54 protein-coding genes and 1 tRNA gene (1 of these 55 cut by a window edge) are annotated in these 55,852 nt (G+C 63.7%); 27 read left to right on the top strand and 28 right to left on the bottom strand.

The annotated features are described in order from the left end of the window. The 3 genes from ACYPXD_RS00450 to ACYPXD_RS00440 form a co-directional block, all read right to left on the bottom strand. Window positions 1–162, bottom strand: partial view of a phosphoglycerate kinase gene (locus tag ACYPXD_RS00450; RefSeq protein ID WP_459706416.1) — the 5' portion only. The gene continues 1,032 nt to the left of window position 1, outside the view; only the first 162 of its 1,194 coding nucleotides appear in the window; its start codon is at window positions 160–162; its stop codon lies beyond the left edge, outside the window. Window positions 163–535: 373 nt separating this feature from the next. Then, complete coding sequence (locus ACYPXD_RS00445) at window positions 536–859, bottom strand: AzlD domain-containing protein (RefSeq protein ID WP_459706201.1); 324 nt, start codon at window positions 857–859, stop codon at window positions 536–538. Then, window positions 856–1,602 (bottom strand): AzlC family ABC transporter permease, encoded by a 747-nt coding sequence (locus ACYPXD_RS00440; RefSeq protein ID WP_459706199.1) that lies wholly within the window; start codon window positions 1,600–1,602, stop codon window positions 856–858. The genes ACYPXD_RS00445 and ACYPXD_RS00440 overlap by 4 nt, the downstream gene beginning before the upstream one ends. A 291-nt stretch (window positions 1,603–1,893) precedes the next feature. Here ACYPXD_RS00440 and ACYPXD_RS00435 point away from each other — a divergent pair, with 291 nt between their 5' ends. The 6 genes from ACYPXD_RS00435 to ACYPXD_RS00410 all read left to right on the top strand — a co-directional run bounded on the left by ACYPXD_RS00435 (window position 1,894) and on the right by ACYPXD_RS00410 (window position 6,817). Continuing rightward, window positions 1,894–2,817 (top strand): branched-chain amino acid transaminase, encoded by a 924-nt coding sequence (locus ACYPXD_RS00435; protein ID WP_459706197.1) that lies wholly within the window; start codon window positions 1,894–1,896, stop codon window positions 2,815–2,817. Window positions 2,818–2,900: 83 nt separating this feature from the next. Then, entirely contained in the window at window positions 2,901–3,095 is a 195-nt protein-coding gene (locus tag ACYPXD_RS00430) for a zinc-finger domain-containing protein (protein ID WP_075155855.1), read from the top strand. Window positions 3,096–3,350: 255 nt separating this feature from the next. Further along, window positions 3,351–4,376, top strand: a complete 1,026-nt coding sequence (gene waaF, locus ACYPXD_RS00425; RefSeq protein ID WP_459706195.1) for a lipopolysaccharide heptosyltransferase II — start codon at window positions 3,351–3,353, stop codon at window positions 4,374–4,376. Window positions 4,377–4,651: 275 nt separating this feature from the next. Then, window positions 4,652–5,098 (top strand): nuclear transport factor 2 family protein, encoded by a 447-nt coding sequence (locus ACYPXD_RS00420; RefSeq protein ID WP_459706193.1) that lies wholly within the window; start codon window positions 4,652–4,654, stop codon window positions 5,096–5,098. Window positions 5,099–5,134: 36 nt separating this feature from the next. Continuing rightward, window positions 5,135–6,178 carry a hydrolase gene (locus tag ACYPXD_RS00415; protein WP_459706191.1) on the top strand — a complete coding sequence of 348 codons (1,044 nt, stop codon included), beginning with the start codon at window positions 5,135–5,137 and terminating at the stop codon, window positions 6,176–6,178. Window positions 6,179–6,193: 15 nt separating this feature from the next. Continuing rightward, complete coding sequence (locus ACYPXD_RS00410) at window positions 6,194–6,817, top strand: DUF2946 family protein (RefSeq protein ID WP_459706189.1); 624 nt, start codon at window positions 6,194–6,196, stop codon at window positions 6,815–6,817. A gap of 44 nt (window positions 6,818–6,861) precedes the next feature. Here the strand turns inward: ACYPXD_RS00410 and ACYPXD_RS00405 are convergent, their stop codons facing one another. After that, on the bottom strand, window positions 6,862–8,541 hold the full coding sequence (locus ACYPXD_RS00405) for a M48 family metalloprotease (protein WP_459706187.1): 1,680 nt from the start codon (window positions 8,539–8,541) through the stop codon (window positions 6,862–6,864). Window positions 8,542–8,925: 384 nt separating this feature from the next. Between ACYPXD_RS00405 and moaC the strand changes: the two genes are divergently transcribed. After that, complete coding sequence (gene moaC, locus ACYPXD_RS00400; protein ID WP_459706184.1) at window positions 8,926–9,405, top strand: cyclic pyranopterin monophosphate synthase MoaC; 480 nt, start codon at window positions 8,926–8,928, stop codon at window positions 9,403–9,405. Here moaC and ACYPXD_RS00395 read toward each other — a convergent pair whose 3' ends face one another. The 8 genes from ACYPXD_RS00395 to recA form a co-directional block, all read right to left on the bottom strand. Then, window positions 9,406–11,196: a PglL family O-oligosaccharyltransferase gene (locus ACYPXD_RS00395; protein WP_459706182.1), complete on the bottom strand. Its 1,791-nt coding sequence runs from the start codon at window positions 11,194–11,196 to the stop codon at window positions 9,406–9,408. 121 nt (window positions 11,197–11,317) lie between these two features. Beyond that, window positions 11,318–11,953 carry a pilin gene (locus ACYPXD_RS00390; RefSeq protein WP_459706180.1) on the bottom strand — a complete coding sequence of 212 codons (636 nt, stop codon included), beginning with the start codon at window positions 11,951–11,953 and terminating at the stop codon, window positions 11,318–11,320. Between the two features lie 157 nt (window positions 11,954–12,110). Then, complete coding sequence (locus ACYPXD_RS00385; protein WP_459706178.1) at window positions 12,111–12,824, bottom strand: TerC family protein; 714 nt, start codon at window positions 12,822–12,824, stop codon at window positions 12,111–12,113. 247 nt (window positions 12,825–13,071) lie between these two features. Beyond that, complete coding sequence (gene sucD / locus ACYPXD_RS00380; RefSeq protein ID WP_459706176.1) at window positions 13,072–13,953, bottom strand: succinate--CoA ligase subunit alpha; 882 nt, start codon at window positions 13,951–13,953, stop codon at window positions 13,072–13,074. Between the two features lie 119 nt (window positions 13,954–14,072). Continuing rightward, window positions 14,073–15,245 (bottom strand): ADP-forming succinate--CoA ligase subunit beta, encoded by a 1,173-nt coding sequence (gene sucC / locus ACYPXD_RS00375; RefSeq protein ID WP_459706174.1) that lies wholly within the window; start codon window positions 15,243–15,245, stop codon window positions 14,073–14,075. Beyond that, the gene (locus ACYPXD_RS00370; RefSeq protein WP_459706172.1) at window positions 15,242–15,961 is read right to left on the bottom strand and encodes a DUF2889 domain-containing protein; all 720 of its coding nucleotides are present in this window, start codon (window positions 15,959–15,961) and stop codon (window positions 15,242–15,244) included. Before ACYPXD_RS00370 ends, sucC begins: the two co-directional genes overlap by 4 nt. Before the next feature lie 154 nt (window positions 15,962–16,115). Continuing rightward, window positions 16,116–16,928 carry a recombination regulator RecX gene (gene recX, locus ACYPXD_RS00365; RefSeq protein ID WP_459706414.1) on the bottom strand — a complete coding sequence of 271 codons (813 nt, stop codon included), beginning with the start codon at window positions 16,926–16,928 and terminating at the stop codon, window positions 16,116–16,118. 7 nt (window positions 16,929–16,935) lie between these two features. Further along, window positions 16,936–18,018, bottom strand: coding sequence for a recombinase RecA (recA, locus tag ACYPXD_RS00360; RefSeq protein ID WP_459706170.1), 1,083 nt, complete (start codon window positions 18,016–18,018; stop codon window positions 16,936–16,938). 278 nt (window positions 18,019–18,296) lie between these two features. Between recA and ACYPXD_RS00355 the strand changes: the two genes are divergently transcribed. The 4 genes from ACYPXD_RS00355 (at window position 18,297) to ACYPXD_RS00340 (ending at window position 22,746) form a co-directional block, all read left to right on the top strand. After that, window positions 18,297–19,052 (top strand): response regulator, encoded by a 756-nt coding sequence (locus ACYPXD_RS00355; RefSeq protein ID WP_459706168.1) that lies wholly within the window; start codon window positions 18,297–18,299, stop codon window positions 19,050–19,052. A gap of 15 nt (window positions 19,053–19,067) precedes the next feature. Then, window positions 19,068–20,624 (top strand): sensor histidine kinase N-terminal domain-containing protein, encoded by a 1,557-nt coding sequence (locus tag ACYPXD_RS00350; RefSeq protein ID WP_459706166.1) that lies wholly within the window; start codon window positions 19,068–19,070, stop codon window positions 20,622–20,624. A 228-nt stretch (window positions 20,625–20,852) separates the two neighbouring features. Beyond that, complete coding sequence (locus ACYPXD_RS00345; protein WP_459706164.1) at window positions 20,853–22,511, top strand: MFS transporter; 1,659 nt, start codon at window positions 20,853–20,855, stop codon at window positions 22,509–22,511. A gap of 158 nt (window positions 22,512–22,669) precedes the next feature. Next, window positions 22,670–22,746: transfer RNA gene (locus tag ACYPXD_RS00340), tRNA-Met, on the top strand. A gap of 98 nt (window positions 22,747–22,844) precedes the next feature. Here ACYPXD_RS00340 and ACYPXD_RS00335 read toward each other — a convergent pair. Both ACYPXD_RS00335 and ACYPXD_RS00330 read right to left on the bottom strand, forming a co-directional pair. Next, window positions 22,845–23,282: an ester cyclase gene (locus ACYPXD_RS00335; protein ID WP_459706162.1), complete on the bottom strand. Its 438-nt coding sequence runs from the start codon at window positions 23,280–23,282 to the stop codon at window positions 22,845–22,847. 160 nt (window positions 23,283–23,442) lie between these two features. Then, on the bottom strand, window positions 23,443–23,709 hold the full coding sequence (locus ACYPXD_RS00330) for a hypothetical protein (RefSeq protein WP_459706160.1): 267 nt from the start codon (window positions 23,707–23,709) through the stop codon (window positions 23,443–23,445). Window positions 23,710–23,896: 187 nt separating this feature from the next. On the opposite strand from ACYPXD_RS00330, the gene ACYPXD_RS00325 reads away from it, so the two are divergent. Further along, a complete protein-coding gene (locus tag ACYPXD_RS00325; RefSeq protein ID WP_459706158.1) occupies window positions 23,897–24,181 on the top strand; it encodes a hypothetical protein in 285 nt (94 codons plus the stop codon). 10 nt (window positions 24,182–24,191) lie between these two features. Here the strand turns inward: ACYPXD_RS00325 and ACYPXD_RS00320 are convergent, their stop codons facing one another. Continuing rightward, window positions 24,192–25,403, bottom strand: a complete 1,212-nt coding sequence (locus tag ACYPXD_RS00320) for an MFS transporter (protein ID WP_459706155.1) — start codon at window positions 25,401–25,403, stop codon at window positions 24,192–24,194. A gap of 94 nt (window positions 25,404–25,497) precedes the next feature. On the opposite strand from ACYPXD_RS00320, the gene ACYPXD_RS00315 reads away from it, so the two are divergent. Next, entirely contained in the window at window positions 25,498–26,391 is an 894-nt protein-coding gene (locus ACYPXD_RS00315) for a LysR substrate-binding domain-containing protein (RefSeq protein WP_459706153.1), read from the top strand. A 163-nt stretch (window positions 26,392–26,554) separates the two neighbouring features. Here the strand turns inward: ACYPXD_RS00315 and ACYPXD_RS00310 are convergent, their stop codons facing one another. Continuing rightward, window positions 26,555–26,773, bottom strand: coding sequence for a PAAR domain-containing protein (locus ACYPXD_RS00310; protein WP_459706151.1), 219 nt, complete (start codon window positions 26,771–26,773; stop codon window positions 26,555–26,557). Between the two features lie 304 nt (window positions 26,774–27,077). On the opposite strand from ACYPXD_RS00310, the gene ACYPXD_RS00305 reads away from it, so the two are divergent. The 6 genes from ACYPXD_RS00305 (at window position 27,078) to fnr (ending at window position 31,574) form a co-directional block, all read left to right on the top strand. Beyond that, window positions 27,078–27,920, top strand: a complete 843-nt coding sequence (locus ACYPXD_RS00305; RefSeq protein WP_459706149.1) for a universal stress protein — start codon at window positions 27,078–27,080, stop codon at window positions 27,918–27,920. A 27-nt stretch (window positions 27,921–27,947) separates the two neighbouring features. Beyond that, entirely contained in the window at window positions 27,948–28,457 is a 510-nt protein-coding gene (locus ACYPXD_RS00300) for a universal stress protein (protein WP_459706147.1), read from the top strand. Beyond that, a complete protein-coding gene (locus tag ACYPXD_RS00295) occupies window positions 28,454–29,311 on the top strand; it encodes a universal stress protein (RefSeq protein ID WP_459706145.1) in 858 nt (285 codons plus the stop codon). The genes ACYPXD_RS00300 and ACYPXD_RS00295 overlap by 4 nt, the downstream gene beginning before the upstream one ends. 207 nt (window positions 29,312–29,518) lie before the next feature. After that, window positions 29,519–30,166, top strand: coding sequence for a response regulator (locus ACYPXD_RS00290; protein ID WP_459706143.1), 648 nt, complete (start codon window positions 29,519–29,521; stop codon window positions 30,164–30,166). Window positions 30,167–30,304: 138 nt separating this feature from the next. Beyond that, a complete protein-coding gene (locus tag ACYPXD_RS00285) occupies window positions 30,305–30,718 on the top strand; it encodes a response regulator (RefSeq protein ID WP_459706412.1) in 414 nt (137 codons plus the stop codon). Window positions 30,719–30,728: 10 nt separating this feature from the next. After that, window positions 30,729–31,574, top strand: a complete 846-nt coding sequence (gene fnr, locus ACYPXD_RS00280) for a fumarate/nitrate reduction transcriptional regulator Fnr (RefSeq protein ID WP_459706141.1) — start codon at window positions 30,729–30,731, stop codon at window positions 31,572–31,574. Between the two features lie 45 nt (window positions 31,575–31,619). Here the strand turns inward: fnr and ACYPXD_RS00275 are convergent, their stop codons facing one another. Further along, a complete protein-coding gene (locus tag ACYPXD_RS00275) occupies window positions 31,620–31,937 on the bottom strand; it encodes a hypothetical protein (RefSeq protein WP_459706139.1) in 318 nt (105 codons plus the stop codon). Between the two features lie 8 nt (window positions 31,938–31,945). After that, complete coding sequence (locus ACYPXD_RS00270; protein ID WP_459706136.1) at window positions 31,946–32,638, bottom strand: CBS domain-containing protein; 693 nt, start codon at window positions 32,636–32,638, stop codon at window positions 31,946–31,948. Window positions 32,639–32,778: 140 nt separating this feature from the next. Between ACYPXD_RS00270 and ACYPXD_RS00265 the strand changes: the two genes are divergently transcribed. The 4 genes from ACYPXD_RS00265 to ACYPXD_RS00250 all read left to right on the top strand — a co-directional run bounded on the left by ACYPXD_RS00265 (window position 32,779) and on the right by ACYPXD_RS00250 (window position 40,056). After that, window positions 32,779–33,651: a gamma-glutamylcyclotransferase gene (locus ACYPXD_RS00265; RefSeq protein ID WP_459706134.1), complete on the top strand. Its 873-nt coding sequence runs from the start codon at window positions 32,779–32,781 to the stop codon at window positions 33,649–33,651. Window positions 33,652–33,894: 243 nt separating this feature from the next. Then, a complete protein-coding gene (locus tag ACYPXD_RS00260; protein ID WP_459706131.1) occupies window positions 33,895–35,232 on the top strand; it encodes an efflux RND transporter periplasmic adaptor subunit in 1,338 nt (445 codons plus the stop codon). Between the two features lie 34 nt (window positions 35,233–35,266). After that, window positions 35,267–38,518, top strand: coding sequence for an efflux RND transporter permease subunit (locus ACYPXD_RS00255; protein ID WP_459706129.1), 3,252 nt, complete (start codon window positions 35,267–35,269; stop codon window positions 38,516–38,518). Window positions 38,519–38,535: 17 nt separating this feature from the next. Beyond that, a complete protein-coding gene (locus tag ACYPXD_RS00250) occupies window positions 38,536–40,056 on the top strand; it encodes an efflux transporter outer membrane subunit (protein ID WP_459706127.1) in 1,521 nt (506 codons plus the stop codon). A gap of 77 nt (window positions 40,057–40,133) precedes the next feature. Here the strand turns inward: ACYPXD_RS00250 and ACYPXD_RS00245 are convergent, their stop codons facing one another. From ACYPXD_RS00245 to ACYPXD_RS00230, 4 genes are all read right to left on the bottom strand, one after another. Next, window positions 40,134–40,520, bottom strand: coding sequence for a YybH family protein (locus tag ACYPXD_RS00245; RefSeq protein WP_459706124.1), 387 nt, complete (start codon window positions 40,518–40,520; stop codon window positions 40,134–40,136). 116 nt (window positions 40,521–40,636) lie between these two features. Beyond that, the gene (locus ACYPXD_RS00240) at window positions 40,637–41,548 is read right to left on the bottom strand and encodes a LysR family transcriptional regulator (RefSeq protein WP_459706122.1); all 912 of its coding nucleotides are present in this window, start codon (window positions 41,546–41,548) and stop codon (window positions 40,637–40,639) included. 72 nt (window positions 41,549–41,620) lie between these two features. Continuing rightward, on the bottom strand, window positions 41,621–43,228 hold the full coding sequence (locus ACYPXD_RS00235) for an MFS transporter (protein ID WP_459706119.1): 1,608 nt from the start codon (window positions 43,226–43,228) through the stop codon (window positions 41,621–41,623). Window positions 43,229–43,358: 130 nt separating this feature from the next. Beyond that, window positions 43,359–44,354 (bottom strand): LysR family transcriptional regulator, encoded by a 996-nt coding sequence (locus tag ACYPXD_RS00230; RefSeq protein ID WP_459706117.1) that lies wholly within the window; start codon window positions 44,352–44,354, stop codon window positions 43,359–43,361. 178 nt (window positions 44,355–44,532) lie between these two features. Here ACYPXD_RS00230 and ACYPXD_RS00225 point away from each other — a divergent pair, with 178 nt between their 5' ends. Beyond that, entirely contained in the window at window positions 44,533–45,189 is a 657-nt protein-coding gene (locus ACYPXD_RS00225; RefSeq protein ID WP_459706114.1) for a glutathione S-transferase family protein, read from the top strand. A 93-nt stretch (window positions 45,190–45,282) separates the two neighbouring features. Beyond that, window positions 45,283–46,449, top strand: a complete 1,167-nt coding sequence (prpF, locus tag ACYPXD_RS00220) for a 2-methylaconitate cis-trans isomerase PrpF (protein ID WP_459706112.1) — start codon at window positions 45,283–45,285, stop codon at window positions 46,447–46,449. A gap of 20 nt (window positions 46,450–46,469) precedes the next feature. On the opposite strand, the gene ACYPXD_RS00215 is transcribed toward prpF, so the two are convergent. The 3 genes from ACYPXD_RS00215 to serC all read right to left on the bottom strand — a co-directional run bounded on the left by ACYPXD_RS00215 (window position 46,470) and on the right by serC (window position 49,353). Next, window positions 46,470–46,988, bottom strand: coding sequence for an ArsI/CadI family heavy metal resistance metalloenzyme (locus tag ACYPXD_RS00215; RefSeq protein WP_459706110.1), 519 nt, complete (start codon window positions 46,986–46,988; stop codon window positions 46,470–46,472). 19 nt (window positions 46,989–47,007) lie between these two features. Beyond that, window positions 47,008–47,820, bottom strand: a complete 813-nt coding sequence (locus ACYPXD_RS00210) for a class I SAM-dependent methyltransferase (protein ID WP_459706109.1) — start codon at window positions 47,818–47,820, stop codon at window positions 47,008–47,010. A gap of 435 nt (window positions 47,821–48,255) precedes the next feature. Next, the gene (gene serC, locus ACYPXD_RS00205) at window positions 48,256–49,353 is read right to left on the bottom strand and encodes a 3-phosphoserine/phosphohydroxythreonine transaminase (RefSeq protein WP_459706108.1); all 1,098 of its coding nucleotides are present in this window, start codon (window positions 49,351–49,353) and stop codon (window positions 48,256–48,258) included. A gap of 334 nt (window positions 49,354–49,687) precedes the next feature. On the opposite strand from serC, the gene ACYPXD_RS00200 reads away from it, so the two are divergent. Continuing rightward, the gene (locus ACYPXD_RS00200; RefSeq protein ID WP_459706107.1) at window positions 49,688–51,154 is read left to right on the top strand and encodes an ATP-grasp domain-containing protein; all 1,467 of its coding nucleotides are present in this window, start codon (window positions 49,688–49,690) and stop codon (window positions 51,152–51,154) included. Between the two features lie 49 nt (window positions 51,155–51,203). On the opposite strand, the gene ACYPXD_RS00195 is transcribed toward ACYPXD_RS00200, so the two are convergent. Continuing rightward, window positions 51,204–52,535 carry an MFS transporter gene (locus ACYPXD_RS00195; protein ID WP_459706106.1) on the bottom strand — a complete coding sequence of 444 codons (1,332 nt, stop codon included), beginning with the start codon at window positions 52,533–52,535 and terminating at the stop codon, window positions 51,204–51,206. A gap of 176 nt (window positions 52,536–52,711) precedes the next feature. Continuing rightward, entirely contained in the window at window positions 52,712–53,803 is a 1,092-nt protein-coding gene (locus ACYPXD_RS00190; protein WP_459706105.1) for a tartrate dehydrogenase, read from the bottom strand. A 158-nt stretch (window positions 53,804–53,961) separates the two neighbouring features. Here ACYPXD_RS00190 and ACYPXD_RS00185 point away from each other — a divergent pair, with 158 nt between their 5' ends. Further along, window positions 53,962–54,870, top strand: coding sequence for a LysR family transcriptional regulator (locus ACYPXD_RS00185; protein ID WP_459706104.1), 909 nt, complete (start codon window positions 53,962–53,964; stop codon window positions 54,868–54,870). 208 nt (window positions 54,871–55,078) lie between these two features. On the opposite strand, the gene ACYPXD_RS00180 is transcribed toward ACYPXD_RS00185, so the two are convergent. After that, a complete protein-coding gene (locus tag ACYPXD_RS00180; RefSeq protein WP_459706410.1) occupies window positions 55,079–55,756 on the bottom strand; it encodes a FadR/GntR family transcriptional regulator in 678 nt (225 codons plus the stop codon). Window positions 55,757–55,852 lie beyond the last annotated feature (96 nt).

The following is a 55,852-nucleotide window of genomic DNA, read 5'->3' as shown; positions in this document are numbered from 1 at the left end:
GAGCGCGGCCTGGATGCCGGGCACCGAGGCGCGGATGCGGGTGTCTTCAGTGATATTGCCCGCGTCGTCTTGCGGGACGTTGAGGTCGGCGCGAATAAACACGCGTTTGCCGGACAGCTTGCCTTCGGCGATCAGATCGGAGAGACGCAATACGTGGCTCATGGACATGTGTATGCGAGTTGATTGGAAGGCGGTTGGCGGACGCTGCGCAGGCGGTCAGAGGCGGCGGCAAGAACGGCGTTATCGTTGAAGAAGACGGTCGCGGCACGTGCTGTGGCTCTGCCGTGGCCCTGCTGTGGCCTAAGCGGCGGCCAGATTGCAGGCTGCCTGCGAGTGCTAGCGGGTCCACCGAAGGCTGCCATTTTAACCGATCCCCTCCCCGTTTCGATCCGCCCCCGGCTGATTGACAATATTCGGGAAACGCTGGTCCTCTACACTGCACGCGAGCTCCGCACAATTATTTTTTCGCCGACCTTTCACCGTTCGGCCTGCATGCACGACAAGGGCAACAGGCGCGACGGGCACACCGGCAGTCTTACAGCAGCAGCCTCAAGACCGTAAAAACCAGCATGCCGACAATAATCGTCTCGACCATGCTGCGACGCAGCAAATACCAGAGCAGGCCCGCGAGCGTCGCGTAGAAATCGTGATTCGTGAGCGCGAACGACACGCCTTCGTCCGTCACCAGCACGTCGGGCAGCACGACGGCGATCAACGCCGCCGCCGGCGCATAGCGGAGCATCCGCTGCACGCGCTCGGGCAGCACGGTGCGCTCGCCGCCGATCAGGAACAGCGCGCGCGTCAACGCCGTGACGAACGTCATGCCGAGAATCGCGAGCCAGATCTGCGCGGGGGTCATTGCGGGTCTCCGGCGCGGTTGCGGATGCGGCGCAAGTCGGCGCGCTCGACCATCAGGTCGGTCGCGCTGCCTGCCGCGATCGCCGCGATGACGGCGATCGGCAGCGCAAGCCGATACGGCAGATCGAACGCAATCAGCGACACGATGCCCGCGATCGCGACCGCCACGAGCGTCGAGCGGTTCGCGATTGCCGACATCATGATCGGGATCAGCGCGAGCGTGCCCGCAAGGCTCAAGCCCCAGTTGTCCGGAAAGAGGCTCGCGAGCACGATGCCGACGATCGACGACGCCTGCCACGATACCCAGCTCGCGACCGCCATGCCCCAGAAGAACGGCTCTTTGCCCGGCACGTAGCCGGTGGCGAACGCCTTCTTCTGGAATAGCAGGTAGATGATGTCGCCGTTGAAGTAGCCGAGCAGCAGCCGGCGCCATAACGGCAAATACGCGAAATGCGGCGCGAGCCCGGCGCTAAAGATGACGAAGCGCGTGTTGACCATCGCGGCCGTCAGCAGCACGGTCCAGATCGGCAGCTTGGCGGCAAGCAGGGGCAGCACCGCGAGCTGCGACGAGCCCGCGTAGACGAGCAGCGACATGCCGAGCGCCTGCGGCATTGTCATGACCGATTTGCTCATCGCGATGCCGGTGACGAGGCCCCACGAGAAGATCGCCATCAAGGTCGGGGAATAGGTGCGCAGACCTTCGTGAAAGGCGCGGCGATCGGGTTCGGACAGGCGAGCGGGCATCAGGAGGAAGGCGCCGGCGCGCCTTGCGGCGCATCGGCAAAAAAGCGCGACCGGGAGCTTGCAACCCGATGACGTATCAGAATTCATGTTATGCGTGCGCGGAATTATAGCGTCCGCTCCGCTCGGGAATGCCCGGTCCGTGTATAAAAGACGCTAAAATAATAGTCTTCGCCGCTTCGCGGGCATTGCGATCAGTCCATTTTCAGCCCAATTCGCAGTTCGCCCGGAGGCAAAGCTTCCGCAACCGCATCATTTCGAATCATTCGCTACAGCACCGCCCTGGAGAATCGTATGTCAATGGCCGACCGCGACGGCAAGATCTGGATGGATGGCAAGCTCATCGACTGGCGCGACGCCAAGATTCATGTGCTTACCCACACGCTGCACTACGGCATGGGCGTATTCGAAGGCGTACGCGCTTATAAAACGGCCGACGGCGGCACCTCGATCTTCCGTCTGAAGGAGCACACGAAGCGGCTCTTCAACTCGGCGAAGATCTTCCAGATGGATGTGCCGTTCGACCAGGAAACGATCTCGGCCGCGCAGCGCGAAGTCGTGCGCGAGAACAAGCTCGAGTCGTGCTACCTGCGCCCGATCGTCTGGGTGGGCTCGGAAAAGCTCGGCGTGTCCGCGCGCGGCAACACGATCCACGTCGCGATCGCCGCATGGCCGTGGGGCGCCTACCTCGGCGAAGACGGCATGACCAAGGGCATCCGCGTGAAGACGTCGTCGTTTACGCGTCATCATGTGAACGTGTCGATGGTTCGCGCGAAGGCGTCGGGCTGGTACGTGAACTCGATCCTCGCCAACCAGGAAGCCACGGCCGACGGTTACGACGAAGCGCTGCTGCTCGACGTCGACGGCTACGTGTCGGAAGGCTCGGGCGAGAACTTCTTCCTCGTCAACAACGGCAAGCTGTACACGCCCGATCTGTCGTCGTGTCTCGACGGCATCACGCGCGATACGGTCATCACGCTGGCGAAGGACGCGGGCATCGAAGTGATCGAAAAGCGCATCACGCGCGACGAAGTCTATACGTGCGATGAAGCGTTCTTCACCGGCACGGCTGCCGAAGTCACGCCGATCCGCGAACTCGATAACCGCACGATCGGCGCCGGCACGCGCGGCCCGATCACCGAGAAGCTGCAGTCGGGATTCTTCGATATCGTGAACGGCAGGAGCGCGAAGTACGCGCACTGGCTCACGAAAATCTGATTCGAGCAAACCTGAGCGGGCGCCGCGATTCGCTTTTCGAAGCCGGCCCGGTGCCCGGCATCCCGCATAAACGAGAAAGCCCCATGAGCGAAATCAAGGAAATGCCGCTGGTCGAACTGTCGGCAAAAGATCTGCCCGCTTACTGCCCGAATCCGGCGATGCCCCGCTGGAGCATGCATCCGCGCGTATTTATCGATGTCACGCACGGCGAAGCGCGCTGCCCGTATTGCGGCACGCGCTACAAGCTGCGCGACGGCGAAGTGGTCAAAGGCCACTGAAGCCGGCGGGTAGCGAGGCCGCGCTTGCGCTCGTGGAGGGCGTAAGCGTCGCTGGTTTGTATGGGTGCTGGTATGTGTCCTGCGCTGGTATGTGTCCAGGCGTGGGCGCTGTGTGGGCGTTGATGTGTGCACCGGTGCTGGTGCCAGTGCCTTTGTCACGACGCGCCGGTTGCAACGCGTCTTTCAAATTCATAACCCGAACGCCGCACGCCTCTAGCGCGCGGCGATTCTTTTCGACATCGGAACATTATCCTGATGCGTCGCGCGTTGGTTATCGCACCGAACTGGATCGGTGACGCGTTGATGGCGCAGCCGCTCTTTGCGCGCCTCGTGAAACTTCATCCGCGCATCGTGATCGACGCGGTCGCGCCCACCTGGGTGGCGCCCGTGCTCGAGCGGATGCCCGAGATCCGCGACGTCTACGCGACCGACCTCGCCCACGGCAAGCTGCAGATGCTGCGCCGCTGGCAGCTCGCAAGCGACCTGCGCGAGGTCGGCTACGACGCCGCCTACGTGCTGCCGAACTCGCTAAAGTCGGCGCTCGTGCCTTGGCTGGCGGGCGTGCCGCTGCGCATCGGCTATACGGGCGAGAGCCGCTACGGCTTGCTGAACGTGCGTCACGCGAATCCGCGCAAGGGCGAACGTCCGCCGATGGTCGGGCACTACGCCGCGCTCGCCTATGCGCCCGGCGCGAAGGTGCCCGACGATCTGCCCGTGCCGCGGCTCGACACCGACCTGAACGAAGCGTCGCGCGTGTCGGCGCGCTTCAACCTCGATACGCGCGTGCCGCTGCTCGTGTTCTGCCCCGGCGCCGAATACGGCCCCGCGAAACGCTGGCCGCCCGAACACTTCGCGGCGCTCGCGCAGATGGTCGGGCAGTCGTTCCCGTATACGCAGATTGTCGCGCTCGGCTCGCCGAAAGACGCGCCGATCGCCCAGGCCATCGCCGACCGCGCACCGAACGTGCGCAACCTGTGCGGCCAGACCGCGCTCGGCGAGGCGTGCGCGCTGATCTCGCGGGCCAACGCGGTCGTGACGAACGATTCCGGCCTCATGCACGTGGCCGCCGCGCTGCGCCGGCCACTCGTCGCCGTGTTCGGATCGACTGATCCGCGCCACACGCCGCCCCTGTCGGACCTCGCAAAGGTACAATGGCTGCATCTCGAATGCAGTCCGTGCTTCGAACGCGAATGTCCGCTCGGCCATCTGAATTGTCTGCGGCAACTGAGCGCAGAACAGGTATTTGACGATTTACGCGGTATGTTGATCGCGCAACGGTAAAAAACGCGCGATGCGGCGCGACGGCCGCGTAAATGCACGTAACCGCGCACGTAACCGCGCACATAACCGCGCACGCAGCAACGCTGCGACAGGTTTGCAACAGCGGTGACGTCCGCGAAGCTGCAGGGCTGCACGAACGGCACGTCATGTGCGCGTCTTGCGGCGCGGGCATGCTCGCGGTTGTCCGCGTGGGCCCAACCGGTGTAACCACTGCGGCCCGTCGATGCCCGTATGACCTGCAACCGCGCACGCCGCGCCTAACAGACTGACGAGCCATGCCACGTTTCGCCCACATCTTCGAAGCCGCTGCGGATACCCTCAACGCCTTTTACGAGGCAGTCGCGGAGGTCAACATCGAGAGTCTGATGGGCCTTTGGATCGACGAAGAGTTCGTTACCTGCATCTGCGCGGACGGCTCGCATCTGCATGGCCTGGAAAGCATCCGCGCGGGGCTGACCGCGCAACTCGAGGCGGAGCCCGTATCGATCGAGCCGCTCGACATTCGCGTATACGACAGTCTCGGCACGGTCGTCTATGCGATTGCCGAAGCGCACCGGCCCGCGAACCCGGCGGCCATGCCGTCGATGGTGTTCACCACCTATGTGATGGTCCACGAACGTGGCGAATGGCGCATAGCGCATATCCACGCGAGTGCGATGCCGAACGAAACGGCCACCCAGTTCGCTGCCAAAATGAGACACGGCCAGGGGCCTCTGCACTAAGCGGCGGCCGAGCGCCTCCCGTCAGCCGGTACCAGCATGAGCACGACGCACGACAAACACGTTTCCAGCACGCTAGACCGCGCCGCGGCGGCAGTCGAGGCAACGGTCGATGTGCTCTATCGCGCGCCGCTGTGGCTGCCGAACAGTCACGCGCAGACCATCGTCCCGGCGCTGTTCGGGCGCCGTCCCGCCGTGAACTACCGGCGCGAGCGCTGGGATACGCCGGACGGCGACTTTATCGATGTCGACTGGCTCGTCCACGATGCACACCGCCCGCCCTCCGACGACGCGCCGCTGTTCGTGCTGTTTCACGGGCTCGAAGGCAGTTCGACGTCGCACTATGCGCTTACGCTGACGGACGCCGCGCACCGGCGCGGCTGGCACGCGGTCGTGCCGCACTTTCGCAGCTGCAGCGGGCCGCTCAACCTGCTGCCGCGCTTTTATCACCTGGCTGATAGCGATGAAGTCGACTGGGTGCTGCGGCGGCTTGCCGATGCGCATCCGGGGCCGATCGTGGCCGCGGGCGTGTCGCTGGGCGGCAGCGTGCTGCTGCGCTGGCTCGGCGAGCGGCGCGAGGACGCCTCGTTCGTCGCGGCGGCGGCGGCCATTTCCGCACCGCTCGACGTGCATGCGGGCGGACGCGCGCTGTCGGAGGGCTTCGGCAAGGTCTACACGCGCAACTTCCTGAAAACGCTCAAGCAGAAGGCTCGGCGCAAATTCGAGCAATATCCGGGCATCTACGATCTGAACGCGATGCTCGCGAGCCGCACGATGTACGAATTCGACGACGTGGTCACGGCGCCGCTGCACGGCTTCCGCAACGCCGACGATTACTGGACGCGCGCCGCGACGCGGCCATGGCTCAGCGAAATCACCGTGCCGACGCTTGTGCTCAATGCGCGCAACGATCCGTTTTTGCCGGGCGCGGTGCTGCCGTCGCCACATGAGGTGTCGAGTGCGGTCGAACTCGATCAGCCCGCGCACGGCGGGCACGTCGGCTTTATGACCGGGCCGTTCCCCGGCAAGATCGACTGGCTGTCGCGGCGGATCTTCGGTTACTTCACGCCGCTCGTCGCTTAAGGCCACGCACGCATCATGGACGAAATCGTCAAACAGGCGCTCGCCAAATGGCCGAACGTGCCGCATTGCACCGGCTGGCTGCTGCTCGACCGGCGCGGCACGTGGCGCATGCGCGACGAGGCCGCGCAGGCGCGCGGCGCGCTCGGCGAGCCGATCCGGCATGTGGCGCTGATCGGGTTTATCAATCGCAATTACGAAAGCGACGCGCAGGGGCAGTGGTTTTTTCAGAACGGGCCGCAGCGTGTGTATGTCGAGCTCGTTTATACGCCGTGGATTGTGCGGTTGGCTGTTGATGATGAGGGCGGCGCGCTAACGCTTACCGATCATGCGGGGCAGCCATTCTCGCCTGCCGCGGCTTATGTCGATGACGAAGGCGGAGTGCTGTTTGTCGACGCTGCGTCGTCGGCACCTCGCGTGGCAACGCTTCATGATCACGATCTCGATCTGTTTTCCGAGCACGCCGAACTATCCGCGGATGGGCTGAGCGGCAGGTTCGATTGGCGTGAGGGGTACGCGTTGCCGTTGCAATCGGTGGCGCGGGCGGAGGTGGAGGCGCGTTTCGGGTTTGTCGCGAGTCCGGCTCGGCGGGCGGCGTCTGCGGGCGCCGCTCGTGCTGCAGGAGAGTCCGGCAACGCGTGACGCTTGCGCGACACGAGCAATGCGTCGCGCGGGCCGTCCGGCGATCAACTCTTCTCGTCTTCCCGTTCTTCCTTGTACCGCGCTTCGAATTCATGCAAGCGCGCGTCGATCGTCGAGAGCTCGTAGTAACCCGCCGTCTTGATATCGCGTGCTTCCTTCAGCTGGCGGATTGCCGACGGCCACGCGCCTTCGAGTGCGAACTGCTCGGCGAGCGCGCGGTGCTGCGTCAGCGCATCGCCGGTGCCGGCACTCGCCTGCGCGAGATAAAGCCACCATGCGGGCTGCTGCGGATCCGCTTCGGTCTCGCGCTGTGCCTGCGCTTGCGCTTCCTTGAAACGCCGCGCGGTAAGCAGCGTGCGCAGATGCATCTCGATCGCCGCATGCGACTGCGGCCAGCGGTCTTGCGCGAATTGCGCGAGGCGCAGCGCGTCGTCGTCCCGGCCGGCGCGGCGCGCGATGTCGGCCGCGAGCACATCGAGGCTCGGCGAACTGCGCGCGGTGCTGCCTTCGCTGCGCGCGCTCGAATCGAACGCCTGACGCGCTTTCGCCAGCGACACCACCGCATCGTCGTAGCGTTCGAGCAAGGTCTGCGCATAGGCGATGCCGTACCAGTTCGCGGCGACGTTCAGCGCCGTTCGATCTTCGATTTCGGAGCGCATCCGCACGATTTCGTCCGCGTACTCGCTGCGCGAATGGTCCTGCAGCACGCGCGAGCGTGCGCGCACGAAACCGTATTCGGGCGCCTGGTGCGGCTGCCGGTACCGCGAGCGGCGCGCGCGATCGGACATGTCGGCGATACGCTCGCCGGTCAACGGGTGCGTGCGCGCGTAGGCGGGCGCGCCCGCATCGCTCATCGCCGCGCGGTCGAGCCGCTCGAAGAACGACACCATGCCGTACGGATCGTAGCCGGCGCCCGACATCAGCTGGAAGCCGATGCGGTCGGCCTCGTGCTCGGCCGCGCGCGAAAAGCGCAGCTGGTTGTCGACCGCGTACGCCTGGCCGCCGAGCGCGATCGCGGTGCCGAGATCGCCGCTATGCGCGAGCACGCCGGCCAGCACGCCGAGCAGCGTACCCGCGAGCGCCGCATAAGTGCTCTTCTCGCTGGCGGTGATCATCCGCGCGATATGCCGCTGCAGCACGTGGCCCATTTCGTGGCCGATCACGCCCGCGAGTTCCGATTCGGTCTGCGTCGCGACGATCAATCCGGTATTTACGCCGATAAAGCCGCCCGGCAGCGAAAACGCATTGATCTGCGGATCTCGTATTGCGAAGAGGTCGAAGTCTGGCCGGTAGCCGCCGATGTATTGCGCGGTGGCCGCGGCGGCGAGTTTTCCGGACACCGAATTCAGATAGTCGCGCACCAGCCAGTCGCCGATATAGTCGGGGTCGCGCCGGACTTCGCGCATCACGCGCTCGCCGAGCTTGCGCTCGGCCTGCGGGGTCAGCGATCCGCCCGAGCCGTCGCCGAGGTCGGGCAGTTGCTGCGTCGAGATCGGCGCGCGCAAGCTCGAATTGCCGCCGACGTTGCCCGAGAAACGCGATTGCGCGCCGCCATAGGTGCCGAATATGCCCTGCGCGATATCGGGCGGCAGATCGGGGGACGCGTACTGTTCGAGAGGACCGGATTCGAGCGGCAAGCCCGTGCTCGCGGCTTGCGCAAGCAAGGGTTGCGGTGCGGCAAGCGCGACGGACAACAACGCGGCAAGAATCCGTTTCGAACGCATTGCTTGGTGCGCGATTTTCGCGTGGTTGAAGGAGCGGGACGAAGATCGCGGCCCGCGGCTTGTTCGCTTTTACCGCGCATATTCACTGCGCGGTCTGACTGCACGTGCTGCTGCTCATGTTGCTGCTTCCGCACGATTGTAACCAGCCGCCTACCCCATGGCGACCGTGCGAAGACAGGCGGCATATGGTCAAATTCTAGCGCGCGGCGCCAAGGTGCAATTCAGTGGACGGCACAATGCTGTTTGCCGGTGTTTTTGCCGGTACCGCTGGGTACTGTCGGTGCTGTTGGTATTGTTGGCACTGCACGTTGCGATAGCCGGCGCCCGATAGCCGGCGCCCGATAGCCGGCGCCAATCTGATAGCAAGAGGAGCGGAATACACCCATGCCTGAACTCACCCATTTCGACGCGGCCGGCCAGGCGCATATGGTCGATGTCGGCGGTAAAGAGGAGACGCAGCGCGTCGCGATCGCGCGCGGATCGATCAAGATGCTGCCTGACACGTTCGCGTTGATTCGCGGCGGCAATGCGAAAAAAGGCGACGTGATCGGCGTTGCGCGAATCGCGGCGATTCAGGGCGCGAAACGCACGGCGGACCTGATTCCGCTGTGTCACCCGCTTGCCTTGACGCGCGTGACGGTGGATTTCGAACTCGACGACACGCTGCCGGGCGTGCATTGCACCGCGCGAGTCGAAACGCGCGGACGGACCGGCGTGGAGATGGAAGCATTGACCGCGGTGCAAGTTGGATTGCTGACGGTTTATGACATGTGCAAAGCCGTCGATCGCGGGATGACCATCACCGACGTGCGCGTGCTGGAGAAGCATGGCGGGAAGTCGGGCGACTGGGTCGCGGCGGTTTGATCAACCGTCCTCGTTATCGTCGTCTTCGTCCTGGTTGATGTCCTTCGGCGGCGTTCCATACTTCTTCACGAGGTCCGCCTTGAAGCCGGCAAGCGTCTTCTGTTCGTCGCAAAGGCTATACAGCGAAGCCAGCTGCGACGGCCAGTCGTTGAGCTCTTCCGCGAATAGCTTCAGACGCTCGACGGTATCGAACGCACCCGGTATGTTGCCGTTCAATGCCTGCAGCACCGCATAGCGGCGCAACACGGTTTCTCCCGGCAGCAGCGCGATCGCCTGCTTGTGCATTTCGAGCTTGTACGGCAGGTTCGTGCCGTTCATCGGCAACAACGTCGCCATCCCATACTCGCCCCACGCGCCGAACAGGATCGACGGATTGGCCTCGTACTCCTGCGCCGGATGCGAGCCGTAGTACAGCACTTCCGCGCGGTTATAGTCGCGCAGCACCGGATAGAGCGCGGCAAGACCGAAGAACACGATGACCGAATAGACGCCGAGCGATACGCCGCCCGACACCCAGCGCAGCGGCTTCGTATCGAGCAGCCCGAAGATAAACATCGAGGGCAGCAGGAAGAACATGTATTGCTGCGGATACTCGACGAGCGCATGCATGACGAGCACGCCGATCATCGCAAGCCCGAACACGCGCGCCGCCGTATGCGGCGCGCGCAGCACACGGACCAGCCACGCAAACAACCCGAGCAGCACGATCGCGAAACCGATCACCCCCGTTTTCGCGAGCAGATCGATAAAGATGTCGTGCGAGTTATTCGCGATCTCGACGTGGCCCAGTTGACGCACGAAGTCGAACTGGTAGCGCGGAAACTCGCCCCAGCCGACGCCGAGCCAGGGATGGCCCTTGAACATCGTCCATCCGTATTTCCATAGCGCGAGGCGCGGCGCAATTTGCCCCGCTTCCCTGAAGCGATCGGCGGCCGATACCGCGAGGTCGAGGTGGTAGCGGACGTTCGCCCAGCGCACGACGACGTTGACAAGCACGAACAGCAACGCGAGCGCAAACGGAATCAGCCATTCCCGATCGCTGCGGCGACGCTCAGGGTGGCGGCGCTTCTCGGCAAACGCCATCCACCAGCCCGCGACCACGATCACGCCGGTTTGCAGCCACGGGCCGCGCGACACCGTCAGCGCGAGACCCAACGAAAATATCGCCGCCAGCACCGCCCAGACGATCACATTCAGACGCCGTGTCTGCACGAGGAACATCGCGCCCGCCATGCCGAATGCGATGCAAGTGGCCAGGTGATTCGCCTGCGCCATATTCCCGAACGGACGCCGGTCGACCACGATGTTGTACGCGACGACGAGCGGCGTGACCTTCGCTTCGAGATGAAACAGCTGGATCAACTGGCAGAACACGGCAAAGAGCGCACCGATGATCAGCGCACCCGCGCCGACGCATAACACGGTGTCGGTCAGCTCAGCGCGATTGAAACCGAAGCCGATATGCACCGCCATGAACGCGGCGAGCAGGAACCCCGCGCCGAGCCAGTTCATCGACGGTTGCGCGAGCGGCAGCGCGAACGTCTGCGCGATCAGCACGATGCCGAACCCGAGCGGCACGAGCGCCACCGCCGGCGAGCGGAACGGAATGCGCGGGCGCGATGTCCACGCCATCAGCGCAACCGCGGCGCCGGTCAGCAGGTACAGCGAGAGCGCCGTGAATTCCGCATAGAACGTCGGGATCGGGTATGTATGGTTGACGACCGCATACGGCAGGATCAACGCACAGACCAGCAGGAACAGCGAAAGATAGCGTGCAAAAGTCGTGGGCATGAGCAATGTGAGACGTCGGCAACCGGCGCACTATACAAAAGTTTCCTCCCGCTGTGCGCCGGCTGTGCCGAAATACGCCGATGGGATCAACTGACCATGGCGCTATTGCAAGAACCGTGCATCAGGCGCGGCATTCGGGCGGAGCGAGATTCGACGGCAGCGTCGCCGCCTCCGCAGGCAACGGTCCCGCGCCTGGCGCCGGCAACGACGAAACATGCTTTCCGCCCGCAAAACACTCCCATGTCAACGCGCCCGGCTGCGCGGCGCCTTTAATGAGGCCGACGCGCGCGGTAGGCGCATCCGCGTTGTCAGGCACGGACGGGACGAGCACCAGCGTGTTCGACTCGTCCGGCGCGACCCGGGCGGTGAACGCGACCGTGATCTGCCCGCTGTCGTCGTCGACGTGAATCGTCTTTACGTTGCGCGTGCCCGGCGGCGACGTGTAGCCGCCTCCGAATGCATTGCCGCTCGACGCGTTTTCCGCGACCGAGAGCCGCGCCGACGCGGCAAGCGACAAACCTTCTCCGACCCGGCTGCGCGCCAGATAGTCCTGATACGCGGGAATGGCGTACGACGCGATCACGCCGACGATCGCGAGCACGATCATCAGCTCGATCAGCGTAAAACCATAGGCCGCGTAGCAGGTACGCGCGAGCCCGGAGGTCCATTGCCATCGTCCGTCAGGCGGACCGAAGCGGCGGCGGGCAACCAGCGAAGACAGCGAAGCAAGTGAACAGGCAGCGACAGTGGCGATCATCAGCATAACTCCTCGAAACGAAAACGCCTGCCCCGGACATCAGGACAGGCGTGAAATCGTAGCGAGTTGCGACGCGCTAACCTAGTCAGCCGAACGGCATATATGCACGCCGCGAAATCTGCCGTAGAGTGGCCGCCGTGAACGCTGCAGGACACCGCTAGTGCGGCGAGTGGCTGGCGAGGCGCGCGTTGCGGCGCTTGACCAGATGGCCGGCAATCACCACAAACAGCGCGCAGGCGATGCTCATACCGTACTCGGCGGCCGGCGCATCGAGAACCGGCCAGCGGTCGCCGGCCGGATCGTTGATGATAAGTCCGCCCGCAATCCAGCCAAGCAGCGCGGCGCCGAGCGTGATGACCACCGGGAAGCGGTCGAGCAATCGCAACACGAGCTGGCTGCCCCACACGATCAGCGGAATGCTGACCGCGAGGCCGAAGATCACGAGCGCAATGCGGTGCTCCGGGTCCGCCTGCTCCGCCGCGCCGGCGATCGCGATCACATTGTCGAGGCTCATCACCGCGTCCGCGATGATGATCGTCTTGATCGCGGCAAGCAGCTTGTCGGCGGGCTTGATGGACGCGTGCGCGTCGTGAGCGGGCGCGAGCAGGCGCACGCCAATCCATAGCAGCAGCAGGCCGCCCGCGAACTTGAGCAACGGCACGTCGAGCAGCGCGACCGCGAACACGATCAGCACGACGCGCAGCAGGATCGCGCCGAGTGTGCCCCAGACAATGCCGCGTACGCGTTGGTCCGGCGGCAGGTTGCGGCACGCGAGCGCGATGACGACCGCGTTATCGCCACCCAGCAGGATGTCGATAACGATGATCTGAAAAACCGCGCCCCAATGGAGCGTTGCGAAGAAGTCGAGCATGAAAGCAGGATAGAAGGTTGCGGTAAGAGCGGGCGACAAAAAAGCGAGGGAGCGGCGCTCTCTCGCTTTTTAAGACGGGCACGGCGTCTTACGAAAGAATTTCGTAAGAGTAACAAAAAAATACGCCGGCGTACCTGGGAGGTACGCCGGCGTATCGGTGCAAAACGCGGGTGTAAAACGCGGGTGTAAAGCGCGAAGGTGAAACGATGAACTGTCTGGTGAAGCCTTAAGCGCGAAACCGGGCGCCTTACAGCACCGACTTCAGAAGACGCGCCATCTCCGACGGGTTCTTCGTCACCTTGATGCCGCAGCCGTCCATGATCTCGAGCTTCGCTTCAGCGGTATCCGCACCGCCCGAGATCAGCGCGCCTGCGTGGCCCATGCGCTTGCCCGGAGGCGCCGTCACGCCGGCGATAAAGCCGACCACCGGCTTCTTCATGTTGTCCTTGATCCAGTGAGCGGCGTTCGCTTCGTCCGGACCGCCGATCTCGCCGATCATGATGACCGCATCGGTATCCGGATCGTCGTTGAACATCTTCATGACGTCGATGTGCTTCAGACCGTTGATCGGATCGCCGCCGATACCGACTGCCGACGACTGGCCAAGGCCCAACGCCGTCAACTGACCGACTGCTTCGTACGTCAGCGTGCCCGAACGCGACACGACGCCGATGCGGCCCTTGCGGTGAATGTGGCCCGGCATGATGCCGATCTTCAGTTCGTCCGGCGTAATCGTGCCCGGGCAGTTCGGTCCGAGCAGCAGCGTCTTGCGGTTTTCGCGGCGCATACGGTCCTTGATCTCGATCATGTCGCGGACCGGAATACCTTCGGTGATGCAGATCGCGAGATCGAGATCGGCTTCGACCGCTTCCCAGATCGCCGCTGCGGCGCCTGCCGGCGGCACATAAATGACCGACACGGTCGCGCCGGTTTCCGACTTCGCTTCCTTGACGCTTGCGTAGATCGGAATGCCTTCGAAGTCTTCGCCGGCCTTCTTCGGGTTCACGCCCGCGACGAACGCTTCGCGGCCGTTTGCGTACTCACGGCATGCGCGCGTGTGGAACTGACCGGTCTTGCCGGTGATGCCCTGCGTGATGACCTTCGTGTCTTTGTTGATCAGAATCGACATGTATTGACCTCTGTTCGTTTGGCTTCGCGTCGCCTGCGCCATGGACAGGTGCTGTGGTGCTGTCCACCCACGCCGCGCGCTCGCGCCGCCATTCGTATCCGGTGATGAGCGCGGTGGCCTTAAGCCTTCTTGCCCGACGCCGCCGCGACAACCTTCTGCGCAGCCTCTTCCATGCTATCCGCCGCGATGATCGGCAGGCCCGATTCGGCAAGCATCTTCTTGCCGAGATCCTCGTTCGTGCCCTTCATGCGCACAACGAGCGGCACCTTCAGCGACACGGCCTTCGACGCTGCGATCACGCCTTCCGCGATCACGTCGCAACGCATGATGCCGCCGAAGATGTTGACGAGAATCGCCGTCAGGTTCGGGTTCTTCAGCATGATCTTGAACGCTTCGGTGACCTTCTCGGTCGTCGCGCCACCGCCGACGTCGAGGAAGTTCGCCGGCTCGCCGCCGAACAGCTTGATGGTGTCCATCGTCGCCATCGCGAGGCCTGCGCCGTTCACGAGACAGCCGATGTTGCCGTCGAGCGAGATATACGCGAGGTCGAACTTCGATGCTTCGACTTCAGCCGGATCTTCTTCGTCCAGATCGCGGTACGCGACGATTTCCGGATGACGGAACAGCGCGTTCGAGTCGAAGTTGAACTTCGCGTCGAGTGCGATCACCTTGCCGTCGCCGGTCAGGATCAGCGGGTTGATTTCGGCGAGCGATGCGTCGGTTTCCCAGAACGCCTTGTAGAGACCTTGCAGGATCGTGCGCGCTTGCGGAATCGAAGCGTCGGGCACGCCGATCTTCTTCGCGAGACCGTCGGCTTCCGCGTCGAGCAGGCCCTTCGACGGATCCACGGCAACCTTGTGGATCGCGTCCGGATGCTTCTCGGCGACTTCTTCGATGTCCATACCGCCTTCGCTCGACGCCATCACGACGACTTTCTGCGACACGCGGTCGATCACGAGACCGACATACAGTTCCTTCTTGATGTCAGCGCCTTCTTCGATCAGCAGACGGTTGACCTTCTGGCCTTCCGGACCGGTCTGGTGCGTGACGAGCTGCATGCCGAGAATCTGGTTCGAATACTCGCGCACCTGGTCGAGCGACTTCGCGACCTTCACACCGCCGCCCTTGCCGCGTCCGCCCGCGTGGATCTGAGCCTTCACGACCCACACCGGGCCGCCCAGTTCCTCAGCGGCCTTGACCGCGTCGTCCACCGAGAACACCGGCTTGCCGCGCGGCACCGCGACTCCGAATTTCCGCAGGATCTCTTTACCCTGGTACTCGTGAATCTTCATGCGTGATTCCCTTCAGTCTGAGAGTTGGATAGAACATCTTTTCCGGCTGTCTCCTCGGCAGCTGCGTGTGCAGCTGGTGCGCCGGCGCCGTGCGCCTCGCGAGGCCGCAGCGAACGCGGCGCATGGCCGTACCAGCGCGGATAGAACTGTCGCACCGCCTCGCCGTCGAATCGCAGCGTATGGCAGCGACCCAACTGGAATGGCGGTTTATCGTTTGAAATTTCGTTTGAGTCTGCGCCTGCCCGTCCTGCCTCGTCCCTTTGCTCCGCGCTTGCGTTCGCGGTGTTCCATACGTCGCCGGCAAAGGCCTGGATTGCTGCGCTTGGCACCACCGCGCAAAGCTCGGTGAGATGCGTGCAGCCGACCGTGCCGCCCAAGAGACGCGCAGCGTGACGACGGAAGTTATCGAGGAGATTGAGCCCGATGAGGGCCCGATAGGCGGGGTTCGATGCTTCGCAGAGACCTGGATACGGAACCCAGGCCGACGACGCTTCGGCGTCGACGACATTAAGCTTGCGATCGATCGTGATGCGAAGCCAGAGTTCATGGATCGGCAGGCCATTGGGCCGGACGCCCGACGCCAGCACGGTGTCGCGCGGCTTGGTGTCGGTGAGGCACACCTCGATATCCCACAAGCCATCCGCACGCTCAAAGGCATCCGCTCGGATTGCGCGGCGATGGCGCAATTGACGGGGCACTGGCGGGGAAAGCGGCATGCGAGGGGACAGGAGGCCGGATTTGGAAACCAGCGGATTTTAGCATATTGAGTTTCGGCGCTTCGGCTTGTCCGGTGCGGATCGGACACGCTTATCCGGCCGGCGCTCGGCGTGGGCGCACCGGATTTCGCGGTGGGAACGCCGGATGGATGCCCTAGCCGGCACTCCAGTCTTCGTCGAGGCCCTTGAGGATTTTGGAGACCACCGTTTGCGAAAATCCACGCGAGACGAGAAAGCGCGCCTGCTTTGCGCGCTCCGCGGGCGTCTCGGGAAGCTGGCCATATTTTTTTTGCCAGACGGCACGTGCGCGCGCAAGTTCGGTTTCGCGCAATTGCGCGGCGGTTTCTTCGATCAGCGTCGAGCCGACGCCTTGCCGCTTCAGTTCGCCGACGATGCGATTCGCGCCGAGCCGCGATGCGCGCCGGTGCACGAGGCTTTCGGTGAAGCGGGAGTCGGACAGCCAGTTTTCCCGCTCGAGCGAGTCGAGCAGCGTGTCGAGCGAATCGCCTTCTTCGACGAACGGCTGTAGTTTGCGGGACAGTTCCGCGCGACTGTGTTCGCGTCGCGACAGGTAGGCAAGCGCGCGGCCTTTGAGCGAGCGCGTTGGGCGCTGGCGTGGTGACTCGGGCGAGGTTGAATTCGTTGCGCCGGCGCCAAGTTGGCGGCGCGAACGTGTGTAGGTGGTTTCGCCTTCGGCTGCGGGGACGGAAGCGTCGGTCGCGCGCCAGGGATCGGAACGCGGACTTAAGCGCGGACTTAAGCGCGGATTTAAGCGCGAACCTAAGCGCGAACCAGGCGGACTAGAAGGGGTGGCAGGCCCACGGCCTGCCGCACGATCATGTGCATCAAAAGACTCGAAGGGATCGAATGCGTCGACGGGGGAATCCCCCCCGTCGAGCGGACCGCTCGTAGTGTGTCCGGGACCGGCGTTGCCGGACTCAGACCCTGGTCGGCCCTTGCGCATCACGCGGTGCTTACTCTTCGTCCGCGACTTCCGCGTCGGCGTCTGCACCGACGACTGCATCGGCCGGCATCGCATTGACACCCAGCGACTCGCGGATGCGGTTTTCGATTTCGCGTGCAATGTCCGGGTTCTCGCGCAGGAATTCGCGCGCGTTGTCTTTACCCTGACCGATACGTTCACCGTTGTAGCTGTACCAGGCGCCGGCCTTGTCGACGATTTTCGCCTGCACGCCCAGATCGATGATTTCACCCTGACGCGAAATACCCTCGCCGTACAGGATATCGAAAATCGCTTCGCGGAACGGTGGCGACACCTTGTTCTTCACCACCTTCACGCGCGTTTCGTTGCCGATCACTTCGTCGTTCTTCTTGATCGAACCGATACGGCGAATGTCGAGACGCACCGACGCGTAGAACTTCAGCGCGTTACCACCGGTGGTGGTTTCCGGATTGCCGAACATCACGCCGATCTTCATGCGGATCTGGTTGATGAAGATGACGAGGCAGTTCGTGCGCTTGATTGTGCCGGTGAGCTTGCGCAGCGCCTGCGACATCAGGCGCGCTTGCAGACCCGGCAGCGAATCGCCCATCTCGCCTTCGATTTCGGCCTTCGGCACGAGTGCCGCGACCGAGTCGATGACGATCATGTCGATCGAGCCCGAGCGCACGAGCGCGTCCGCAATTTCGAGCGCCTGTTCGCCGGTGTCGGGTTGCGACACGAGCAGGTCGGACACATTCACGCCCAGCTTTGCTGCGTATTGAATGTCGAGCGCGTGTTCCGCATCGATAAACGCCGCGGTGCCGCCGAGCTTCTGCATTTCGGCAACGACTTGCAGCGTCAGCGTGGTCTTACCCGACGATTCCGGCCCGTAGATTTCGACCACCCGGCCGCGCGGCAGACCGCCGACGCCCAATGCGATGTCGAGGCCGAGCGATCCGGTGGAAACCACCTGAATGTCTTCGACTGCCTCACCTGCGCCGAGCCGCATGACCGACCCTTTGCCGAACTGCTTTTCGATCTGCGCGAGCGCGGCAGCAAGCGCCTTGCTCTTTTCAGCCGTCAGTCCAGCCGAGCCTTTCTTGCTTTCTTCCATGAATCGTCCTTTGCTATGATGAACGGCGCCTGTGCAGGCTGTGCGCGCCCCTCCCTATAGTTACAATCCGGGCGGCACGTCAGACGCAGATACTGTATAAAAAAACAGTGGTCTTGGCAAGCCCAATTAACCGCCGTTTAACGCAATTCCAACGAAATTTGCGCGCGTGTAGGCCTGTGTAAACACGCATGGCCAATCGGACACCAACCCCACCACAATAAAGTTTCAGGAGACGCTGCGCGCCGGACAGACCGGCGCCGGCATGCCGCCAGCGCATCATGCGAATTCTTATTGCCGAAGACGACAGCATACTCGCGGATGGTCTGATTCGATCACTCCGCCAATCGGCATACGCCGTTGACCATGTGAAGAACGGCGTCGAAGCGGATACGGCGCTGTCGATGCAGACGTTCGACCTGCTGATTCTCGATCTCGGCCTGCCGCGCATGTCCGGGCTCGAGGTGCTGCGCCGCCTGCGCGCGCGCAATTCGAACCTGCCGGTGCTGATCCTGACGGCGGCCGATAGCGTCGACGAACGCGTGAAGGGCCTCGATCTCGGCGCCGACGACTACATGGCCAAGCCGTTCGCCCTCAACGAGCTCGAAGCCCGCGTGCGCGCGCTTACGCGCCGCGGCGCGGGCGGCGGCCCGACCGTCGTGCGGCATGGCTCGCTGTCGTTCGATCAGGTCGGGCGCATCGCCTACGTGAATGAGCAGGTGATCGATCTGTCCGCGCGCGAACTCGGGCTGCTCGAAGTGCTGCTGCAGCGGATCGGCCGGCTTGTGTCGAAGGAACAGCTTGTCGATCACCTGTGCGAATGGGGCGAGGAAGTCAGCAACAACGCGATCGAGGTCTACGTGCACCGGCTGCGTAAAAAGATCGAGCCGAGCGGCGTGCGCATCATCACCGTACGCGGCCTCGGCTACTGCCTCGAGAAAGCCGCACCGGCGCCGGCCCAGCCGCAAACCGCGGCCGCACCGTCGCTCGATCCCGCCGCATCGGCCGCGATGCCGGCGAGTCATCACTTCAAGTAAGCCGATACCCGCGCCATGTCCGCCCGCGCAGATCGCGCCACGGCTGCTCCGGCGCACGCGGCGAACCTCGACGAAGACCGCGACGCCCGCTACGCGAATCCGTTCGCGCCGCCCGACGAAACCGAAGCGGCCGCCGAGACGCGTCCCCGCTCGCTGTTCGGCGAAATTCTGGACTGGATGCTCGCGCCGTTACTGCTGCTATGGCCGATGAGCATCGCGGTCACGTATCTGGTCGCGAAGTCGATTGCCAATGCGCCGTTCGACCGCGCGCTCGAAACCGATGCGTACGTGCTCGCGCGCCAGATCCAGCCTGTCAACGGCATCGCCGAGCTGAAGCTGCCCGATGCGACGAGCGACTTCCTGCGCTCGGACAATATAGATCGTGTGTTCTATCAGGTGCTCGGCACGCGCGGCGAACTCGTCGGCGGCGAGCGCGACATGCCGCTGCCGCGCGAAGACGACCGGCCGCAGCCCGGCATCGTCGAATTCCGCGACGACGTGCTGCATGGCAACGACATCCGCGTCGCTTACACAACCGTCGAATTCCCGCAGACGCAAGGTGCGCAGCCCGTGCTCGTGCAGGTCGCCGAGACGCTCGACAAGCGCAGCCAGCTCGCGAACGACATCATCAAGGGTGTGATCCTGCCGCAGTTCGTGATCCTGCCGCTCGCAATCGTGCTGGTCTGGTTCGGGCTATCGCGCGGCCTTGCGCCGTTGCACGCGTTGCAATCGCATATCCGCGCGCGGCGTCCCGACGACCTGTCGCCGCTCGAAGCACGACGCGCGCCGCCCGAGATCGAACCGCTCGTCACGTCGTTCAACGACTTGCTGACGCGCCTCGAGCAGAACATGGAGCTGCAAAAGCGCTTTATCGCCGACGCCGCGCATCAGATGAAGACGCCGCTTGCCGGCTTGCGCACGCAGGCGGAACTCGCGTTGCGCCAGGACGTGCCGGCCGAAGTGCAACGCTCGCTGCAGCAGATCGCGACGAGTTCGGAGCATGCGGCGCGGCTCGTCACGCAATTGCTTGCGCTGGCGCGCGCGGAGAACCGGATGTCGGGCCAGGTATTTACGCCGGTCGAAGTCACCGATGTCGCGCGCCATGCGGTACGCGACTGGGTGCAGGCCGCGCTCGCGAAGCAGATGGATCTCGGCTACGAAGGCCCGGACGTGCCCGTCGAAGTGGAGGGCAATCCGGTGATGCTGCGCGAAATGCTGTCGAATCTGATCGACAACGCCATCCGCTATACGCCGCCCGGCGGGCGCGTGACGGTGCGCGTGCGCGAGGAACCGCCGCACGACGGGCCGCATTGGGTTCATCTCGAAGTGGAAGACACCGGGCTCGGCATACCGGCCGCGGAACGCGAACGCGTAGTGGAGCGCTTCTACCGGATTCTCGGCCGCGAAGGCGACGGCAGTGGCCTTGGCCTCGCGATCGTGCGCGAAATCGCGACGATGCACGGCGGCACGCTGACCATCGACGACAACGTCTATCAGGCGTCGCCGCGGCTCGCCGGCACGCTCGCACGTGTCAGTTTGAGGGCGCGTGGACGCGCACGGGACTTACCCTAACCGTCAGGAAATATCGAAAGACGGGAAGGCGTCGAAGTCGAACGTTATGCGAATTTACGGCGACAATTGCCGAATTTAGAAGAATATCGCCGCCGTTCCGAAAAGCAACGGGGCACACGTTCAGACAAATCTGAGTCAGTAGGCCGTAAGTTTCCACTCCAATAATCGGGGGCACGGCTCGCCCGACCGGGGCGACCGCGCTTATAAATCAGGACTGGAGGACGACATATGGCTACCGTAAGCGGGCAGGTCTCGCACGCGCCGATGACAGCCGATGAGAAGCGGGTGATCTTCGCATCGTCGCTGGGCACGGTATTCGAGTGGTACGACTTTTACCTGGCCGGCTCGCTCGCGGCCTTCATCAGCAAGAGCTTCTTTTCCGGCGTCAATCCGACCGCGGGCTTCATCTTCACGCTGCTGGGCTTTGCCGCGGGCTTCGCGGTGCGGCCGTTCGGCGCACTGGTGTTCGGACGGCTCGGCGACCTCGTCGGCCGCAAGTACACGTTCCTGATCACGATCGTGATCATGGGTCTGTCGACCTGCGTGGTGGGCTTCCTGCCCGGTTACGCGTCGATCGGCATCGCCGCGCCGGTGATCTTTATCGCGATGCGGCTGCTGCAGGGTCTTGCGCTCGGCGGCGAGTACGGCGGCGCGGCGACGTATGTGGCAGAGCATGCGCCGGCCAATCGTCGCGGCTTCTACACGTCGTGGATCCAGACGACGGCGACGCTCGGTCTGTTCCTGTCGCTGCTCGTGATTCTCGGCGTGCGCACGTGGATGGGCGAAGAGTCGTTCGGCGCGTGGGGCTGGCGCATTCCGTTCATCGCCTCGCTGATCCTGCTGGCGGTGTCGGTGTGGATCCGCTTGCAGCTGAGCGAATCGCCGGCGTTCCTGCGCATCAAGGCGGAAGGCAAGACGTCGAAGGCGCCGCTCTCCGAAGCGTTCGGCCAGTGGAAGAACCTGAAAGTCGTGATTCTCGCGCTGATCGGCTTGACGGCCGGCCAGGCGGTGGTCTGGTACACGGGCCAGTTCTACGCACTGTTCTTCCTGACGCAGACGCTGAAGGTGGACGGCACGAGCGCGAATATCCTGATTGCGCTGGCGCTCCTGATCGGCACGCCGTTCTTCGTGTTCTTTGGCTCGCTGTCGGATCGCATCGGCCGCAAGCCGATCATTCTGGCGGGCTGCCTGATCGCGGCGCTCACGTACTTCCCGCTCTTCAAGGCGCTCACGCACTATGCGAACCCGGCGCTGGAAGCCGCGACGCAGAAGAGCCCGATCGTCGTGATCGCGGACCCGAACGAGTGCTCGTTCCAGTTCAACCCGGTGGGCACGTCGAAGTTCACGACGTCGTGCGACATCGCGAAGAGCGCGCTATCGAAGTCGGGCCTGAACTACGAGAACGTCGCGGCGCCGCCGGGAACGATCGCGCAGATCAAGGTCGGCGACACCGTGATCAATGCGTATGACGGCAAGGCCGCGGACGCGAAGGAACTGGGCAAAGCCTTCGACGGCCAGTTGAGTTCGACATTGAAGGCGGACGGCTATCCGCCGAAGGCCGACCCGGCGCAGATCAACTGGGTCATGACGGTGGTGATCCTGACCATCCTCGTGATCTACGTGACGATGGTGTATGGACCAATCGCCGCGATGCTGGTGGAGATGTTCCCGACGCGGATTCGCTACACGTCGATGTCGCTGCCGTATCACATCGGCAATGGGTGGTTCGGCGGCTTCCTGCCGGCGACGGCCTTCGCGATTGTGGCGGCCAAAGGGAATATCTATTCGGGGCTGTGGTACCCGATCGTCATCGCGCTGGCGACGTTCGTGATCGGGCTGATTTTTGTGCGGGAGACCAAGGACTCGAATATCTACGCGCAGGACTGACGGGCGGACAGGCCGGCGCCGGCTGATGCTGGCGATGGCGCCGGTGTGGTGTGCTGTGCCTCCGGTTTGTCTTGTGATGTAGATCGAGGGTCCGTTTGATAGGGGCTTCGGTGGGGGTTGACGACCCCTGCCGACCTCCCTATAATCTTCCCTCTTACGGCGAATTAGCTCAGTCGGTTAGAGCGACGGAATCATAATCCGCAGGTCCGGGGTTCGAATCCCTGATTCGCCACCAGTTTTAAAGAAAGCCGCTGTTCCGAAAGGGATAGCGGCTTTTTCTTTTATGCCTCCGATTCTGCGCGTCTTTAGTTTTGCCCCTTCACCTTCGCGGGTTCACGCGAGGTCGAAGCGCTTCGGCAACTCCCCTAACTGCCGGAACACCGCGAGCCAGTCCTCCAGATGCCATGTCCGGGCAACCAGCCCGTCGCGCATCTGGTGAAAAGAATGGATCGCGAAATGAACCTGTTTCGAGGTCGCTTCGATGCCGAGCAGCTTGCCCGTTTGCGTACCCGTCACCTCGGCGCGGACACCGACACGGTCGTCATGAATGAGCAGGTCGAGGATATGCACCTTCATGTCGGGCAGTGCGGTGACGATGTTCTCGAAAACCTGGCTCATCTTTTCGGGTCCCGGGACAGCGTGAGGCGGCTCGGGGATGTATTCCCAATCGCTCGTGACCACCTGGCGCAGCAGCGAGATGTCCTTCGTGGAAAACGCCAGATAGAACCGCTCGATCGTGTCTCGCACAGCCTGTTCGCTCGATGAAGTCATGTCGCTGCTCCTAAGCCATCCAACAACGCGGAGTACCGGTCGACGATGCGGCCGTCGTCCGCTCGTCGTTTCAGTCTGCTTTACGTAGCATAGCGTGCGCGCACTTGCATTGCAGTGAAGAAGGAGTGACTGGCGGGCTCACCCTCGTGTTGAACGACGCTTACTCAGGCGAGCCTGCAACGTTGTCGATCAGCAGAAGCAGATCGCCTTCGTCGGGCCGCGTACCCCATTTGCTGTGCCCCGAAACGGACGCAATGGCGATCCATGAATGCGGAGGAAACCACTCCAACCGAAGCGTGTTGCCACTCACAACCCGCAGACGGCCGGTGTCACATAAAAACTCCGCGCTGACGGTTTCGCCGTCGACGGTTTTGCTTGCGGTGACTGACATCCACTCAGGCATTTTGTCCTCCGCGGCGGAATTCATCACGGCCTCTGTGTGTCCGGTCGGCCTTTGACCGGTTGCGGGATAGAGGAGATGAGGCGCATTCTAGGAGGGCGAGGACAAAGCAGGTGCGACTTAACGTTCGGTTCTGTAACTGCGCGTAACGTCGTGTGTGGTGCTCGGTTCGCGTGACTTGGTTGGCGTGGCCTGTTTATCGAGGAATTCTGTCATGGAACGCATCGACATCTTTACAGCGCTTCGACAACTGTCAGCGGCGGCGGAGATTTTGGCCAAGGCCGGCCCCGACGGCATGCGCGCCGACGCCGTTGGACTGCTCGAGTTTTTTCGTACACTCGAAAAGTCCGGCGGTCGGATAGAGCGGGACGCAGCGTTGGATGGCGCGCTCTTCGTGCAGACGGCGCAAGCGGCGCTCGCGTTGGTCGGTCGGAACGAGTTTGCGGCAGCCCGGGCGTTGCTCGAGCAGGCGCAGTCGCTTCTAAACAAATTGGAATAACCCCGCAGCCCTACAGGATCACCTGCTCGATACGCGGTCTCGTTTTCCAAGGTCCGGCTAACGCATCCGCCGTCCAGAAGAAGAACACAAGCACCCCCACCCCCATCTGCGCCGCCACCACAAACGCCACACATCCCGCCCATCCCCAGGCCTTCCACGCAGGCACCGGCAGCACCGATCCAAGACTTCCGCCGAAGTAGTAGAACGACAGATAAACGCCAATCGCCGTCGATCTCGCCGCACCCGCCACCTGCGAAATAAACGAATTCGCCGATGCCTGCTCGACGAACACCGCGGTCGACCCAAGCGCAAGCCCAATCAGAATCACGCCGACACTATCGGAGAGCGTCAGCAGCGCACCCAGCAACGCGAGCACAACTGCTGCAAGCGCAGTTGTTCGTGGTCCGCGATGCCTAGCGACTCGCCCCGCAAGCGGCGTCACCACCACCGCGACGAGAAACACCGCGTAGATCGCGCCGATCTCGACCGTATTGAAGTGAAACGGCGCGTCAACAAGCCGCAGCCCGATAAACGTGAACGTCGCGACTTGCGAGGCAAGCACGCACGCACCGACAAAAAACGAAGCCAGCAATGGACCACTCTTCAACAGCATCCATGTCGAAGTCTCTTTCGAATTGTCGTTATTGGATCGCGCCGCATGAGCATGAGCACGAGACGCCGGCAAACACGCATAGAGCACGACACCGGTTGCAACACAGAGCCACGCCAGAACATCCAGCGCATCACGCCAATCAGCGAACGATGTCATCGAGTTCGTCACAAACCGCCCCGCGAACCCACCCAGCGTCGTACCCGCGACGAACAGTGCATTGACCTCTGTCGCTTCGTCGCGACCAAACAACTCGCCGATAAACGCGACTGAAATCGCAAAGACAAACGGCATCAATACACCGGCAGCGAAACGCGCCGCAAGAAACGACGAGAAGCTGGTCGCATGCGCGGACCAGATAACGGGCAACGCGGCCGCCACCGCAGCAAACGCGATCACCTTCCGCCTCTCAAATCGTGCCGACAGCCGACCCACGAACGGAGCGATAATCGCCACGGCGAGCGTGGTCACGCTGACGCCTTGCCCTGCGCGTTCCGCACTCACATTGAACGCGACGGCGAGCTCACGCAGAATGCCCTGCGTCGCATACAGATTGAGAAACGCAGCAAGCCCGCAAAGAAAAAACGCGATCCGAACCGTTCGATTGCCCACTGATATCTTCCTGTTTGACCGATGGACAGTCTGATCGCCCAACTTCGCGCACGCCAATACCGTTTCTGTCGCCATTGATACCGGATCGATAAAAATGCTCGACCTGCGCCGTCTGCGTTACTTCGTGACCATCGCCGAGGAATTGCACTTCGGCCGCGCAGCGGCCCGTCTGCGTATCGCGCAGCCTCCGTTGACTCGCCACATCACCGCGCTCGAAACCGAACTCGGCATACGCCTCTTCGACCGGTCGACCCGGGCGGTGCGGCTGACGTCCGGAGGTGCGCTGTTTCTCGAGCAGGCGCGCGCGGTCCTTCAGGCGGTTGACGAAGCGGAAGCGACAGCGCGCAAAATGGCCCGAGGTGTAATCGGACGTCTCGTAATCGGATACTCGAGCTCGATTCCGATGTCCGATGTTTTCTCCGACATCGTGCGCAACGTGAGCCGTCATTTGCCCGATGTGGAGTTGCTGTTTCGGGAAGTGTCGTCGGCAAATCAGATGCAGCAGATTGCCGATGGAACGCTCGATATCGGATTCGGGTGGTCAGCCGCGAAGACGGCTAAAGAAGGCATTCAGTCGTTGACCGTTTCTCGCGATTCGCTTGTCGTCGCGGTGCCTTCGACGAGTGCTTACGCCGATAAGGCGGCAATCGATTTTGCCGAACTCGGCGAAGAGACTTTCCTGAACTATCCGCCCGGATACGGTGCTGCGCTAAATGCGGCGCTCGATGAACTGTGTGCGCGAGCGGGCATTACTCCTCGCATGGGTCCGACCGCTTCGCAGATGACGACGTTGATATCGCTAGTAGCCGCGGAGCGTGGAGTCGCGGTCGTGCCCAGTTTTACATCGGCGTTGCAGCGCTCGGGTGTTGCTTATGTGCCGTTGGCTGAACCGTATGTGTTCGAGCAGACAGTCATCTGGCGCGAACCGTTTTCGTCGACGTGTGTTGAGCGGTTCGTCGAACTTGGGCAGTCGCTCGTGTCGCGGTAGGGACGCTGAGCCGGTGTCACGCAGCGTGACACCGGGCCGCGTTGGCAAGGTGCCGATAAACGACTACTTGGCGCCCAACCGATTCGCATGCCTCCGTACGAACGCCTTCTCAACTTCCGTCCATACGTCGGCACACCGAATGCGGTAGTAGATAACGCTCGCTTCATAAGAAATACGAAGAGACCGGGAATTTCTTCGCCGTCGCACACTGTGATGCAACGCCCGTCCTGCCATCCTCGCAGGTAACGATGTCGCCGACCCGCGCGAACGCGAGCCCGTCACATTCAATGTGCGTCGACACCTTTGTCACTCGGCCGCCACGTTGCGTGCGCGCACCAAGGGTCGCGAAGAAATAGGTCGCATCGTTCTTTTGCTCCGGCATGATTTCGTTTCCTTATCATCGATATCAGTGGCTACCGCAGCTTGTTCCCGCGCCTCTTCAATACCGGACGACATAATCGGAGACAATCGATCGCGATCAGAAAAGAAAATTTCGGAGCACGATCAATATCGCTAAACTTACGATACTGCCGCATACCAGGCATCCGAACGTCTAGCTCCGCGCTTCCGCGCCTCACGCATCTCCTCCCCCTTGATCTGAATCAACGCCCCACCCGCCCCACCCTCCTACACTCAACCAGAGGCTGGCGCCCATTCCGCCCGCCGCTCGAAACGGAGCGACTGCGATGAGCTACAAATCTCTTCTCGTCCATCTGGACAACAGCGAACGTACCCCGCAGCGGCTAGACGCCGCGCTACATCTCGCGCGGCGCTTCCACGCGCATCTGACAGGCCTCTACGCGACCTTCGAACCCGACTCCCGCGCGTTCTACGTGATGGCCGGCACTTCCGATTACTACGCGGCCCACCAGCAGCGGCGCGAGCAGCAACGCGGCGCGATCGAGCGGCTCTTTCACGCGGAAGCGCTGCGCGCCAAGGTCGACGCACGATTCGTCTGTGCAAATGGCCCCGCGAATTCGGACGTGCCGCGGCACGCGCGTTACGCGGACCTCGTCGTCATGGGTCAGACCAATGCGCACGACCCCGAGTCGTTTATCGACGAGAACTTCGCCGAAACCGTCGTTATGGCCGCTGGGCGGCCCGTACTGCTGTTTCCGTATGCGAGCGGCGCGGCGCACAAGATCGGTGAACGCATCCTCGTCGCGTGGGACGGCAGTCGCGAGGCCGCGCGGGCCGCCTACGACGCGGTCCCTTTTCTCTCACACGCTAAGAAATGCACGGTCGTCACGGTGCGCGGCACCCAAGGCGAGCCGCCCGGCGAGCGATTCGCCGGCGCCGATATCGCGTTGACGCTCGCCCGCCACGACGCGGCCGTCGACGTGCTCGATGTCGACGCAAGCAAGGACGCACCGATCGGCGACGTGCTGCTGTCAACCGCACACGATCAGGGCTGCGACATGATCGTGATGGGCGCATACGGACACTCGCGCTGGCGCGAACTCGTGATGGGCGGAGCGACACGCACTATCCTGCAATCGATGACCATGCCCGTGCTGATGTCGCGTTAGACGCCGTATCCCCAGGGAGCATCCATCATGTACAAAAGCATCCTCGTCGCACTCGACGGCAGCGACACCTCGCATCAGGCGCTCGAAGCCGCGCTGCGTCTCGCGCGCGAAAACCACGCGCTGCTGCATCCGGTCTACGTCGTCGACATGCCCGGCATCGCGATCGGCACGCCCGGGTTCAATCCCGTACCGATCCATGACGCGATGCGCGCCGAAGGCGAACGCGTGATCGCCGACGCGCGCGACCGGATGGCGAAGCTGCGCATCAACGGCAGTCCGCGCGTCGTCGACACGAATTCGCTCAGCGAAGACATCGCGCAGCGCCTGCAATTGTCGGCGACCGCCTGCGAAGCCGATCTGATCGTGATGGGCACGCACGGAAGGCGCGGCTTCCGGCGCCTCGTACTCGGCAGCGTCGCGGAACGCGTCATACGCGGCGCGCCCTGCGCGGTGCTGCTGATTCCGTCGAGCGCGCAGCCATCCGCCGGCGACGCAACCGTGACCGCATCACACCCCGCGCAAAAGGAGCTCCCATGAGCTACAAGACCTTACTGGTCCATATCGACGATAGCCGCCACAGCACGGCGCGGGTTGCCGTCGCGCTCGATCTCGCGCAGCGCTTCGACGCGCATCTGATCGGGCTCTACATCGTCAGCCAGGACCTGTTCCAGCCGCTCTTCAGATTCGACGACAGCCTCAATCTGTCCACCCTCGAAGAGCAGCACGTGCAACGGCAACTGAGCGCGCAAACGGCATTTCTCGATGCCGCGCAGCGTGCCGCACGCAACGTCGAATGGCGCGCACCGCCGGGGCCCGCCATCGAGACCGCGACGCTGCACGCGCGGCATGCCGATCTGCTCATACTGGGCCAGCGCAATCCGGAAGACCCGGCGTCCTACGTCGCGCGACACTTTATCGAAGACCTGCTGATGGAAAGCGGACGTCCCGCGCTCGTGCTGCCTTATGCGGGCAACGTCGCGGCGACGCTCGGCGAAAACGTCGTAATCGCGTGGGACGGCAGCCGCGAAGCGGCGCGCGCGCTGTCCGATTCGCTCGCGCTGATCAAACGCGCGCGTTTCGTGACGATCGAGTCGGTCGGATCGCACGGCCGCAGCGGCACACCAGAGAACGCACCGAACCACGAGCCGGCCGCCACCATCGACGTCGCCGCCTTCCTCGAACGCCACGGCATCCGCGCGTCGTTCTCAACGACGCCCGCCGTCGCCGGCGTCAGCACCGGCGCGACGCTTCTGAACCGTGTCGCCGACCTGCACGCGGACCTGCTCGTGATGGGCGCATTCGGCCATCCGCGCGCGCAGGAGCGCGTGCTTGGCGGCGTAACGCGCACGATGCTCGAATCGATGACCGTGCCGGTGCTCATGTCACATTGAAGTCGAACCGCTAGACAACGGTGCGCGGCGCGCGCTTCGCGAAAAAACGCAAAGCGCGCTCGCCGCGGCATCGCGCCCCCCTCGCCCCGCCCCGCCCCGCCTCAGCGCTCCGGCTCCGCCCCCGCCCCCGATTCCTCATGGCACGCACATCCGACCGCAGAGCGGTTAACATCGATGCTGCCCCGTGCAACAGGAATACAGCCACTCATGATCCGGGTTCTGATTGCCGATGACCACGCGGTGGTTCGCGACGGCCTGCGCCATATCCTGCAGGGCGCGGCCGGCTTCGAAGTGGCCGGCGAAGCCTGCGACGCCGCCACGACCGTCGCGCTGACGCGCTCCACGCGCGCTCAGGTGCTCGTGCTCGACCTCTCGATGCCGGGCCGCAACGGCATCGAACTGATCCGGCAAATCAAGGACGAAAAGCCGGCGCTGCGCGTTCTCGTCCTGACCATGCACGCCGAACAGCAATACGCGGTGCGCGCCTTCAAGGCCGGCGCGTCCGGCTATCTGACAAAGGAAAGCGCGAGCGCCGAGCTGGTCGGCGCGGTAACGAAAATCGCCGCGGGCGGCGTCTACGTGAGCCTCGCGATGGCCGAGCGCTTTGCGCAAAGCCTGAACGAACCCACCGACGCGCTGCCGCACCAGCGGCTCTCCGACCGCGAATTCGATGTGTTCCGCCGCATCGCGGCCGGCCAGACGATCACGGAAATCGCCCAGGAACTGTGCGTCAGTTCCAAAACCGTCAGCACATACAAAACACGCATCCTCGAAAAAATGCAGATGCCGCACGAAGCGGCGCTCGTGCGCTACGCAATGCGGCATCAACTGTTCGGCGACCTCGACGAGGTCTAAGCCGGACACGACACGGCGGCAAATTGCCGGAAGTTGCGGAAAATTGTAGGAATCCCCCTACAACCATTCCCCACGTCCTACTTCAACTCCAACCGTTGCCGATTTAATTTTGAGATAGCGGCGTCGATACTGGCGATCATGGAAACCGGTCAGCCGCTCGACGCCCTGCGCGTCTTTCTTGTCGAAGATGCCGTGTCGGTACGCCGCAACATCGCGTTGCTGTTGAGTGCAATTGCAAAAGTGCTGATCGTCGGCGAAGCGGAAGACGGCGAAACGGCGCTGGCGGCGATCCGCGCACACAGCGCCGATGTCGCCGTCGTCGATCTGCGCCTCGCGTCCGGAAGCGGCATCGATCTGATCGCCGCCCTGACGCAGACGATGCCCCGCGTCGTCACGATCGCGCTGACCAACCATTCCGGACCCGCTTTCCGCGCGGCATGCAAGACTGCCGGCGCGCATTACTTCTTCGACAAGACCGCCGAGTTCGACGCCGCCTGTCGCACGATCGAAGCCCTTGCCATGACGCGTTCGACGCGCGTCGCCGACCGATAAGGAGTCGCGCATGTCATCCGAAACCGTTCAGGACCCCGCGTTGCCGGTATTGCCCGCCGCCGCTGCGGCAGCCGCGCCGAAAGCGGTGCGTGTCATTTATGCGGGAAAAGCTCAAACACAGGCTCAAACACAGGCCCCCAGACAGGCCCCAAACCGCGCTCAAACGCGCTCTGCCATCGCCCGCTGCTCGGGCTGCTCGATGCGCGGCGTCTGCATGCCGGTCGATCTGACCGCATCCCAGCTCGCGCAGCTCGATTCGATCATCTGCGCAACGCGGCCCGTGCAGCGCGGCGACGCGCTGTATCGCACGAACGACGAATTCGAGAGCATCTACGCGGTGCGTCTCGGCTCGTTTAAAACGGTGGTGATGCATCGCGACGGCCGCGAACAGGTCACCGGTTTTCAGATTGCCGGCGAAGCGCTCGGGCTCGACGGCATCTGCTCGGGCCGTCACAACGGCGACGCGATCGCACTCGAGGACAGCGTGGTCTGCGTGATTCCGTTTGCGCAGCTCGAGGCGGTCTGCCGCGAGATCCGCTCGATGCAGCATCACGTGCACCAGATCATGAGCGGCGAGATCGTGCGCGAATCGTCGCTGATGATGCTGCTCGGCACGATGACCGCCGAACAGCGCGTCGCCGCGTTTCTGCTCAATCTGTCGAAACGCTTCAAGGCGCTCGGCTACTCACCCGCCGAGTTCAATCTGCGCATGACGCGCGAGGAAATCGGCTGCTATCTCGGCATGAAACTCGAAACGGTGAGCCGGATGTTCTCGCGCTTCCAGCGCGAACGGCTGATCGATACGCGCGGCAAGCAGATTCGCATTGTCGATCCGGAAAGGCTCGCAAAAGTCTGAGGTTCGACCGGCGTCGGCGCAAAGCGCCGGCCGCAGGCATCAGCCTCATCGCACCGCGCCCGCGGCAATCGTCCGTAATTCGCACTCGGCCGCATCGAATGCGCGCCGCACCGCCTCCTGTGCATTCGCATGCGAACAGCGCGCCACGGGCCGGTAACGATCGGCGCGCGACAGCAGCAGCAAGTCGAGCCGCGCGTCGTACATGGTCTGCGCGCCGATCATGCCCATCGCTTCGATCGCCAGGCGTACCGCCGACAGAATCGCGCTGTAGCGTTCGAGCCGCACGAGCTGCGCGCCTGCCTCGCCTTCGAGCGTACGCGAGCCGGCAAAGCCGAGATAGACGATTTGCATGCCGACGCCCATATGCGCCTCTATAACGCCGGAATGATGACCGGAAACGCCAGATGGCTCTCGACCTCCCTGACGCCCGGCACGCTTTCGGCCGCGACGCAGATCGCCCGCCCCTCCTGCTCCGATTCGATCACGCCCCACAGGTGCACGACGCCGTCCTTCACGAACACGCTGCCCTTCGGCAGCGCCCAGCGATAACCGGCGAGCGCGTCGACGACCGCATCGCGCAGCGCGGCGTCGTCGTAAGTGCTGTCGTCCGCTTCGGCCTGCGTAAAGGCGGCAAGCGCGCGAATCAGATTCGAGCGGCTGACGATGCCGACCAGCCGGCCGTCCTGCAGCACCGGCACGCGCTTGATGCGGTGCCGCTCGAGGGTGTCCGCGATGTCCCTGACCGCCGTGCTTTCATCGATCGTAATCACGTTTTCGCTCATCACATCCCGCACCTTGTGCCCGTGCTCCTTCACGTAGCGCGTAGCCAGTTCGCGCGTGCCCGCCAGAAAATCGAGCCACCACGAACGGCGCGCCGCATCGGTGCCGGTTTCGACGCGATGCAGCAGATCGCCTTCGCTGATAATGCCGACGATATTGCCGGCCGCATCGACGACCGGCATGCCGCTGATGCGGTGATCCGCGAGCAGTCTCGCTGCTTCGTGGATCGCCGTTTCCGGCGTAGTGGTCACGACCGGCGTCGTCATGATGTCGAGTGCGCGCATAGCGGTTTCTCCGATTGATCGCTACAGGTCCTCATGGGCCTCACCTGCAGCGCGGGTCGGGCGTACGCACGGGCGCATGGTGCGCCGCGTGCCGAGGCCTCCGGTTGGGCTCTGCGAGCCTTGTTTTATATCTTCCGCTCTTGCGTGCGCGGCGGGTTGATTTGGGTCAACGGCGCGCGCCGTTGCTCACCATTGTCGCCGCGGCGGCGACGAAGCGTCTCCACGAGGTGCGTTTATCCCGCGTCTCTTCGTGCGGATACTGCCGGTACGCGCAACGTGCCGGCCAACGGCTGCTGCTGTGCGTTCCCATACACACGCTCATAGCCGCAAGCCGACTCATCATGCTCTCACGCGACGCCCTCCTTTCCGGCGCCTATCTCGACAGCTTCAGCGACCTTCCCATGGAAACGCTGTGGACGGCTCCGCGCATCGAAGCCTCGCTCGCGCAAACGCTCGCGCAGCGTCCGCATGACGACAGCGGCCCCATCTGGGTCTTTGCGTACGGCTCGCTCATGTGGAACCCGCTGATCGATTTCGAGGCCCGCGCAACCGCCACGCTGCACGGCTGGCACCGCAGCTTCTGCCTGCGCGTGACCGCCGGTCGCGGCAGCCCCGATGCGCCCGGCCGCATGCTCGCGCTCGAACCCGGCGGCAGCGCGGCCGGCATTGCGCTGAGACTCGCGCCGGCATCGATGAACGAAGAACTGCGGCTCGTCTGGGTTCGTGAAATGGTCGCGGGCTCCTATCAGCCGACCTGGGCGCCCATCACCTTCGCAGACGGCACGCATACGCATGCGATTGTCTTCGTCGCCGACCGCACTCGATCGCAATACGAAGCGGATGCGTCGGTTCAAACCGTGGCGCCGCTCGTCGCTACCGCCTGCGGTCATCACGGGACGAACCGCGAGTATGTGCAGAGCCTTGCGGCGTCGCTCGACAAAGCCGGCTTGACCGACCGGTACGTCGAACAGCTCGCGGGCGAAATCCGGCGTCTGGCAGCCCCCCACAAGTAACGCGCCGCGCCTTTATCGCGCTGCCACGCAGGCTCCTCGCGCCGCGCCATTGAACTGTATCCGGCCAGGATACAAAGCGTCGCCGAACGCCGTCTTTATCGCCGCCTGCGCGCCAACCATACTGCTGCCAACGCTCGAGGCCGTTGCCGATGCACTGAACAACGGCCTGCCCGCGGCGGCTGGCTGAGCTCGCTCATCAACCACGCGTCACGAAACAGTTCTATTTATTAAGGATCACTAGTCATGGTGAAGAATGTAAAACACCGGAAACGGCTATCGATTGCGATCGGTGCGCTGTTGGTCGCCGGCACCGCCGCGGGGATCGGTCTGACGCTGCACGAACGCGACGTCAGCCCCGTGACCAGCGCGCATGCCGCCGACGCCCCGCCACCCGCCGCGGAAGTCGATGTCGCGAGCGTGCTCGATCAGTCGGTCACCGACTGGCAAAGCTATTCGGGCCGCCTCGACGCGATCGACCATATCGACGTGCGTCCGCTCGTGCCCGGCACGATCGTCGCCGTGCATTTCAAGGACGGCGCGCTCGTGAAGAAAGGCGATGCGCTTTTCACGATCGACCCGCGCCCGTATCAGGCCGAAGTCGACCGCGCCGCGGCGCAGCTCGCCGCCGCCAAAGCGCGCGCGATCTATGCGACCACCGACGCCGCCCGCGCGGAACGCCTGCTCGCCGACAACGCGATCGCGAAGCGCGACTACGACGAAAAGCAGAATGCATCGCGCGAAGCCGAAGCCGGCGTCAAAGCGGCGCAAGCCGCGCTCGAAGCCGCAAACGTGAACCTCGGCTACACGACGATCGCGGCGCCGATTTCAGGCCGCGTATCGCGCGCGGAACTGACGCTCGGCAATGTCGTGTCGGCCGGCGCGAATGCGCCGGTGCTGACCACGCTGGTTTCCGTGTCGCCGATCTACGCATCGTTCGACGTCGACGAGCAAACGTATCTGCAATACCTCGGCCACGACCGCAACGCCAAGGTGCCGGTATCGCTCGGCCTCGCCGACGAAAGCGGCTATTCGCGCAACGGCGTCATCACGTCGGTCGATAACCGGCTCGACGTGACGTCCGGCACGATCCGCGTGCGCGCGAGCTTCGACAACGCGGACGGCGCGCTCGTGCCCGGCCTCTATGCGCGCGTGAAGGTGGGCGGCGGCGCCGCGCATCCGGCGATTCTCGTCGACGACGCCGCGATCGGCACCGACCAGGCAAAGAAATACGTGCTCGTCGTCGATGCGTCGAACAAGGTCCGATACCGCGAAGTCGAGCTCGGCGCGCTGCACGACAACCTGCGCGTCGTCGCGTCAGGACTCAACGCGGGCGAGCGGATCGTCGTGAACGGCATCCAGCGCGCCCGCCCCGGCGACAGCGTCATACCGCACGCGGTCCCGATGACCGGCGCGGCGAAATCCGCCGCCGCTTCAAAGTCCGCTTCAAAGTCCGCTTCACAGTCCGCTTCACAGTCCGCTTCAACGTCCGCTTCACAGTCCGCTTCAACGTCCGCTTCACAGTCCGCTTCAACGTCCGCTTCACAGTCCGCTTCAACGTCGACTTCCAAGTCCGCCTCATGACGCGCCCACTTCGACAGGATTCGGAAAAAACATCATGAACATCTCCAGATTCTTTATCGACCGGCCCATCTTCGCGGGCGTGCTGTCGGTCATCATTCTGCTCGGCGGCATCATCGCGCTGACGATGCTGCCGACTTCCGAGTACCCGGAAGTCGTGCCGCCATCGGTTGTGGTTCGCGCGCAATATCCGGGCGCGAACCCGAAGGTCATCGCGGAAACGGTCGCGTCGCCGCTCGAAGAAAAAATCAACGGCGTCGAAAACATGCTGTACATGCAGTCGCAAGCGAATAGCGACGGCAACATGACCACCACCGTCACCTTCAGGCTCGGCACAAACCCGGACCTCGCGACGCAGCTCGTACAAAACCGCGTGCAGCAGGCCTTGCCCCGCTTGCCCGAAGACGTGCAGCGGCTCGGCGTGACCGTCGTGAAGGCCGCGCCGACGCTTGTAATGGGCGTGAACCTCGTGTCGCCGAACGACCGCTACGACATGACGTATCTGCGCAACTACGCGCTGATCAACGTGAAGACGCGGCTCGAGCGCATCCCCGGCATCGGCGAAGTGGTGCTCTGGGGTTCCGGCGACTACGCCATGCGCGTGTGGCTCGATCCGACCAAGGTCGCGCGCCAGAACATGACCGCGTCCGACGTCGTGAAGGCGATCCGCGAGCAGAACGTGCAGGTCGCGGCCGGTCTCGTCGGCGGCCCGCCGATGAGCGAAAACGTACCGATGCAGCTCTCGATCAACGCGCAGGGCCGGCTCAAGTCCGAAGAGGAATTCCGCAATATCGTGCTGAAAACGTCGGCGGACGGCGCGGTCACGCGTCTCGCCGACGTCGCGCGCGTCGAGCTCGATGCGCAGGAATACGGGCTGCGTGCGCTGCTCGATAACAAGGCGTCGGCACAGCTGATCATCTACCAGCAGCCGGGCGCGAACTCGCTGCAGATTTCCGATGAAGTCCGCAAGACGATGAACGAGCTCAAGGGCGATATGCCCGACGGCGTCGACTATCGCATCGTCTACGATCCGACACAGTTCGTGCGCGAAAGCATCGACGCTGTCGTACATACGCTGATCGAAGCGATCGTGCTCGTGGTGATTGTCGTGATCGTGTTTCTGCAAAGCTGGCGCGCGTCGATCATTCCGCTGCTTGCGGTACCCGTGTCGATTGTCGGGACGTTCTCGCTGATGCTCGCGTTCGGCTTCACGATCAACGCGCTGTCGCTGTTCGGCATGGTGCTGGCGATCGGCATCGTCGTCGACGATGCGATCGTGGTGGTCGAGAATGTCGAGCGCAATATCGCCGCCGGGTTGAAGCCGCTCGAAGCGACCTATGCAGCGATGCAGGAGGTGAGCGGCCCGATCATCGCGATCGCGTTGACGCTCGTCGCGGTATTCGTGCCGCTCGCTTTCATGTCGGGCCTCACGGGCCAGTTCTACAAACAGTTTGCGATGACCATCGCAATCTCCACCGTGATCTCCGCGTTCAACTCGCTGACGCTGTCGCCGGCACTCGCCGCATTGCTGCTGCGCGATCATCACGCGCCGAAGGACGCGCTGACACGCGGGATCGACCGTCTGTTCGGCCCGTTCTTCCGCGTGTTCAACAAGGTGTTCGCACGCGGTTCCGAGTCGTATGGCAAGGGCGTCGGCAAAGTGATCGGCCACAAGGCCGCGATGCTCGTGATCTACGGCGTGCTGCTCGCCGCGGCCGGTCTGATGGCGAAGATCGTCCCCGGCGGCTTCGTGCCGGCACAGGACAAGGACTACCTCGTCAGCATCGTGCAGTTGCCGAACGGCGCATCGCTCGAACGCACGGAAAAGGTGATTCGCGAGATGGCCGACATCACGCTGAAGCAGCCGGGCGTCGAAAGCGCGGTCGAGTATCCGGGCATGTCGGTGAACGGCTTTATGAACTCGTCGAGCGCCGGTGTGCTGTTCGTCGTGCTGAAACCGTCTAAGACACGTCACAAAGGTGAATCGGCCAACGAGATCGTCGCGGCGCTCAACGCGAAGTTCGGCGCGATCAAGGACGCGCAGATCGCCGTGTTCCCGCCGCCCCCGGTGCTCGGCCTCGGCGCCCTCGGCGGCTTCAAGCTGCAGATCGAAGACCGCGGCGCGCTCGGCTACGAGGCACTGAACAGCGCGACGCAAGCGTTCCTCGCGAAAGCCGCGCAGGCGCCCGAGCTCGGGCCGTCGTTCTCGAGCTATCAGATCAACGTGCCGCAGCTGAACGTCGATCTCGATCGCGTGAAGGCGAAGCAGCTTGGCGTCGATATCACCGATGTGTTCGACACGATGCAGATCTATCTCGGCTCGCTCTATGTCAACGACTTCAACAAGTTCGGCCGGGTCTTTCAGGTGCGCGCGCAGGCGGATGCTCCGTTCCGCGCGACGGCAAACGACATCGGCCAGTTGAAGACACGCAATGCGAACGGCGAGATGGTGCCGCTGTCGTCGCTCGTGAAAGTCACGCCGACGTATGGCCCGGAGATGGTCGTGCGCTACAACGGCTACACGGCGGCCGACATCAACGGCGGCCCCGCGCCCGGCTATTCGTCCGGTCAGGCGCAGGCGGCGATCGAACGTATCGCGAAGGAAACCCTGCCGCGCGGGATGAAGTTCGAATGGACCGATCTCACGTATCAGCAGGTGCTGGCCGGCAGCTCCGCACTTTGGGTGTTCCCGATCAGCGTACTGCTCGTCTTCCTCGTACTCGCCGCGATGTACGAAAGCCTCACGCTGCCGCTCGCGATCCTGCTGATCGTGCCGATGACGCTGCTCTCCGCGCTGACCGGCGTGTGGTTGACTCGCGGCGACAACAACATCTTCACGCAGATCGGATTGATGGTGCTCGTCGGACTCTCCGCGAAAAACGCGATTCTGATCGTCGAATTCGCGCGCGAGCTCGAAATGCAGGGGCGCTCGATCGTGCAGGCGGCGATCGAAGCGAGCCGCCTGCGGCTGCGGCCGATTCTGATGACGTCGATCGCTTTCATCATGGGCGTGGTGCCGCTTGTGATCTCGACCGGCGCCGGCGCCGAAATGCGTCGCGCAATGGGTATCGCGGTGTTCTTCGGCATGCTTGGCGTGACGCTGTTCGGCCTGATGCTGACGCCCGTGTTCTATGTGCTGCTGCGCAAGCTCGCGGGCGGCAAGCATCTCGAAGACAAGCACGGTCACCATCCGCATATTCACGGCCCCGATGACAGCGGCGATCGCGACGGCCCGAGCGGTAAGGCTGCTCCCACCGTTCAGTTACCCGAACCGGCTTACGAAGACTAGGCGAGAAGGAAAACATCATGAAACGATTGATGATGCGAGGCGCGTTCACCGGCTCGATGCTGCTTGGCGCTTTGCTCGTGCTCGCGGGCTGCTCGCTCGCACCCACATATGAAGTGCCTTCCACGCCAACGCCGACCGCGTTCAAGGAAGCCGCGCATGAGACTGCACAAGCCGCGCTGCCCGCCTCGGAAACGGGCAGCTGGAAGACGGCGCAGCCGTCCGAAGCCGTATCGCGCGGCCAATGGTGGAAGGTATTCGGCGACGCGAAGCTCGACGCGCTCGAGCAGCAGGCGCTGGACGCCAACCAGAACCTGAAGGCCGCGGCCGCGCGCGTGAAGGAGGCGCGTGCGCTGAACCAGGCCGCGCGAGCGGGCCTCTTCCCGACGCTCGACGCCGGCGTCGGCCCGACGCGGCAAAAGGTATCGGCCGCCTCGCAATTCCAGCCGGACGGCACGAATATTCCGCAGCAGACGTTCTGGCGCGCGCAGGCCAGCGCATCGTACGAAGTCGATCTGTTCGGCCGCGTCGCGTCGACCGTCGATGCCGCGAAGGCCGACACGCAGCAAAGCGAGGCGCTGTTCCGCTCGGTGCTGCTCGCGCTGCAGGCCGACGTCGCGCAGAATTACTTCGCACTGCGCGAGCTCGATGCGGAAAGCGAGGTATTCGATCACGCCGTCGAACTGCGCGAGCAGGCATTGAAGCTCACGCAACGTCGATTTACGGAAGGCGATGTGACCGAGCTCGACGTGTCGCGCGCCAAAGCGGAACTTGCGACGGCGCGTTCGGATGCGATGACCGTGCAACGTCTGCGCGCGGCGTCCGAGCACAGCCTTGCAGTGCTGATCGGCCAGGCGCCGGCCGGGTTTTCGATGGCGGCCGATCCGTTGCAGCCGGTCGATCTGCGTGTGCCGCCGGGGTTGCCGTCGTCGCTGCTCGAGCGGCGCCCCGATATCGCCGCCGCCGAGCGCGCGATGGCCGCGGCGAACGCGCGGATCGGCGTGGCGAAAGCGGCGTTCTTTCCGTCGCTGACGCTGACCGGCACTGGCGGGTTCGAATCGGCGACGCTCGGCGATCTCTTCACATGGAGCAGCCGCGCGTTCCTGCTCGGCCCGCTCGCGGGCACGGCCCTGAACGTGCCGATCTTCGACGGCGGGCGCCGCAAGGGCAATCTCGCGAATGCGCGCGCGGTTTATGAAGAGGATGTCGCGAACTACCGGCAGCAGGTGCTGATCGCGTTCCGTGAAGTCGAAGACAATCTGTCCGATCTGCGCATTCTCGAAGCGCAGACGAAGCAGCAGGATGAAGCGGTGAATGCGTCGCAGCGAGCCGCCGACCTGTCGCGTACGCAGTACACGGAAGGCGCGATCGACTATCTGAACGTGCTCGAGGCGCAACGCTCGGTGCTGCAGGCGAAGCGCGCCGCGGTGCAATTGCAGGGGGTGCAGGCGGCCGCAACGGTGAACCTGATTCGGGCGTTGGGTGGCGGTTGGGGCGAGGTGATGCCGGACACCACCATGCCGCCGCTCGCGCAGAAGTAGTCAAGCGACGCGCTGAACAAAACGCCCATCCGATGCCGATGCACCGGATGGGCGTTCAAGCTTGCGTTCAGGCGTATTCAGGCCTCGAGCACCTGCGGTCCCAGCGAATTATCGATCAGCACCTTCCATCCGCCGCCAGGCTGCTTGCGAAAAACGGTGGTCGCGACCAGTTCTCTCGACGAGACCTCGCCATCGGTGTCCTTGTATTCGAGCATCCACCGCGACAGGAACAGCGCGATACCGTCTGCTTCGATAACATGCGTTTTGAGTTGCTTCGCCGATACACCGGATTTCATGGCGCGCTCGAAAAAACGTTTGAGTTCCGCGCGCTCGCGAACCGTTCTTCCCGGTTCCGTGACGACGACCGCGTCGTCCTCATAGAAGCCGATGACCGTATCGATGTCCTGCTCGTTGAATGCCCGGTCCAACAGTTCCACCGCATGTTCGGGGCTGGTCGCGATCATGGCTTTTTCCTCCGAAGTAGCTCCCATCATAGTCGAGTGACCGCTGGATAAGTGCTACCGCGCGGGAATCTTTGTAACTTTATGAACTGCGGCGCGGCACGCCAGGCTTCAGTCGCTTACCGTCCCGCCTCGCGCAGGCTTTCCGCAAGATGGTTGAGCACGGCGCGCGTTTTCGCGGCCATTTTCTGCCCGAGCGGAATGATCGCGTGGACGGGCGGACCCTCGACAGCCGCGTGCGGCAGCAGATGCACGAGCCGCCCTGCCTTTACGTGCGGCAACGCAACGCGATCGTGTATCTGAGCGATGCCAAAACCTGCGATGGCCGCATCGACGAGCGCCTGGCCGTCGGCGAGCACGAGCGCGGACGTCACCGGCATCTCGCGCTTGACGGTTCCGTCGCGCAAGGTCCAGGGCCGCAGCCGGCCTGTCGGGCCGCGAAATACGATGGCATCGTGCGCGGCGAGATCGGCGATCGTTTCGACCGGCCCTTTGCGCGCGAGATACGCGGGCGCTGCATAAAGACCGAGCTTCAGATCGCACAGCTTGCGCACCGTCATCTCGCTGTCGACAGGCAGTTCGCCGATGCGCACGACGATATCCCACCCTTCGCCGACCGGGTCCGACATACGGTCGGTCAAGGCGAGTTCGAGCGTGACTTTCGGATGCTTGCGGCGCAGCGCTTCGAACGTAGGCAGGAGCAGCCGGCCGAATCCGGCCGGCAGATCGAGCCGCACACGGCCGACCGGCTCCGACTGCCGCGCCGCGAGCTGATGCTCGGCTTCGCGCAAACCATCGAGCGCGGCTTGCGCGGCGAACAGATAGGTTTCGCCGTCTTCGGTCAGGCGCACGGCACGCGTCGTGCGCTGGAAGAGCCGCGTGCCCAGGTGCGTTTCGAGCCGCTGCACGGCCTTGCCGACATTCGATTTGCTCGTGCCGAGGTCTGCGCCGGCACGCGTGAAGCTGCCGGTCTGCGCAACCGCGATAAAGCACGCGATATCGGAAATCGAGGTTTCGCCGCGCTCGGCCATGTGACTAGCTGCCTCGTTTGGGGGTGGGGGATCATCTTCAATGACGCCATTCGACGCACGCGTTGCCTTCGCTCACGCAAGCGCGGAATCGGCGATTTTCGTTTTGCTTCGTGCTTTATTTTTATCTTCAGTGCGCGGCTCGTCGTGGTCTTCGTCGTGCGGTGCGGTACGGCTCAGGAACGCGAAGGCCGCAAACGCCGACAGCAAGGTAATCACGATCAGCACATGCAGCAAACTCGTAAATGCATGCGTGTAGCTCAGTGCAAGCGCGTGCCGCGGCATGTCCGGCAGCACCGCGGCCGCATGCATCGTGTCGCCTGCCGTCATACGCTGCGCGGCTTCGGAGATGCGCGCCGTGAGGCCGGCATCCGGCATGTGCTCGTCAGGCAGGCTCTGCGAAAGACTCGAATAAGATAACGCAGCAAGAATCGCCGTCACGATTGCGAGCGCGATACCTTCCCCGGCAACACGCGTCGTACTGAAGATGCCCGACGCCATCCCCGCGCGCTCCTTCGGCACGACACTCACCGATAGCCCATCCATCAGACCCCACGGCATGCCCGCCCCGACGCCAATGACGATCATCGGCATCACGATCGAGGCTTTCGCTGCACTCATATCGACGAGGCTCATCCAGTAAAGCCCGGCTGCCGCAATCAAAAAGCCGATGCCCGACAGCACGCCCGCCGATATCCAGCGCGTGAACAGCGCGGCCAGCATCGGCACGACGAGCATCGGCGCGGATAGCGCGATCATCAGGACGCCCGCGTCCATCTCGCTCAAACCTTCGGCGCCGATAAAGCGCAACGGCAACATCACGACAAGCACGATATAGCAGTAGCAGGTGCCGATCGGCAGCATCTGCACGCCGACAAAACGCGGATAGCGGAACAGGCTCAGTTCGAGCATCGGCCGCTCGGCCCGGCTTTCGACCGCGATAAACACGACGAGCAACAATGCCGATGCGCACAGCAGCCCGATCACGAGCGGACTGCCCCAGCCGCTCTCGGGCGCCTGAATCACGCCGAACGTAAACAATGCAAGCGTGCCGGTGAAGGCAAACGCGCCGGCATAGTCGAGTCCCGTCGCGCCGGGGTCGCGCGTCTCGCGCATCTTCGGCACGCCGAATGCGAATGCGAGCGCGCCAATCACCGCGATCACGATAAAAATGGAACGCCAGCCGAAGTGCGTAATCAATGCCCCGGCCATCAAAGGGCCGAATGCGAGACCGATGCTGAAACTCGTGCCGAGCATGCTGAATGCGCGCGTGCGGGCGTGTCCGTCGAACTCCTGAGCAAGCGACGCGGAACCGCTCGACAGCGACGCGGCCGCGGCAATGCCCTGCAACGCACGAAGAATATCGAGTGCGATGACCGAGGGGGCGAAGCTCATTGCCAACGACGTCGCCACAAAGCCGCCGAGCCCGACAACGAACAGACGCTTGCGGCCGAACTGATCGGCCAGCGCGCCGGCGGCCATCAGCAGGCTGCCAAAGCTGAGCATGAATGCATTGGTGACCCACGTCAGCGCGGTCGCATTGCCGCCAAGGTCGCGGCCGATTGCGGGCGTGGCGACCGCGCCGCCCGAGAAAGCGAGCGGCAGCACAAGAGCCGCCAGGCAGATGGCAAGCAGGATCAGCAGCTTGCCACGTTCGGAAGAGTGGGACGTTTGGGTTTTCATCGAGGACTTTTCCACGGGAAGGCGGCAGCGATGGGCTGCCGTTGCGCGTTCACGCAACGGCGAGTCTGTCCGGCTGCAAGGCGCACCATTTTGCGAGCGCGCGAGCATCCGATAAACCGCCTGGTCGTGGTCAGTCCGTCTCCCGTGAAGCGACAATCGGGCGCGCTTTCGATGTTGCGTGCTTACGCGAACCGGCAGGCGCCGCCGCTGCGATTGTTCCGTGGCCGCCCTTCAAGAACTCCGCGATCTGATTGAGCACGACGCGCGTCCTCAACGGCATCTTCTGTCCAGCCGGGATCATCGCGTGCACGGGCAGGCCCGCGACATCGGCTTCGGGCAGCACATGTTGCAGGCGTCCCGAGTCGACGAGCGGCTGCACGATACGGTCGATCAGTTGCGAAATGCCAAGGCCGTTGACCAGCGCATCATTGAGCGCCTGGCCGTCTTCGACGACCATCGTGGGCGATGGAGAAATCGACCGCACTGTACCGCCGTCGTTGAGCGCCCATGGACGCAGCCGGCCGGACGGCCCGCGAAAGATCACCGCATGGTGCTGCGCAAGATCCGCAATCGAGCGAATCTCGCCGCGCGCTGCCAGATACGACGGCGACGCATAGAGCCCGAAGCGCGTATCGCAGAGCTTGCGCACGGTCATATCGCCGTCTTTCGGCAATTCGCCGATACGGATCACGAGATCCCAACCATCGGCGACCGGATCCGACATCTTGTCGCTGAAGCCGAGTTCGAACGTGAGCCTCGGGTGCTGCTGCCGCAACGCGAGAATCGCCGGAAACAGCAGCCGGCCGAACGACGAAGGCAAATCGAGCCGCACGCGGCCCACCACTTCATCGCGGCGCGCGGCGAGTTCCTGCTCCGCTTCGCGCAGCCCGCCTAACGCGGATTGCACCGCGAGCAGATACGTTTCACCGTCTTCGGTCAGGCGCACCGCGCGCGTCGTACGCTGGAACAGGCGCGTCCCCAGGCGCGCCTCGAGCCGCTGCACGAGCTTGCCGACATGCGATTTGCTGGTGCCGAGCGACTCGGCCGCTTTCGTGAAGCTGCCCTCCACCGCGACCGCCTCGAATGCGGATATCTCGGATATCGAAGCGTCCGCGCGCTCGACCATATCAACTCTCCCGATAAAGACACTGCGCCAATCGCCATGCGTCGACTGTGATTGTCGCCGGCGCGGCGACGCTCTAGCCACCGCTACGGCGTTTATCCGCGTGAGTGCGGCCGGTACAGTCTGTTCCATCGCACACGCCATGCGACCCAGCCAACCCGGACACCGAAAGGATACTCAAATGAAACTCTACATCGCCCAAGCCACCTGTTCGCTCGCCGTGCAAGCCGTCTTCAACGAACTGGGCCTCGAACCCGAGCTGATTCACTACGACGTATTCGGCAAGAGCACGACGGGCAACGACAACTTCGTCGACGTGAACGAGCTTGGTTATGTGCCAGTGCTCGTACTCGACAAAGGGCATGGCGGTGCGCACGCCGATGAGAAGCTGACCGAAACGATCGTGATCTCGTCGTACCTGGCAGACCAGCATCCGGAGTCGGGCCTGATTCCGGCACACGGCACGATCGAACGCGTGCGGATGGACCAGTTGCTGACCTTCGTCGCGACCGAGATTGCACAGAAGCATATCCCGCTTATGCGCAAGCTGCTGACCGAAGAAGGCACCGCATGGACGCGTGCAAAGCTCGTCAATGCATACGCAAGACTCGATGCGCAGCTTGCGGACGGCCGCGCGTATCTGACCGGCGACCGGTTCACCGTCGCCGACGCATATGTGTGGGCCACGATGTGGCACGAGCGCTCCGGCGCGCAGATCGGTCATCTGAAACACCTGATGGCCTATATCGCGCGCATCGAAGCGCGCGCTTCGGTGAAACAGGCGCTGAAAGACGAAGCCGAACTGGTCGCACGGCATAAGCAGCTTCTGGCTGCGTAAGCGCGAGACGATAAGCAGAGGTTGCGTTCGTTCCTGCGCACTGCGCTGCACTTCGCCTATCATCGGTGACAAAAGTGCGCTCAGGAGGCAACCTTGCCGCAATCGAAAATCCAGGCCGTCTACATGCGCGGCGGCACGAGCAAAGGCGTTTTCTTCCGTCCCGACTGGCTCCCCGCCGATCCCCCTCAACGCGACCGCATCCTGCTGCGCGTGATCGGCAGCCCCGACCCTTACGGCCAGCACATCGACGGCATGGGCGGCGCCACCTCGAGCACGAGCAAGGTGGTCATAGTCGGTCCGTCGTCGCGTGCGGACTGCGATGTCGACTACCGCTTCGGGCAAGTGGCCATCGACAGGCCGATCGTCGACTGGTCCGGCAATTGCGGCAATCTCACGTCGGCAGTCGGCCCGTTCGCGATTGCGCAGGGGCTCGTCGACGCACCGCGCGACGGCATCGCGATCGTGCGCATCTGGCAGGCCAACATCCACGCAAAAATCATCGCGCATGTCCCGATGCGCAACGGTGAAGTCGTCGAAGAAGGCGATTTCGAGCTCGACGGCGTGACGTTTCCCGCAGCCGAAATCAGGATCGAATTCCTCGACCCGGCCGGCGACGCGGACCCGGAAACCCCGGACACCGGCATGTTCCCCACCGGCCACGCGCTCGACACGCTCGACGTGCCCGGCATCGGCGCGCTCGACATGACGATGATCAACGCCGGCAACCCCGCGATCTTTATCGATGCGGCAGCGCTAGGCCTGACCGGCACCGAACTGCAACGCGACGTAAACGGCAACGCGGCGCTGCTGGAAAAAGCCGAAACGATTCGCGCGCACGCCGCGGTGCGCATGGGCCTCGCACGCACCACCGATGAAGCAACGACGCAACGGCCGCATACGCCGAAGCTCGCTTTTGTCGCGCCGCCCGCGAGTTACATCGCGTCGAGCGGCAAACGCGTCGACGCCGCGACGCTCGACCTCAACGCGCGCATTTTCTCGATGGGCAAGCTGCATCACGCGATGACCGGCACCGGCGCCATCGCGATCGCCGTCGCCGCTGCGATTCCTGGCACGATCGTCAATCGTCTTGCGCCGGATGCACGCGGCAGCGTGCGCTTCGGTCACGCGTCGGGCAGCCTCGCCGTAGGCGCCGAGGCTGCACAGAACGACGGCAACTGGACCGTGACGAAAGTGGTGATGAGCCGCAGCGCGCGGCGGCTGATGGAAGGCTTCGTGCTCATACCCGAAGCCGCGCTTTGACAAGGCGGCGCCCGCTTTAACTAACGGCGGCGCCTGAAGGCGATCGTCACCGCGCTTTGCTGCGGTCCGCAGCACGGCGTATTCGGCGACGTCGGGTCGGTATCGGTATCCGTTGGAGTATCGCTTGTGATCGCATCGGGCTGGTCGGCGTCGTGCCGCGATTTTACGTACGACGGCGCCGCCTCGAGCGTGCGAAACGTTTCCCAGGCGACGCCTTGCGGGTCGACCGTCCACGATTTGTCGGAGACCGCATAGCAGCATTGCGACGCCGTCTCTTCTTCAGCGGCAATTTCCGCCAGCGCAAAACGGTTACGCATTTCGGTCAGCTCTTCTTCGGTTTCGACCTGAATGCCGAAATGATCGATGCCCGAGCGCGCAAGACGCTGCGAAATCGCAAAGTTCACCGCGGGATCGGACAACTCCCACTTGCAATAGTCCTGCTTGCGTACAGTCGGCTCGATGCCGCCGAACATCGCGCTGTAAAAGCGGATGCTCTCTGTCAGATTTTCGACTGAAACGTGAATGTGCATACGCTTCATATTACCGCTCCACACCAGTTCAAGGCTTCGTCGCGGATGCCAGTACGCAAGGCAATGGCACGCGAATCTCATCGCCGTTTCGATACGGCGCGCAGTCTTCCAAAACAGACTTTTCGATCGATGCGCGCGCTTCAGGCGTTTGCAACTTGAGCAGCGCGCCCATCCGCACGCCGCCGTGCAACATCATGTGAAACGCAGTCTCAGGCGCGCGCGTGTGCAGTGTCTGACTCACTTCGACCACGCGAGGTTCGACAAAACCGGTTGCCCGCAACGTGCGTTCGCATTCGCTCCAGTCGCTAAAACGCGCGAACGGCGGCCCCGGCGGCAGCGGAACGTCGAGACGTCCGTACGCCTCGACAGCCTTTAACACGAAGCCGAAGCCGACCGCACGATCCGGCGTCGACCAGACGGTAAACGCGATTCTGCCGCCGCTTTTCAACACGCGAAACGCTTCCGCGAGCGCCTTGTCCGGATCGACGAAATGCAACAGACCGAAGCTGATGCCGACCGCGTCGAAGCTCGCGTCGTCGAACGGCAATGCATCTGCGCTGCCGCGCTGAAATTCGACATCGGGATACGCGCGCGTGGCTTCATCGACCATCGCCTGCGCGAAATCGACGCCGACCGCGCGCGCGCCGCGACGTGCGGCCGCCGCCGCGACATAGCCGGGCCCCGTCGCGACATCGAGCAAGCGCGTGCCCGCGCGAACCTCGAGCGCATCGAGCAAGGCGCCGTTCGATTGCTTCGTCACTTCACCGAAACGCGGCTGATAGGCCTCGGCGAGTCGCTCCCAGCCGTCGCGTTCGAATGCGGTGAAAGCGTCCTGTTCCATGCGGTGTGTCCTGTTTAACGGTTACAAGTGACGTTACAAGCCGACGTTACGAGCCAACGTTCAAGCGACGTACACGCGACGTACACGCGCGGCCACGAGCCGGTTAAAAAGCGCAGCTACACGCCGCGCACCAGCCGTATCGCGCAACACGCCTGCTTGCATACGCTGCTAACCATGATATGTGATCGTAAGGGGACGCGCGATAGGCGTCCACCCCACATCGAAGCGTGGGGTTTCAGGACTAGTAACATTGGGAAAAATCGATCCGCGCCTCGGACGCGAAGACGGATCAGCTTCGGCGAACATGCACGGCAATCGCGTGCTTCACCTGACGGTGTGTCTGTTCCTTTTACCGGCGAAGGGCCGGTGAGGCATGAAAGCGGTACGTCCTGGCATTTCGTGGCCTCAAGCTTGCACCGTATGCATGGAAACCCTTCAAACGTGCTGCACGGTGAACTCGTTTAGCACCTGACACAACGATTCGACGGCCTCTTCGGTGACCGCGTTATAAAGCGATGCGCGTAAGCCGCCTACGGAACGATGACCCTCGAGCCCGACGATGCCCTGATCCCGCGCTGCGGCAATAAAGGCCTGATCGAGCCGCTTGTCACCGAACGTGAACGAGACGTTCATCTGCGAACGCCAGCGCGGCTCGGCATGAATCGTGACCGCATCGCCGAGCGCGTCGAGCGTCGCGTACAGGCGCTTCGACTTCTCTTCGTTGATACGCTGCATGGCCTGCAAGCCGCCGATGTCGAACCGCAGCCACCGTGTCACCAGCATCAGTACGTAGATCGCGAATACCGGCGGCGTGTTGTAGTTCGAGCTGTGTAGAACGTGAGTGCGGAAATCGAGAATCGCGGGCAGGCCGTCGGGAATGCGGTCGAGCAAGGTGCGCTTGATCACCGCCACCGTGACGCCGGCCGGCCCGAGATTTTTCTGCGCATGCGCGTAAATCATCGAGTATGCGTCGCTGCGAAACGGCTTCGACAGGAAGTCGGACGACATGTCGGCAATCAGCGGCGCCGCGATATCACCGGCTTCGCACGGATCGAACTGCAGGCCCTCGACGGTTTCGTTCGACACGTAGTGCAAATACGCGGCCGACGGCGCGACATCGAGCGCGCGCAAATCGGGCAATTGCCTGTAACCGGTCGGCTTGCCGTCCCACACGATGTTGCGCTTCGTGACCTTCGCGGCTTCGGCGGTCGCTTTCGCGCTCCAGTAGCCGGATGTCACATATTCGGGCGCCGCGGCCGCACGGGCGGCGAAGTTCATCGGGATCGTCGCGAACAGCAGGCTGCTGCCGCCTTGCAAAAACGTAATCGCATAGTCGCTCGAGATGCCGAGCAGTTGCCGCAAATTCATCTCGGCTTCTTCGAGTACCGAACGAAACCATTCGGACCGGTGACTCATGCCAAGCACCGACATGCCGGTATCCGGCAGCGCGACGATCGCATCGCGCGTTTGCGCGAGCACAGTTTCGGGCAGCGCGCCGGGGCCGCCGGAGAAATTCAGAGCGTTAAGTTTCATGTTCGATCCTGCGGATGCGCAGCACGTGCGAACGGATAAGCGGTTGATCGTTGCGCTGCAGCGGACACGATGGCCGACGCAAGACGCGACGATGGACGGTAGCCACGATACCAACGGCGGGGGCATCGCAAATGCGGGAACAAAGGGCCGATTTCCCGCTTGTTCGCCCGAGCCCACGGCACGCGTACGTCATAAGGTGAGGCACGCTGCAAAGGCCTGCCTGCGCGGTTTATTACAACTGGCTTATCAACGCACCTCCACAGCCAGGCCACGAGCGAGGCAACTGGGCAGCCTCGCTGCAATCCGTGTTTCAACTGTATTCCGAAGGATCGACATGGCGCATTCCGCGCAACCCGCCGATAGTGCAGATGTGGCCGAGGGGACCGATGGCCGCACGACCGGACCGTCGGCGCGCAAGGATTCAGGCATCGAGAAAACGATCGCGATACTGCGCGCCGCGCTCGATGACGATCCGCTGAACACCGGCTTGCACGCCGCGCTCGCCGACTCGTTGCGCGATGCCGGCAACGAAACGGGCTACCTCGCGCATCGAATCGCGGTGGAGACATCGAATGCGATTATCGCGTCGGCCACCGCGGCCGGCACGAGCGCCGATGCCATCGCCGAGATGCGTTCGCCCTTGCCGCTCTACAATCTCGCGACCTCGTACTACATGCGAGGCGAGCACGCCGCTGCGCTGCACTGGTTCGAACACACGCTCGCGATCGAACCGGATCTCGCGATCGCGCATCAAAACGTTGCGGCCGTGCTTGATGCGCTCGATCGTCCGGAAGACGCGCAGCGGCACCGCACACGCGCCTACACCTTGCAGCGCGTGTATGTCGAAGCCGCGGATCGCGCGCCGCGCCGCGTGCTGATTCTGTGCGCGGGCCGCGCGTCGGGCAATGTGCCGTTCGATACGTTGCTGCCGGTGCAGACGAGCCACCGCATCAAATACGCCATCGACTGCGCCAATGAAGTGGAAGATTTTCAGTTGCCGCGTTACGACCTCGTGTTCAACGCGATCGGCGAACCGGACGTCGCGCAGCCGCTCGTCAAACGCCTCGAGACGTTCGCGCGCCGCTGCGGACGTCCGCTGCTCAATCGCCCGGCTGCGGTCATGCAGACGCAGCGTCATGTGCTGCCCGCGCTGCTGGCCGATATCGACGATGTGCTGACCGCGCCCTGCATGCGCATCGATCGTCCGCCGGTCTCGCGCGACGAACTCGCTCGCGAGATCGATCTAGGCTGCGTCGGCTTTCCGCTGCTGCTGCGGCCACTTGCGAAGCACGGCGGCGAAGGCGTCTCGCTGCACCGGTCGATCGATACGCTATGGCCCGAGGTTCAGGCGCTCAACGCGCCGTGCTACCTGACGATGTTCCGCGATTACCGCAACGCGGACGGTCACTTCCGCAAGTATCGAAGCATCTTTATCGACCGTAAGCCGTTTCCGTACCATCTCGCGATCGGCCCGCAGTGGATGGTCCACTACTTCTCGGCCGGGATGACATCGGATGCGTGGAAGCTCGAGGAAGAGCACCGCTTTCTTGAAGACCCGCGCGCGGCGCTCGGCGAGCGCGCGACACGCGCGCTCGAGGCGATTGGCGAAAAGCTCGATCTCGATTACGCGGGCATCGATTACACGCTGCTCAACGACGGACGCGTGCTCGTGTTCGAAGCGAATGCGACGATGCTCGTGCATCGCGAGGCAAGCGGCGGCATGCTGGCGCACAAGAACGCGTTCGTCGAGCGGATCGTCGAGGCGTTCGAGCGGATGCAGGCCGCGCGGCTGGCCAGGTAGCCCCGCGTTGGCACGACCAGGGCAGCGGCAACGGTAACGGCAACGGCAATTACAACCCCGATTCCGTCACCGCGTGCGCGCGTTCGCCGCGGCGATTCATCATCAGCGTCAACACCGCGGATAGCGTGACGAATACGGCAACCACATAGAGCCCGGCCGCATAACCGCCCGTCAGGGTCTTGAGCCACCCGATCACGAACGGACCCACGAAGCCGCCGAGATTGCCGATCGAGTTGATCATCGCGATGCCGGCCGCGGCGCCCGCGCCGGACAGGAACGAAGCCGGCATGGCCCACAGCGGCGCCTTCGCCGCACTGATGCCGACGTTCACGATAATTAGCGCAAGCACGACTTCGACAACCGTCTGCGACAAGCCGGCGAAGGCGAGACCGAGCCCCGCGGCGACGCACGGAATGATGACGTGCCACGCACGCTCGCCCTTGCGGTCCGAGTGACGCGCCCACAGCACCATGCCGAGCACCGCGAGCACATTCGGAATCGCGTTCAGCATGCCCGTGCCGAATGCGCTGAAGCCGAACTGCCGGATGATCTGCGGCGCCCACAGGCCAAGCGTATAAAGACCCGCCGAGGTGCCGAAGTAGATCAGTGCCATCACCAGCACGCGCGGGTCGGCAAGCGCGCGCCATGCACCCGCGGTGTGGCCCGCATGACGGCCTCGTTCGCGGTCTTCGTCGCGCAGCGTGCCGACCAGCCACGCGCGCTCATCGGGCGCGAGCCACGGCGCCTTTTCAGGCCTGTCGATCAGTACCTTCAGCACCGCGAAGCCGAGCAGCACGGCCGGCACCGCTTCGATAATGAAGAGCCACTGCCAGTTCGCGAGACCGCCCATCGTCGGCAGTTCCATCAGTGCGCCGGAGAGCGGCGAACCGAGCGCGCTCGAGAGCGGCGCCGCGGCCATAAACGCGGCCGCTGCCACCGCGCGCTGCCGTGCGGGAAACCACTGGCTCAGATACAGAATGATGCCGGGAAAGAAGCCCGCTTCCGCGACGCCGAGCAGAAAGCGCAATACGTAAAACGAGGTCGGTCCGGTGACAAACGCCGACGCCGCTGATACGAGCCCCCAGGTGATCATCACGCGCGCAATCCAGATGCGCGCGCCGACCTTGTTCAGGATCAGGTTCGACGGCACCTCGCACAGGAAGTAGCCGAGAAAGAAGATTCCGCCGCCGAGGCCGAACATCGTCGGCGTAAGGCCGATTGCCTTGTTCATCGAAAGCGCAGCGAACCCGACGTTGACACGATCGAGGAAGCTGACGAAATAAAGCAGCATCACGAACGGCAGGATGCGCCACGTGAGCTTGCGCACGACGCGGGCGGGTAGATCGCGAGCCTCGTACTCGCGCGTTTGCAGATCGGCCATGCCTTGTCTCCGGTTGGCCGCGCCGTGGCCTCTGTGGGCCCGGCGCGATGGTTTTTGTTTCGGGGTGGCAATGCTCCTTCAGATACGTGGACGCCGGCTGCGCGATCGATTGCAGCCGGCGCTTCAGCGAGCGGGCGGATGCCGCGCGGGCGCTGCGCTCGCGCGATGCCCGGTGCTCAGGCTGCGACCGCCGCGCGCGTATGGGCGGCGATGTGTTTGCACACAGCCTCGGTGACCTGCACGGTCGTTGCGTTGCCGCCAAGGTCACCGGTATGCAGCGACGGGTTCGCGGTCACGTGCTCGATCGCGTTCATCACGAGCTTCGCGGCATCCGTTTCGCCGACGTGCTCGAGCATCATCACGACCGACCAGAACGTGCCGACCGGATTCGCGAGGCCTTTGCCCATGATGTCGAACGCCGAACCGTGAATCGGCTCGAACATCGACGGATAGCGGCGCTCGGGATCGAGGTTCGCGGTCGGCGCGATGCCGAGGCTGCCCGCGAGCGCGGCGGCGAGGTCGCTCAGAATGTCCGCGTGCAGATTCGTCGCGACGATCGTGTCGAGCGACGCGGGACGGTTCACCATGCGCGCGGTCGCCGCATCGACGAGTTCCTTGTCCCACTTCACATCGGGAAACTCGCGCGAGACCTGCACGGCGATCTCGTCCCACATCACCATCGCGTGGCGCTGCGCATTGCTCTTCGTGATCACCGTCAGCAGCTTGCGCGGGCGCGATTGCGCAAGACGGAACGCGAAACGCAGCACGCGTTCGACGCCGGCGCGCGTCATCATCGATACGTCCGTTGCAACTTCGATCGGATGACCCTGATGCGCGCGGCCGCCGATGCCCGCGTACTCGCCTTCGGAGTTTTCGCGCACGATCACCCAGTCGAGATCGGCGGGCTTGCAGCGCTTGAGCGGCGCGTCGATGCCGGGCAGGATGCGCGTCGGCCGCACGTTCGCGTACTGGTCGAAGCCCTGACAGATCTTCAGACGCAGGCCCCACAGCGTGATGTGATCGGGAATGTGCGGGTCGCCGGCCGAGCCGAACAGAATCGCGTCCTTGTTGCGTAGCGCGTCGAGTCCGTCGGCCGGCATCATCACGCCGTGCTGGCGGTAATAGTCGCCACCCCAGCCGAAGTTTTCGAACTCGAAGCGAAACTTGTCGCTGCGCGCGGCCAATGCTTCGAGAACCTGCTGGCCGGCGGGCACCACTTCCTTGCCGATGCCGTCGCCGGGAATCGTCGCGATGCGATAGGTCTTCATATTGAGGTGTCTCCTGGGAAAATGTTCGGCGAATGGCGCGCCCGCGTTCGGACGGGCTGCGTGACGAGGGGATGGACCCATGGTAAGAAATCGACGCCTGGCGCCCGCGCTGCTAGACTTAAACCACCTTTAACTGCAGGTTAAGAATAGGCGGCGAAATGGGCGCTTCGGTGCAACCGGAAGACCTCGCGTTTTTCTCCGTGCTCGCGGGGCGCGGCAGCCTGACCGCCACGGCGCGCGAGCTCGGCGTCACCACGGCGGCCGTCAGCAAGCACCTTGCGCAGATGGAAGCGCGCGCCGGCGTCGCGCTCGTCAATCGCACGACGCGCCGCATGAGTCTCACGGCGGAAGGCGAGATTTACCTGACGCACGCGCGGCGCATTCTTGGCGAAATGGATGAGCTTGCGCAGCTGTTAGGCGGCGCGCATGCGGCGCCGAAAGGCTTGTTGCGCGTGAATGCGACGCTCGGCTTCGGGCGCAGCCACGTCGCGCCGGTCATTTCGCGATTCGTACAGCGTTATCCGGAAGTGGATATGCAGTTACAGCTATCGGTGGATCCGCCGCCGATCAGCAGCGACACCTACGACGTCTGCATCCGCTTCGGCGAGCCACCCGATGCGCGCGTCATCGCTCGACGCATCGCGCCGAACCGTCGCCTGCTCTGCGCGGCGCCCGCGTATTTCAGGCGTCACACAATGCCGAAGACGCCGGCCGAGCTCGTGCATCACAACTGCATCGGTATCCGTCAGGGCGACGATGGCTACGGCATCTGGCGTCTGACAAGCGGACGCGGCGCCGCGCAAAAAACCGCGACGGTGCGCGTGCGCGGCAACCTGACGACGAACGACGGCGAGATCGCGGTGAAATGGGCGCTGGAAGGCCACGGCATTCTGATGCGCGCGGAGTGGGATATCGTCGACTATCTGCAGAGCGGCGCGCTCGTGCCGGTGCTGCCCGAGTATCGAACGCCCGATGCCGATATCTTCGCGGTCTATTCGCCGCTGCATCAGATGTCGGCGCGCGTGCGCGTGTTTATCGACTTCCTCACAGCGGAGCTTCGCGCGTAGCGCGTCGCGCGCTCGACGCTCAGGCGCGTCTCATCGGGATCGCAATCACGATTCACAACTGGATGCGACGGATGAACCCGCGATCACAGCTTGGCGCTGAAGGGATATTTCAACAAGGTGGTATCCGAAGCGGCTGGCGAAACGCCGCCCATTAGCGGCACATTCGCTTCATCTGGTCATATTCGGACGTGTCTGGTCACATCGAGACTCACGCTTCGATGCGCCCGCGTGTCACACCGAGCAACGCGGCCATCGCGTCGCGCGCACGCGGCACATCGCGATCGCGAATCGCTTCGAACACCGCCGTGTGTTCGGCAAGCGACGCGTTGAACACATCGGCGCGCTTCGCATTGAGCCGCAACTGCGCTTCGAGCGTGCGCTCGATGAGCGTGCCGAGCGGGATCAGCAATTCGTTGCCGCAGGCGGCCAGCACGTTCAGATGAAACTCGAGGTCGGCGCGGACCCATTGGTCGACATTGCGCGCGGCGACCATCGCCGCGTGCGCGACATCGAGCGCGGCGAATGCCGGCTCGCTGCGCGACGCGGCCGCGAGGCCGGCCGCGTACGGCTCGATCATCTCGCGCATTTCCTGCAGCTTTAGCGCGAAATCCACGGGCGGCGCGACGCGCGAATACCAGTCGAGCACATCGACGTCGAGCAGATTCCACGCATCTTTCTGTCGCACGCGCGTGCCGACGCGCGGCCGCGATTCGATGAGCCCCTTCGAGGTCAGCGTGCGCAGCGCTTCGCGCAGCACGGTGCGGCTGACACCGAACGCCTCCATCAAGTCGGCTTCGCGCGGCAGGATCGATTCGGGCGGATAGTCGCCGCGCAGGATGGCCGTTGCAAGCTGGTGCGTGACGCGGCCGTGCAGATCTCGCTGAATGGTGGTTTCTCCTGTCGATCGGAGTGAGCGCTTTAGCGCTTACTCCGATCCCATGCTGACGCGGGTCCGGCCAGGCACTTCAGCGCCTGGCCGGAC

The sequence above is a fragment of the Paraburkholderia sp. 2C genome (genome assembly GCF_054589215.1).
The sequence above is the reverse complement of the archived record's forward strand: the minus strand, read 5'-3'. Positions and strand labels throughout refer to the sequence as shown.

What these genes read in the sequence shown, in the direction of transcription:
- ACYPXD_RS00445 (WP_459706201.1), bottom strand. Translation starts at nt 859, where the DNA reads ATGACCCCCGCGCAGATCTGGCTCGCGATTCTCGGCATGACGTTCGTC.
- ACYPXD_RS00440 (WP_459706199.1), bottom strand. Translation starts at nt 1,602, where the DNA reads ATGCCCGCTCGCCTGTCCGAACCCGATCGCCGCGCCTTTCACGAAGGT.
- ACYPXD_RS00435 (WP_459706197.1), top strand. Translation starts at nt 1,894, where the DNA reads ATGTCAATGGCCGACCGCGACGGCAAGATCTGGATGGATGGCAAGCTC.
- ACYPXD_RS00430 (WP_075155855.1), top strand. Translation starts at nt 2,901, where the DNA reads ATGAGCGAAATCAAGGAAATGCCGCTGGTCGAACTGTCGGCAAAAGAT.
- waaF (WP_459706195.1), top strand. Translation starts at nt 3,351, where the DNA reads ATGCGTCGCGCGTTGGTTATCGCACCGAACTGGATCGGTGACGCGTTG.
- ACYPXD_RS00420 (WP_459706193.1), top strand. Translation starts at nt 4,652, where the DNA reads ATGCCACGTTTCGCCCACATCTTCGAAGCCGCTGCGGATACCCTCAAC.
- ACYPXD_RS00415 (WP_459706191.1), top strand. Translation starts at nt 5,135, where the DNA reads ATGAGCACGACGCACGACAAACACGTTTCCAGCACGCTAGACCGCGCC.
- ACYPXD_RS00410 (WP_459706189.1), top strand. Translation starts at nt 6,194, where the DNA reads ATGGACGAAATCGTCAAACAGGCGCTCGCCAAATGGCCGAACGTGCCG.
- ACYPXD_RS00405 (WP_459706187.1), bottom strand. Translation starts at nt 8,541, where the DNA reads ATGCGTTCGAAACGGATTCTTGCCGCGTTGTTGTCCGTCGCGCTTGCC.
- moaC (WP_459706184.1), top strand. Translation starts at nt 8,926, where the DNA reads ATGCCTGAACTCACCCATTTCGACGCGGCCGGCCAGGCGCATATGGTC.
- ACYPXD_RS00395 (WP_459706182.1), bottom strand. Translation starts at nt 11,196, where the DNA reads ATGCCCACGACTTTTGCACGCTATCTTTCGCTGTTCCTGCTGGTCTGT.
- ACYPXD_RS00390 (WP_459706180.1), bottom strand. Translation starts at nt 11,953, where the DNA reads ATGATCGCCACTGTCGCTGCCTGTTCACTTGCTTCGCTGTCTTCGCTG.
- ACYPXD_RS00385 (WP_459706178.1), bottom strand. Translation starts at nt 12,824, where the DNA reads ATGCTCGACTTCTTCGCAACGCTCCATTGGGGCGCGGTTTTTCAGATC.
- sucD (WP_459706176.1), bottom strand. Translation starts at nt 13,953, where the DNA reads ATGTCGATTCTGATCAACAAAGACACGAAGGTCATCACGCAGGGCATC.
- sucC (WP_459706174.1), bottom strand. Translation starts at nt 15,245, where the DNA reads ATGAAGATTCACGAGTACCAGGGTAAAGAGATCCTGCGGAAATTCGGA.
- ACYPXD_RS00370 (WP_459706172.1), bottom strand. Translation starts at nt 15,961, where the DNA reads ATGCCGCTTTCCCCGCCAGTGCCCCGTCAATTGCGCCATCGCCGCGCA.
- recA (WP_459706170.1), bottom strand. Translation starts at nt 18,018, where the DNA reads ATGGAAGAAAGCAAGAAAGGCTCGGCTGGACTGACGGCTGAAAAGAGC.
- ACYPXD_RS00355 (WP_459706168.1), top strand. Translation starts at nt 18,297, where the DNA reads ATGCGAATTCTTATTGCCGAAGACGACAGCATACTCGCGGATGGTCTG.
- ACYPXD_RS00350 (WP_459706166.1), top strand. Translation starts at nt 19,068, where the DNA reads ATGTCCGCCCGCGCAGATCGCGCCACGGCTGCTCCGGCGCACGCGGCG.
- ACYPXD_RS00345 (WP_459706164.1), top strand. Translation starts at nt 20,853, where the DNA reads ATGGCTACCGTAAGCGGGCAGGTCTCGCACGCGCCGATGACAGCCGAT.
- ACYPXD_RS00335 (WP_459706162.1), bottom strand. Translation starts at nt 23,282, where the DNA reads ATGACTTCATCGAGCGAACAGGCTGTGCGAGACACGATCGAGCGGTTC.
- ACYPXD_RS00330 (WP_459706160.1), bottom strand. Translation starts at nt 23,709, where the DNA reads ATGAATTCCGCCGCGGAGGACAAAATGCCTGAGTGGATGTCAGTCACC.
- ACYPXD_RS00325 (WP_459706158.1), top strand. Translation starts at nt 23,897, where the DNA reads ATGGAACGCATCGACATCTTTACAGCGCTTCGACAACTGTCAGCGGCG.
- ACYPXD_RS00315 (WP_459706153.1), top strand. Translation starts at nt 25,498, where the DNA reads ATGCTCGACCTGCGCCGTCTGCGTTACTTCGTGACCATCGCCGAGGAA.
- ACYPXD_RS00310 (WP_459706151.1), bottom strand. Translation starts at nt 26,773, where the DNA reads ATGCCGGAGCAAAAGAACGATGCGACCTATTTCTTCGCGACCCTTGGT.
- ACYPXD_RS00305 (WP_459706149.1), top strand. Translation starts at nt 27,078, where the DNA reads ATGAGCTACAAATCTCTTCTCGTCCATCTGGACAACAGCGAACGTACC.
- ACYPXD_RS00300 (WP_459706147.1), top strand. Translation starts at nt 27,948, where the DNA reads ATGTACAAAAGCATCCTCGTCGCACTCGACGGCAGCGACACCTCGCAT.
- ACYPXD_RS00295 (WP_459706145.1), top strand. Translation starts at nt 28,454, where the DNA reads ATGAGCTACAAGACCTTACTGGTCCATATCGACGATAGCCGCCACAGC.
- ACYPXD_RS00290 (WP_459706143.1), top strand. Translation starts at nt 29,519, where the DNA reads ATGATCCGGGTTCTGATTGCCGATGACCACGCGGTGGTTCGCGACGGC.
- ACYPXD_RS00285 (WP_459706412.1), top strand. Translation starts at nt 30,305, where the DNA reads ATGGAAACCGGTCAGCCGCTCGACGCCCTGCGCGTCTTTCTTGTCGAA.
- fnr (WP_459706141.1), top strand. Translation starts at nt 30,729, where the DNA reads ATGTCATCCGAAACCGTTCAGGACCCCGCGTTGCCGGTATTGCCCGCC.
- ACYPXD_RS00275 (WP_459706139.1), bottom strand. Translation starts at nt 31,937, where the DNA reads ATGGGCGTCGGCATGCAAATCGTCTATCTCGGCTTTGCCGGCTCGCGT.
- ACYPXD_RS00270 (WP_459706136.1), bottom strand. Translation starts at nt 32,638, where the DNA reads ATGCGCGCACTCGACATCATGACGACGCCGGTCGTGACCACTACGCCG.
- ACYPXD_RS00260 (WP_459706131.1), top strand. Translation starts at nt 33,895, where the DNA reads ATGGTGAAGAATGTAAAACACCGGAAACGGCTATCGATTGCGATCGGT.
- ACYPXD_RS00255 (WP_459706129.1), top strand. Translation starts at nt 35,267, where the DNA reads ATGAACATCTCCAGATTCTTTATCGACCGGCCCATCTTCGCGGGCGTG.
- ACYPXD_RS00250 (WP_459706127.1), top strand. Translation starts at nt 38,536, where the DNA reads ATGAAACGATTGATGATGCGAGGCGCGTTCACCGGCTCGATGCTGCTT.
- ACYPXD_RS00245 (WP_459706124.1), bottom strand. Translation starts at nt 40,520, where the DNA reads ATGATCGCGACCAGCCCCGAACATGCGGTGGAACTGTTGGACCGGGCA.
- ACYPXD_RS00240 (WP_459706122.1), bottom strand. Translation starts at nt 41,548, where the DNA reads ATGGCCGAGCGCGGCGAAACCTCGATTTCCGATATCGCGTGCTTTATC.
- ACYPXD_RS00235 (WP_459706119.1), bottom strand. Translation starts at nt 43,228, where the DNA reads ATGAAAACCCAAACGTCCCACTCTTCCGAACGTGGCAAGCTGCTGATC.
- ACYPXD_RS00230 (WP_459706117.1), bottom strand. Translation starts at nt 44,354, where the DNA reads ATGGTCGAGCGCGCGGACGCTTCGATATCCGAGATATCCGCATTCGAG.
- ACYPXD_RS00225 (WP_459706114.1), top strand. Translation starts at nt 44,533, where the DNA reads ATGAAACTCTACATCGCCCAAGCCACCTGTTCGCTCGCCGTGCAAGCC.
- ACYPXD_RS00215 (WP_459706110.1), bottom strand. Translation starts at nt 46,988, where the DNA reads ATGAAGCGTATGCACATTCACGTTTCAGTCGAAAATCTGACAGAGAGC.
- ACYPXD_RS00210 (WP_459706109.1), bottom strand. Translation starts at nt 47,820, where the DNA reads ATGGAACAGGACGCTTTCACCGCATTCGAACGCGACGGCTGGGAGCGA.
- serC (WP_459706108.1), bottom strand. Translation starts at nt 49,353, where the DNA reads ATGAAACTTAACGCTCTGAATTTCTCCGGCGGCCCCGGCGCGCTGCCC.
- ACYPXD_RS00200 (WP_459706107.1), top strand. Translation starts at nt 49,688, where the DNA reads ATGGCGCATTCCGCGCAACCCGCCGATAGTGCAGATGTGGCCGAGGGG.
- ACYPXD_RS00195 (WP_459706106.1), bottom strand. Translation starts at nt 52,535, where the DNA reads ATGGCCGATCTGCAAACGCGCGAGTACGAGGCTCGCGATCTACCCGCC.
- ACYPXD_RS00190 (WP_459706105.1), bottom strand. Translation starts at nt 53,803, where the DNA reads ATGAAGACCTATCGCATCGCGACGATTCCCGGCGACGGCATCGGCAAG.
- ACYPXD_RS00185 (WP_459706104.1), top strand. Translation starts at nt 53,962, where the DNA reads ATGGGCGCTTCGGTGCAACCGGAAGACCTCGCGTTTTTCTCCGTGCTC.